Consider the following 42989-nt stretch of genomic DNA (forward strand, 5'->3'; position numbering starts at 1 on the left):
TGTTTGAAGACTCAACCGCGAAGTCAGCGTCAGTGATACGACCTTTCGCAGCCGATGTGTTCTCAACCATGTTGCCAAGGTTAACGATAGTGTGCTCTAGACGGTTGATGTTCGCACCAAAGCTTGAGCGTGTAGTACCGATATCAGCAAGAAGACCTGCGTCACCTGTTGCACCTGTTAGAGTAGTAAGTGCAGTTTGAGCACCAGCTTCTGTCGAGATATCACCTAGAGCAAAGCCACCAGCTGCACCGATTGCTGTGTTTAGCGCTGTGATGTCTGTAGATACGTCAACTGCTAGTTGCTCACCAGCATTAGTACCGATTTGTAGGTTAACTGCACCCGCAGCGAAACCAGTCGTGTTAAACAGCTTTTGACCACCGAAGTTAGTTGAATCCATGATGTTCACTAGCTCTTCGTTAAGCTGTTGGAATTCTTTGTTCAGTGCAGTTTTGTCAGCAGTAGAAGCAGAACCGTTTGATGCTTGAGTTGCTAGGTCGTTCATGCGGTAAACGATGTTTGTCATCTCGTCCATCGCACCTTCAGCAGTTTGCATCATTGAGATACCGTCTTGTGCATTACGCATTGCAACGTTCATACCGCGAGTTTGAGATTCTAAACGAGTAGAGATTTGAAGACCTGCTGCATCATCTGCTGCAGAGTTAATGCGGTAACCTGTGCTCAAACGCTCCATTGCTGTGTTTAGCAGACCGTTTGTGTTGTTCAGAGTGTTTTGTGTAACTAGCGAAGCGTAGTTAGTGTGCATCGATAAAGCCATTGTCATTCTCCTTGAATCTATATCAATGTGGGACATTCGCCCCGCTCACTAACAAGAGGCGGTCGGTTAATTTCTAGGATTAATTGGAAAATGAAAAAAACTTGGAAATTATTGATTTTGGGTAGGAAAGTGTGAGGTTTATTCCGAAAAATAGCGATTTTGTTAGGGAAGTTGGCCTCTCTTTTCTGCTAGAAAGAGTGAAAGGAGAGGCGCCGATGTGGTTTAAATAAGCGCTTGGTTAGTACTCATCATTACCGGCATCACCGAATGACTTAAATGACATTGAGGTCGGAATATCACTGAAGTAGCCAAAGTAATGACTGGCTCCAAGGCGCTTAAATTGGGTGAGTTCATCTTGATTACTGATTCGTCCTGCCACCCAAGCTAACTTATGATTACGACAGAATTTCACCAAAGGTAATAACCGTGTTCGGTCTTGTTTGTTTTCTAACGTTGCTGCCACTTTGAGCGCATCGGGCTCGAAGGGCAGTAACTGTTCGAACATACCTTGGCTTGGGTCAACGTCGAACCATAATGCGAAAGCTTGCTCTTTGAGGGTTTCAGTTAATCCATGGACCCGCTCATGCAAAGGGGTGGTCTCACCCAGCTGCAGTGAAGGGATAATATGGTAGAACGCGCCTGCGTGGTATCGAATCACTTGTTTGAGAAAGTGCTCACCTGATTCCCACAGTAGGGCATCACTGCTAATAGGCACGACGACATTACTGGTGAGATCTGGGTGAAAGGTCTCTATTTGGAATTTGGTTTGGCGTAAGGCGAGATACAAACTGTACAAATCGAGACAAAAGCGCATCGTATCAGAAAGGTCAAACTGGTAGACGCTTTGCTCACTTTGGCTGCCGAATCGCAACGTTAAATGCTGAAACTCGACTTCCCCGTTTTTGGTGTCGCGAATGGCCTGACAGGCATGGCGAATGTCATTTTGTTCAAAAGCGTCAAAAATAATCTGGTCGTCTTCCGTAACGACATGCTGCTCCACTAGCTGATGTAGGTAGCGATACAGCGCTTGGTTTGAAGTTAGGTTATCCAAGGTTTCCTACCACGTTTATCTGTTTGTTTTCTGGGATTTCGTTATAAGACAGTACCGCCAATCCTTGCGAGAAGGTGCGGGCATATCGAGCGATCAAAGGTCTTAGCTGGGGCATGACCAATAAGATGGGCGCAAGCCCTTGTTGCTTAAGCTGCTGTTTTATCAGCGGCAAGTTTTGCTGGAATTGACTTAGGATATTTGGCTCAATTGGGAAGCTATCTAACATGACGCTGCCATTGGCTTGAGCTTGTTGTAGTGACGTCATCAACATCTGTTCGAGCTCATCAGAAAGTGCGTACACGCTTAGCTCTTTACGTTGCCCAGCCACAAGGTTTACTAAAGTGCGGCGCAGTGCACAACGCACGTCGGCAGCAATAAGAATAGGGTCCTTAGTATTTTCTGCTGATTCCAGCATGGTATTGGCAATGGTGCGAATGTCCTTAAGAGGAACCTGATCGAGCAGTAGTTGCCTGTACACCTTTAACTGTTGTGCTGGGTTTAAAGCTGCACCGAGCGCTTCGGAGAGTTTAGGCGCTTGTTGGGTTAAGCGCAGATTCATTGCATCCACGTCATCGTGAGTAAATAATTCCGCTAGATGCGACTTCATCACCTTACTAATGTGTGTGGCGATAACGGTGCCATCATCGACGACTTGATAGCCCATATTAAGTGCTTTGGCTTTGTCTTTATGTTCGATCCAAACCGCCGGCAAATGATAAGCAGGGTCACTGCCTAAGATACCATCCACTTCGCCATAAGTTTCACCAACAGCGATAGCCATCAGACGATCGGGTTCGATAAAGCCTTCTTCGATGATTTCACCGTTAAGTGATAAGGTGTACTGGTTAGGTTTAAGACTCAGGTTGTCTCGAATACTTACCTCTGGAACTAAGAAGCCCACTTGTTCGGAAAGATTTTTACGTACCCCTCGAATACGCTGTGTCAGCGGCGCACCTTGATCTTTATTTACTAGGTGGACCAATCGATAACCCAAGGCTAGCGATAAGCTGTGTACATGTGGGATATCATCCCAAGATAGTGGTTGCTCATTGTCTGCTTGCATGGCAGCAGAAATCGCTTCAACTTCATCAAGCTGCGGATCGTTAACAGGAGCTTTGGATTGACGCCAGCCTGCAAACGCTAGTACACCAGAAAACGTGAAGAAAGCGAGATGTGGCATGCCTGGCACTAGACCAATAATCAGCATAATGGCAGCAACCGTGTATAAGGTTGCTGGCGTCGCCAATAACTGCTTATGCATGGTATCGGTCATATCGTTATCGCTGTCATTGATGCGAGTAACAATGATGGCCGCTGCCGTTGCCAGTAACAGTGATGGAATCTGTGCCACTAAGCCATCACCGATGGTCAGTAGTGCATAGGTCTTGAAAGCTTCAGAAGCGGGTAAGCCGTGTTCAAACACACCGATACTGATACCGCCGATAATGTTGATAAACAGAATCATTAAACCTGCGATAGCATCGCCACGCACAAACTTAGAGGCACCATCCATCGAACCGTGGAAATCAGCTTCGTTGGCGACTTCTTTACGTCTTTGTCTTGCCGCTTCTTGATCAATTAGTCCCGCGTTTAAGTCCGCATCGATTGCCATCTGTTTGCCAGGGAGCGCATCAAGGGTAAAACGAGCTGAGACCTCAGAGATACGTTCACCACCTTTGGTGATGACCACAAAGTTAATGATCATCAAGATGATGAAGACCACCATACCTACGACGTAGTTACCACCAATCACGACTTCACCGAAGGCTTGGATAACTTTACCAGCCGCATCTCCACCATTATGGCCTTCGAGTAGAACGATACGAGTCGAGGCCACGTTCAAGGTGAGTCGCATAAGCGTGGCGATAAGCAAAATAGTCGGAAAGATGGAAAAGTCGAGCGGTCTTTTTGCGGTGGTACTGACCAGTAGCACCAAGATAGCCAGAACAATATTGAACGTGAACAGCGCATCGAGTAGCAAAGGTGGCAATGGCAAAATCACCATAGCCAAAATCATCAGCAACACGATAGGGATGCCGATATAGCCTTTTCCTGAGCGTCTAAATTGTTTAAGACGATTCAACATGAGAATTCCTTTGTTACTTGTTCTAGTTATCCGTTAGTGCTGCAAATGTTTCGGTATGGAAAACACGGGAAGTGGTAGTGGTTTCTCTCCCGAGCCTTGGCGAAATGCCTTTAATTGCATCACGTAAGTTAAAATATGTGCCACGGCGATATAGAGCTGGCTCGGGATCGCTTGTTCTATGGCCGTGGTGTAGTAGATAGAGCGCGTTAACGGTGGCGAGTGCAAGATTTCCACCTGATTTTCGCGGGCAATGCGTTGAATGTGCATCGCGGTTTCGTCGATCCCTTTTGCCACCACAAAGGGGGCGTCTGACAAAGAGGTATCGTATTTTAGAGCTACTGCGTAGTGCGTAGGGTTGGTGATCACCACATCGGCTTTAGGCACGGCTTTGTCGATTTTTCGGCGCGCAAACTGCTGTTGAATCTGACGAATACGCTGTTTTACTTCCGGGCGACCTTCATTATTTTTGTACTCTTCTTTGAGCTCCTGCTTGGTCATTCTGAGTTGCTTGAGATGCTCCCAACGTTGGTAAGGAATATCCAGAACGCCGAAAATAAGCAGCGCGACCCCCATCAATAACAAGCCTTCAAATAAGATGGTCATCACCAGAGTAATACCTTGAGATAAAGTCAGCTTTTGCATGCCAAGCAGTTGAGAAAAATTGCTATCGAGGTAGCTATATAGCAAAGCAAAAATCACAGAGACTTTGAGGGATGATTTCAGAAGCTCAACCAATGAGCGCGTGGAAAACATACGGCCGATACCTGAAATCGGATTGAGTTTGCTCAGCTTTGGCTGAATATTGGCAGGGCGGAACATCCAGCCTCCAAGTATCATGCTACTGCCGATAGCGGCGATAACAATCACCATAAAGAGCGGCAGTAACAACTCAATGATGATGCCAAGGCTTTGCCCCAACTGCTCTATCATTTGCTGTGGGCTTTCTAGGTCGTGACGGGTAAGCGCCATATTGAAACGAAATACACCAGAGATATGTTCCCAAATACGGCCGATCTGGTTGTAAAAGTAGATGGCGACAATGAGAAATAATACCGCTGTCGTGAATTCTTTAGCTCGCGGTATTTGTCCTTCTTGCCTCGCTTTTTTGATTTTCTGGGGCGAGGCTTTTTCAGTTTTATCTTGGCTGGATTGTTCGCTCATGCGCCCCCCAGCATAAATAGGTTCAATTGGTTTAATGTTTCATGCACTAACGCAGTGTAGCGGCTTGGTATGCCGCTGACGGTCAGCAAGACACTAAATAAACCAAGTAACATGGTCATAGGAAAACCCAAGGCATAGACGTTCAAACTAGGCGCTGCACGGTTCATGACACCAAAACTGATGTTTGCCAGCAACATGGAAACAATGGCAGGTAACGCTAAAGCTAAGGCAGAAGCAAACATCCACCCAAACAAAGAGACGATATTGTCTAAAGAGGCGATGGTGATGCCAGACCCGACCGGCCACACGACAAAACTTTGCACCAAAATATCGATGACCAGAAGATGGCCCTCAAGAGAAAGGAACAGCAGCGTACACAGTAATAGGAAAATGCGTCCTAGAATGGCCACAGACAAACCGTTAACCGGGTCGTTCATGATGGCCATACCCAATCCCATTTGTAGCGATACGATTTGCCCTAGCATGGTGAAGATGGTGAAAAAAAAGTGCAGTATTAGGCCAAAAAACAGTCCCCACATAGCTTGCTCAAACGCTAAAAACAGTGACGTCATTGAGAGCAGATCGACAGCAGGCATGGCTGGCATTAGGGGAGCGGTGATCACGACTATCGATAGAGCAAGCAGTGCTCTAATCCACACTGGAATTAACGCGTCGCCAAAAAATGGCATGGCCAGAAAGGCAGCCCCAATCCTGAAAAAGGGCCACCATAACTGACCTAACCATTGAGAAATTTCGGCAAACGTAACTTGCATCAGCCAATCATCCCGGGAATGTTATGGAATAAGAAATCAAACAGTTCCATGATCTTACGTAGCATCCAATGACCAGCAAAAATGACCATCAATAGTGTGGCCAGTAATTTAGGTAAAAAGCTCAGTGTTTGTTCTTGGATTTGTGTTGCGGCTTGAAATACCGCTATCACCAAACCCACCAGCAATCCCGGTACCACCAATACCATAACGATAAGGATGATGAGCCAAACGGCGTCTGAAAACAGAGTAACAGTCAATTCTGGAGTCATGATCTTTGCTCTTATCCCGTGCTAAAGCTGGCTGATAAGGTTCCGACCGTCATTGCCCAACCATCCACCAAGACAAAGACCACCAGCTTGAAAGGCAGTGAGACAATCAAAGGTGATAGCATCATCATCCCCATTGCCATCAATACACTGGCCACGACCAAATCGATGATTAAGAACGGAATAAACAACATAAAACCAATTTGAAAAGCGGTCTTTAGCTCACTGATTACAAAAGCGGGAAGGACAATGGCAAACGAAATGTCGTCGACGTTTGAGTCCACGGGTTCGTTGGCAATTCGTAGCATTTGTTCAAGAGAATTGCGCTGGGTCTGCGCCAACATAAAGTGACGAACGGGCTTTTCGGCAGTCGCAAAAGCCTGCATTAACGTGATTTCACCTTGGTCATAAGGCTTGAAAGCATGTTCATAAATGTCACTCCATACGGGGCGCATAATGAGAATACTCAGACTGAGCGCAATGCCAATCAAGACTCGATTGGGTGGACTTTGCTGCAAACCCAGAGCCTGACGCAATATGGCTAATACCACGATAATGCGAGTAAAGCTGGTGGCCATCAAAATGAACGCAGGCAAAAAGCTCAAAGCGGTCATCAAGAGCAAAATCTGCAGCTTTACACTGTATTCTTGCTCTGATTGACCATCGTTAACGGTAAGAAAAGTCAGTCCGTTATCCGCGAGCGCAGGGTGAGCAAACAAACCTGTTAAGACGATGACCAAACTAATGATGAGCAGGCGAAGATTTGAAGGGTAAGCGATACCAGCTAAACGCAGTTTCACGAACTACTTACCCATTGACGTGAGTGCAGAATCAACCACATCGATCAATCGTAGACCGTATTTTTCGTTGACGACGACGACTTCAGCATGTCCCATTAGTGAGCCATTAACTTTCACGTCTAGTGGTTCGCCGTTGAGCTTATCGAGTTCGATAATACTGCCTTCGCCAGCAGACATAAGATCACCTAACGCCACCTCTTTACTCGCCACTTCCAGTGTTACTGTCACAGGGATGTTTTTGAAGAAGCTTAGATCTCGCTCTGATTGTATCGGTGCGGCCATAGGCGCATCGGTGTCAAAGTCTTCCAGTTGAAAGTCATCGAAGCGCAGTTCGTCACCGTCGAAGACACTTTGTTCTGGCGAATCGCTCATCGGTTGTTTTCCTTATCATCATTTAAAATTAAAACGAGTTGGCCTTCTTGCTCTGCAACACGTCCAGTGAATAGGGTTTGTTTTCCTATCGTTACCGGAGCATTGTTGAGCAGAACAATGGGCAGAATGTCGTTGGCTTTAAGTTTGAGAACCTGAGTTAAAGGCAACACAGTTTTACTCAGTTGAACGTTTAAGCGGACAGGCGTTTTATGCAGAGCATGATTGAAGTCGCTTGCCATATGCGGGTTAGGTGTCAGCTCTAACTCATCAATTAGTGTTTGAATCAGCGCACTGTCTAGCGTGATAGTGAGTAGCGCCTGCTGATGACGTGCTTGAATCGACAATGTGGCGCAAATGCCAGTTCCTGGTATAACCTCAAATTCATTGTGGGACCAAGCATGGTCTGGTGCGATCCATTGAGAGGCGCATTTTGCAATTCGCTGTAATAGGCGCAAATCGCTATTAGTCAGGTCACCAACGCTGCGTTCAACCGTCGTGCCGTAAAATTGATCAGAGAGACGCATGAGCATGGCTGGGTCCATTGCGACATAAAGCACGCCGTCTTCGTTGTGTTTGAGCACAGCAACACTGGTCGCGTCTACGTTAGCTTGAGGTAATTCAGTCAGTACGACTTGGTCGAGCTCGACCAGAACGTGCTGAGCTTTTAACCAAGCCTGCAGCTCAAGACTTAACTGTTGGCAGGAGTTAACCAATAACTCTTCGAGTTTAGTGCGAATGATATGAATAGGTTTCCCTAGTAATTCCACATTTAGAGTTTGTACCTGATCAGGCATCGCTGATTTTTGCATATCCATATCTTTACCAAACGTAATCTGAGTGGGCTTTCAATTGTAATTGTCTATTGCCGTTTAATAACAAAACGTCATTTTTCGTCAGTCTACTCTGGTTTTTTTATTTATTTTTAGCTCCATGATGTAAATCTGTGAACTTGGTTCATATGTTTGTTTTCGCTATATAAAGCACCTTTAAATATAAAATAAATACAGGTAGCTTAATTAAATAATAATTATATTCGATGGTTAAAACAGCATCTTAATATGATGTTAATTCCATGTTCTGCAACATTCAGAGTGAGTATTTTATCTAAATTTATGTTTTGTAAGGTCTGTTTATGGATTTTATAGAACGTCTCTATCTTATGAACATAGGCTTCTATGTATTGTTTGTAAGAGATAAAAATGGACATCAATATGATCTATGGCTTAGTTAAAAAATATTATTTCTCATTATGTCGAGATTTTTCTTGGTCAAGAGAATGTCAAATACAGATGTCTACTTGCGCTGTTAATAAGATGTATTCGTTAATGCTGTTCATGGGGTTATTTTTTGGGATTAAGATCTCACATGCGGCGGAAGTAAATATTCCGATGGACTTGGTTAATTGGCAATTTGTAGAGGGTGAATTTGATTGTCAGCTTGCTCAAACCTTGCCAAATAATAGGGGGAAGTTTTACTTCCATGCGGAACCGAATAATCAATTATCGGCAGTTCTGCATTTACCGAACAATAACATCCAACAAGCACAGTTATTTCAATTGTCTGCGCCTTGGCATGCTCCCGTGCAGCACGTCATGATTGATGAGGCCGCCAAAGCGACGCGCGGCTATGCCATTTTTGATGTGGATATTGAGGCGTTATTGGCGGCTGCCACCAGAGGTGCTTGGATCCGCGTGAGTTCTACACAAATGGCCAATCAGCCTGGTGATGCTTTCGTTTTGCCTTCGACTCGAATTGAGTCTGCTTACCTTAGCTTTAATAAGTGCCGCTCCAAATTACCTGAAATGAATTACAGTCAGGCACGAGACCTAGTGCTGAAGTTTGATTTTGGTCAGCGAGTGGTCACCAGTGAACAGCGTCAAACACTGCAAGCATTAGCGAGCTATATCAAAGCCGACGGCCACATTTCAAAAGTGCTGGTGGATGGACACACGGATAATGTGGGTTCGTCTTTGAGCAACTTACAAATATCACGAGTGCGTGCCGATGATGTGGCCAGTGTGCTGACAGAGCTGGGTACTCCAGCCAAGCTGATCGAGGTTCGTGCTCATGGTGCGCGCTACCCAGTAAGCAGCAATGAGACTGAGTTTGGTCAAGCGAACAATCGTCGAGTCACTGTGCGAGTGGTTCGTCAACCTTCTACCAACATAGTGTCTTCAACGGATCTGAAGACAGAGGTTCAGTAAATGCAAAAGGATATTCTCTACGTCGAGCCTTGCGAGCAAAATGCTCAACCTATCATCGATTTGTTAGTGGAGCAGGGCTTCAATGTGACTCATGTTAGAACGGGTCGCTCTGCACTGCTCACGGCTGCGGGCTCTATCAGTTTGGTCAGCTCCAATCTACCGGATATGAGTATTCGCGAGTGGATTGCGTGTCACCAGCGAAAATCAGCCCCCGGCGTTGCTATTGCTATTGTTGAGCAAGACCAAGGTATCTTAGCGGCCGAGGCTATGAAAGCTGGCGCAACAGACTACTTGTTACGTCCATTTGAAGCGGCACAACTTGTCAATTTGATTCGACGCGTTGAAGCGTTAGAGAAGCCAATGGCTAACATTGTTGCGGAGTCTTGGCGTAGTAAACAAGTACTGCAATTGGCGCATCGCGCAGCGTGCACGAGTGCCAGTGTGTTGATTACTGGAGAGTCAGGCACGGGCAAAGAAGTCTTAGCTCGTTATGTTCATGATCAGTCGCCTCGTGCACAACAGCCTTTCGTGGCGGTTAACTGTGCAGCGATCCCTGAGTCCATGCTAGAAGCCGTATTATTTGGCCACGTAAAAGGAGCGTTTACTGGGGCGACAGGATCGCAAACTGGCAAGTTCGAAGAAGCTAATGGCGGCACCATCTTGCTGGATGAAATTGGTGAGATGTCACCAGCAGTTCAAGCCAAGCTGTTGCGTGTGCTTCAGGAAAGAGAAGTGGAGCGCGTTGGCAGTCACAAGTCGATCGCTTTGGATATTCGAGTGATTGCTGCCACCAACAAAGACCTTCGCCAAGAGGTGCAAAAAGGGACGTTTCGGGAAGACCTGTATTACCGTTTAGATGTGTTACCGCTCCATTGGCCGCCGCTTCGTGACCGTAAAGATGACATTCTGCCGATCAGTCAATTCTTTATAAATAAGTATAAAGAGCAAGCCAATTGCTACCTATCAGAGGACGCGCGACAAGCGCTTAGCCAATACCACTGGCCTGGTAATATTCGCGAATTGGAGAACGTAATTCAACGTGCTCTCGTTATGCGCCATGGTGACTACATTACGGCTCATGATTTGATGTTACCGATTGAGATCCCGTGTTTGAACCCTGTCGCGTCTAATGAAAACCAGATGGGCCATGTGGAAGTCAAAAAGCAGGCAGAATTCCAATTTATCTTAGAAAAATTACGTCAATTTGGCGGGAACCGAACCAAAACGGCGGACGCTTTAGGGGTTTCTACACGAGCACTCCGCTACAAACTAGCAGCGATGCGAGAGCAAGGAATCGATCTACAGTCAGCCATTGGCTCGGCTGCGTAAAGGAGAAATTTGATGGCGATGCAACCTATAAACAACGCGTTATCCGCAGAGCAATTGATGCTGACAAAAATGCAGGTAATGCAGCAGCATGTGCAGCCTGACTTTGTGGTATCCAATAACCCAATGAATGTGAATCAGGTCAATGAACCGATGGCCTTCTCTGGGGCAATGAAAAATGTGCTCGATATGGTGAACCAACATCAATCGACAGCTTCACAAAAAATCACCGCGGTAGAGACTGGGCAAAGTGATGACCTTGTCGGCGCTATGATTGCTAGCCAGAAAGCGAGTTTGTCGTTTTCTGCTTTGATGCAAGTTCGCAACAAGGTGGTTGCGTCTTTTGAAGACATTATGAAGATGCCGGTGTAGAACATGTCAGAATTAACACCTCAAACAGTGGCGGCTGCGGGCCCCATCGATGTCGCCCCGAAAAACGCGCCATCGACAAATATAAATGAGTTCAACACCAAAATGAAGCAGTTGTGGTCAAGTTCCCAACGCAACTTGGTGTTGTCAGCCGTACTCGCGGCGATTGTTGCCGCTATCATTGTGGTGGCGTTATGGAGCTCTTCGCAAAGTTATCGTCCGCTATACAGCCAGCAAGAACGTTTTGATATTGGTGAAATTGTGTCGGTGTTGGAATCTGAAGGGATTGCTTACCGGCTGCAAGAGCAAAATGGTCAAGTGTTAGTTGCAGAAGGGCAAGTGGCGAAAATTCGTATGCTCTTGGCGGCGAAAGGGGTTAAAGCTCAGTTGCCTACTGGATTAGATTCTCTCAAAGAAGACAGCGCTTTGGGGACGAGCCAATTTATGGAAAATGCGCGTTATCGTCATGGACTAGAAGGTGAGTTAGTACGCACCATTATTTCCCTTAATGCCATTTCTAATGCTCGTGTTCACTTAGCTATTCCAAGACAGACACTGTTTGTACGCCAACAAGGTGAAGAACCATCGGCATCGGTGATGCTTGAATTGAAGCCGGGTGAAGATCTCAAGTCAGAGCAAGTTGAAGCCATCATCAACTTAGTGGTCGGCAGCGTAACGGGCATGAAGCCAGAATTTGTTTCTGTTATTGACCAATATGGCCGTTTGCTCAGTGCCGATGTTGGTTCGGCGGAAGCCGGCAAAGTGAACGCCAAATATCTCGAGTACCAAAAAAACGTTGAGAAGCAGATCATTCAACGAGCAGCCGATATGCTGACGCCGATTGTGGGTCCAAGCAATTATCGTGTTCAGGTCGCGGCGGATATGGATTTTAGTCGAGTGGAAGAGACACAAGAAATCCTCGACACCAATCCGGTGGTGCGTAATGAGCACAGTATTCAGAACAATACCATTGATAAAATTGCGCTTGGCATTCCTGGCTCTCTGAGTAATCAGCCGCCAGTGACCGGTGAAGTGCCAACGAACGACAGTCAAAATACCAATGCACGCAGTGAGCTAAATCGTCAATATGCGGTAGGCAGCAGCGTACGTCGCACCCAATATCAGCAAGGTCAAATTGCTAAGTTGAGTGTGTCGGTACTGCTTAATGAAAGTGCCGCCCCCAATGGCACGGCGTGGACACCCGCTGAACGTGCACAAATCTCAACCATGATCACCGATGCTGTGGGTATCTCCGCCGATCGTGGAGACAGCTTAAGCCTAATGAGCTTTAACTTTACTCCCATTGAAATCGAAGCGCCCCCGGCGATGCCTTGGTGGCAAGACCCAACCGTGCAACAACCACTGCGTTATGTCATTGGCGGTATGCTCGGTATGGCGATGATCTTCTTTGTTCTTCGCCCACTTATCATGCATTTAACCGGTGCAGATAAGCGTGGTAACGAATTGGAGTTTGCTGAGCCTCAAGAAGAGGAATACCAAGAGAATATTCAAACTCGTGAAGAGCGTGAACGTGAAGAGATGTTGAATCGTCGCTTGTCTGAAAGAGGCATTGAGTCGACCTCTTCGGGTCTTGATGCGAGTAGTGACATGTTGCCACCTCCGGGTTCACCGCTGGAAATTCAACTTAAACATCTACAGCTTATTGCTAATGAAGAGCCTGAGCGCGTAGCGGAAGTACTTAAACAATGGGTAAATGTGAATGAAAACAGCACAGTCAACGCCAGCAACGCTTAGTCATGTTGAGAGAACAGCATTAGTGCTGTTAGGCATGGGCGAGGATGCGGCGGCTCAAGTGTTGCGTCATTTCTCTCGCGATGAAACACAACGAGTGACCAGAGCAATGGCTCGTCTTAGTGGTATTAAGAGTGACAATGCCAAAAGCGTTATTCAACATTTCTTCGAGGACTTTAGGCAGCATAGTGGTATTCGAGGCGCGTCAAAAGAATACTTATCTAATACGCTACGTAAGGCGCTGGGTAATGATTTAGCCAAAGGGTTATTGAATAACCTGTATGGGGATGAAATTCGCAACAATATGCAGCGTCTGCAATGGGTTGATGCCGAAGTGTTGTCGAGATTTGTAGCGAAAGAGCACCCACAAATGCAGGCCATTTTTCTGGCGTATTTACCGCCAGAGACCTCTTCTGCTGTACTCAGCCACCTGCCAGCAGACTACCATGATGAACTGCTGTACCGCATTGCACGCTTGCAAGATATTGACCATCAAGTGGCGGCGGATCTTAATGAGTTGATTGAACGCTGTATTGAGCAAGTATCGGTAAGCCAAAGTGCGCCAATGTCTGGTGTTAAACAGGTCGCTGACATTATTAACCGCTTCTCCGGTGATCGTGCAATGTTGATGGAAATGCTCAAGTTACACGACGAAGAGGTCGTCAGTGCGATTGAAGAGAACATGTTCGACTTTATGGTGCTAGGTCGGCAGCGTGAAGACACCATGGATACTTTGGTTCAACAAGTGCCTATGGAGCTTTGGGCAGTTGCACTCAAAGGGGCAGACATTACCTTACAGCAAGCTATCAAACGTTCGATGCCTCAGCGCATGGTAAAAGCACTGGAAGACGATATGCAATTGCGCGGCGCAGTGCCTGTAAGTGCGGTTGAACGTGCTCGTAATGACATTATGCAAATCATTAAAGAGCTGTCGGAAGCGGGTGAAATCGAGTTGTCTCTGTACCAAGAGCAGACGGTGGAATAAATCATGAAGGAAACTGCGATTTTTAATTTGCCGCCAAGTGGTTATAGACAACACCGTTTTCCACCTCTCGCGCAGCCATCGTCAGTGGACGAGTTTTCTGCTGAGTTAAGTTGGGATGACGCACCGACACAACTCGATGTGCAAGAGCGTCTTGAAGAAGGATTTCAACAAGGGCTGGAGCGTGGCCATCGAGAAGGTTTGCACCAAGGTATTGAACAAGGCAAGCAACAGGGGTTACTTGAGGGGCAGAAAGAGGGCTTTCAAAAAGGCTTTGTCTCAGGTGAGCAATCGGGAAAACAAGCGTTTCTTGATGCCGTCAAACCGGTCAATGATATCTATGTTTCATTGTCTCGTTGGCAAGAAGAAAAAGAACAGCAACAACGCCATATCATATGTGAGTTGGTACAAAAGGTTGCGCAGCAGGTGATTCGCGCTGAGTTGACCTTAATGCCGCAGCAAATTTTGGCGTTGGTGGATGAAACACTGGAAGCCATGCCGGGTAAAACGGAAAAGGTTACGGTACACCTAAACCCACAAGATCTGGAGCGAATTACCCAAATTAATCCTGACCTCGCGAGTGGGTGGAAGTTGGTCGCGAAACCGGAACTGCCCGTGGGTGGTTGTCACTTAATGACAGAAGATGCGGAAGCGGATGCCAGTTGTGATTCTCGGTTAGAGTCTTGTATGGACGCTGTGAAAGAGCATTTACTGGATGAAGCTACCCCGATTGACTTAGCGAGTAATGATGACTAACTCAGCTTCCCCTTTGCTTCATGATCGCTTAAATGACGCCATTGCCTCTTTGAATCTAGTCCCTGTTGCGCGCGTAACGGGGCGACTCGTCAAGGTGAATGGCTTAATGCTGCAGGCTGTCGGATGTCGATTCAAGCTTGAACAACGCTGTCTAGTTGAGACCGACGAAGGCAATATGATAGAGGCACAGGTGGTGGGATTTGACCACAACATTGCCTATCTCATGCCAGTTCGACAATTGGGAGGCTTGTTCGCGGGTGCCAAAGTCATTCCGCTTGATGGCGATAGCTCGGTGAATTTAGGTAACCACTGGTTAGGACGTGTGGTTAATGGGCTTGGTGAAGCCTTGGATGATGGCGCAGTGCTAAAAGGAGGCGAGCGCGTTTCCTTAGAGCCTAAACCCATTAATCCCTTAAAGCGTCGTCCGGTTGATACACCGCTGGATGTTGGCGTTCGTGCCATAAATGGATTGCTCACCGTAGGCAAAGGGCAGCGTATTGGTTTAATGGCAGGCAGTGGTGTGGGCAAAAGTGTGTTGATGGGAATGATTACCCAAAACACCGAAGCCGATGTCATTGTTGTTGGCCTTATCGGGGAGCGTGGTCGTGAAGTGCGTGAATTTATTGAACGTAACTTGACGCCAGAAGCGCGTAAGAAAGCCGTCATTATTGCAGCGCCTGCCGACGAGTCTCCATTAATGCGCTTGCGTGCGACGCTACTTTGTCATCGAGTGGCTGAGTATTTTCGAGATAAAGGCAATGACGTATTGTTGCTGATGGATTCATTGACTCGTTATGCCATGGCACAGCGTGAAATTGCGCTGGCATTAGGGGAGCCTCCCGCATCAAGAGGGTATCCACCATCAGTATTCAGTGTGCTGCCGCAGCTGTTAGAACGTGCGGGTAACAGTGAGCACCCCGACGGTAGCTTGACTGCCATCTACACGGTATTGGCAGAAGGTGATGATCAACAAGACCCAGTGGTGGATTCTGCGCGGGCGATTTTAGATGGTCATGTGGTGCTTTCACGAACTCTTGCTGAACAAGGGCATTATCCTGCCATTGATATTAATGCATCGATCAGTCGTTGTATGTCTGGGTGTACCCCGGAGGTTCAAAGTACACTCGCTAATCAATTCCGTCAGCTGTATTCCAATTATTTGCAAGTGAAAGAGCTGCTTCCTTTGGGAGGCTATCAGCCAGGTCAAGACCCAGAGCTAGACCAAGCCGTTGCCATGCACCCGCAGCTCAAAACGTATTTGTTGCAAGCCGCGAATGAAGCGGTGGACTTTCAGACATCGTTAACACAGCTAGCACAGCTGTTTCAAAACCCTAATCCTTAACTCAGTAGGAAGCGAAACGCTCACAACTCACTATGGACAGTAAGATTCGCGCAGTTGGCAAAATGACGCAAGTTGAAGAGATGCGCCGTGACAAAATTGGTGCTCACTTGGAATCGATGCGCAGCCAAAATGAATATTTGGGTAAGCAGCTTTTGGCGTTGTCTGAACTAAAAACGTTAAATCACAGTGGCTCAAAACAAACGAACAGTATGGGGTTGATGAACCTGAATCTTGTCGATCAAATGCTGCAAAAAATACTGAATCATCAAAAATATGAGCAGGCCGTCATGGAAGCGCAGTGCCAATCGGTACACAAGCAATTACAACAAAAAGCGGCTCGAGTACATGGTCTGGAACAGGTGTTAGATCGCTGGAGTAAAAAACAAAACTACGAAAAAGCAAAGCGCGAACAGAAACTTATTGAAGATATCATCAACTCACGCATCAAGCGGCGTGCCTTGTAAATATCTGGACATTTATCCAGTATAAATTACCATTAGCTGTAGAACCTAGGCTGATGGCACGTACACAATGCAATGGATAATTGATAACCAAACCCTCCTACTTTCAATCACTTCTATTTCTACTTGTCTCGGATTTTCTGCGGCTGTCATTCTGCATTTTAAGTCACGCCAGATGGAGCAGATGTTTGAGCAAAAAGCACAGTTAGAAAAGACCGCGTTAGAGCAGGAAATTGACCGTTTACGTCACGATCTTCAAGAGGCAAAACAAGAGCTTGATGAGTTGGATGATGAACGAGACAAGTCGGCATTCGAGCTTAAGCAAGCACACGGTAAAGTCATGGCTGCAATGGAAAAATTGCGCTATTTCGAGGCGGTGAAACAAGAGCGTCAGCAGTATGCGAGCGACCTTGAGTACGTGAAGCAGCAGCGAGCTCAATCGGAAGCGGAGCTACGTGAGCAGTTAGCGACCTATCAGCAACAACAGCGCTCCGATCAAGAAAAACTCGAGCTACTACAGCAATCTGAACTGCGCTTAAAAGAGCAATTCGAACGTTTGGCTAATCAGGTATTTGAAGCAAAAACGGCGAAAGTTGATGCCCAAAATCGCCAAAGCTTAGAAGGCATTCTATCGCCATTAAAAGAACAGCTGGAAGGCTTCAAAAAGCAGGTTAACGACAGCTTTAGTCAAGAGGCAAAAGAGCGTCATACCTTAGTTCATGAATTAAAGAACCTCCAACGTCTCAACGATCAGATGACCAAAGAAGCGATGAACCTCACTCAAGCTCTAAAAGGTGACAATAAACAGCAGGGTAATTGGGGTGAAGTGGTATTGGCCCGCGTATTGGCGGAATCAGGATTGCGCGAAGGTCACGAGTATCAAACTCAAGTTAGCTTGCAAAATGAGGCGGGTAAACGATATCAGCCGGACGTGATTGTTCATCTTCCTCAAGAAAAGCAAGTCGTTATCGACTCAAAAATGGTACTGGTAGCTTATGAACGCTACTTTAATGCCGAAACCGACACTGAACGCGAGCGCGCCTTAAACGATCACTTGATAGCGTTACGTAATCATATTCGGGGGTTGTCGCAAAAAGATTATCATCAATTAAAAGGCATCCGTTCACTCGACTACGTCTTAATGTTTATTCCGGTAGAACCTGCATTCCAAGTGGCCATTCAAGCCGATCCGAGCTTGGTGAAAGAAGCGATGGAGAACAACATTATTTTGGTGAGTCCTACTACGTTGCTGGTGGCGTTACGTACTATTGATAACCTCTGGCGTAATGATCGACAGAACCAGAATGCTCAGGTGATCGCCGACAAAGCCAGTAAGCTCTACGACAAACTGCGTTTGTTCGTTGATGATATGGAAGGATTGGGCGGCGCACTGGACAAAGCCAATCAAAGTTATCAAGGTGCAATGAATAAACTGGCCACCGGTCGCGGCAATGCGATCCGTCAAGCAGAGAGTTTTAAGCAACTGGGTGTGGAAGTGAAACGTTCGATTTCTCCGACTCTGACAGAAATTGCACAAAATGATGCCTTGGTGGAAAGACAACCAGACATGGATAAAGTAAACTGACCTTCTGCGGCGTAGGTGAGGTTGCGCCGCCTAAGAGGAACAATAATGACGGATAGTAACGTGCAATCAAATCAGCTTAATCAACAAAACGAAACCACTCACTTTGGTTTCACAACAGTTGCGAAAGAAGAAAAAGTGACAAAAGTTGCTGAGGTATTTCACTCGGTAGCGGCAAAATACGACATCATGAACGATTTGATGTCTGGTGGTGTGCACCGTTTATGGAAGCGCTTTACTATTGATTGCAGTGGTGCAAGACCGGGTCAACGTATCCTCGATCTTGGCGGCGGCACTGGTGACCTAACGGCTAAGTTCTCTCGTATTGTTGGCGATAAAGGCCATGTTATTCTCGCTGACATTAACAACTCCATGTTGAATGTGGGTCGTGATAAATTGCGTGATACCGGTGTTGTCGGTAACGTGCATTACGTTCAGGCCAATGCTGAAGAGCTGCCTTTCCCAGATAACTACTTTGACTGTATCACGATCAGTTTCTGTCTACGTAACGTGACCGATAAAGACCAAGCGCTGCGCTCTATGTATCGCGTACTTAAGCCTGGCGGTCGTCTACTTGTTCTTGAGTTTTCAAAACCTATTCTTGAGCCTCTTTCTAAAGTTTACGATGCGTATTCTTTCCACTTGTTGCCGAAAATGGGTGAACTGGTGGCGAACGATGCAGAAAGTTATCGTTACCTTGCTGAATCTATTCGTATGCACCCAGACCAAGATACTCTAGAGAGCATGATGAAAGACGCTGGCTTTGAGCAGACCAAATACTTCAACCTAACCGGTGGTATTGTTGCACTGCACCGTGGATACAAATTCTAAGGATTGAGCTATGCCCTTTGACCCATTAGTCACCGCGGTGGTGGAAACCACGCTCAATACTTTAATTAAAGATGATGACGCGTTGGTCAAACGCGTGGCTCGTCTTAAAGGTCAGATTATCCAAATTCATTTGCGTGAATTTAATAAGTCGCTCACTTTTGTGTTCAGCCATCAGCTGGATGTGCTGGCGAACTATGAGGGTAAACCAGACTGTTATCTGTCTTTGAACCTTTCGGTACTACCTGAACTTAAAGAGCAAGCGAATATTACTAGGCTCATCAAGCAGGATAAACTGGAACTAGAGGGAGACATCCAACTGGCTCAGAAGTTTTCAGCACTGCTAACCGATTGCAAGCCAGACCTCGAAGAGTGGTTGTCTCGAATCACCGGTGATGTGGTGGCGCATACGGCGGTTCAGGGGGCAAAAGGGCTGCTGTCGTTTTTTGCGGCTCAAGCGGCAAAGCACCAAAACCATCTTGGCCAAGTGTTAACCGAAGAATGGAAAATAGCGCCTCCGCCACTAGCGGTAGCCGCATTTTGTGATGATGTGGATGAAGTGCGTAGTCACGCCGAAAGACTCAGTGTACGGTTGGAACGCTTAATTGAGGCTGCGTCGACGGGCGATTCTAAAGACGGTTCGGAGCACACATGACGCCAAGTGAAATCAAACGTCTCTATCGCATTATAAAAGTTCAGCTCGAATATGGGCTTGATGAGCTAATGCCCACTCATCAGCTTACCAAAGCACCGCTATTGGCACGCAAGTCCCTATTTTGGATGAAGAATAAGCATCCAGAGAAGCCACTTGGTGAACGACTCCGGTTGGCACTGCAAGAGCTGGGGCCGGTGTGGATCAAGTTCGGGCAGATGATGTCAACGCGCCGTGACTTATTTCCACCGCATATTGCTGATCAACTGGCCTTACTGCAAGACCAAGTGTCGCCATTTGATGGACACTTAGCAAAGTCGCAAATGGAGTTGGCTCTCGGTGGCCCGGTTGAGCAATGGTTTGATGATTTTGATATTGAACCTTTAGCGTCAGCTTCGATTGCTCAGGTGCATACCGCAAAGCTCAAAGAAACAGGGCAAGAAGTGGTCTTGAAGGTGATTCGTCCAGACATTCGTCCTGTTATCGACGCTGATCTTAAGTTGATGTATCGCCTAGCTAGGATAGTGTCGAAAGCGTTGCCTGATGCACGCCGCTTGAAACCTGTCGAAGTGGTTCGCGAATATGAAAAGACGCTATTGGACGAGCTGGATTTAAGACGCGAAGCGGCAAATGCTATTCAGTTGCGTCGTAACTTCGAGGGCAGTGAAGAGCTGTACGTTCCTGAGGTGATGCCGGACTTTAGTAGTGAAAGCTTAATGGTCTCTGAGCGAATCTACGGTATTCAAGTCTCTGATATTCCAGCGCTTGAAGCGAATGGCACTAATATGAAACTGTTGGCGGAACGTGGGGTAAGTGTCTTCTTTACCCAAGTATTTCGTGATAGCTTTTTCCATGCTGATATGCATCCTGGCAACGTATTTGTTAGCTATGAACACCCAGATAACCCACTTTGGATTGGATTAGATTGTGGCATTGTAGGGGCGCTAAGTAGCGGTGATAAGCGTTATCTAGCGGAAAACTTCCTTGCTTTTTTTAATCGAGACTATCGCAAGGTGGCAGAGCTGCATGTCGACTCTGGTTGGGTGCCAACTGATACCAATGTTGATGAATTCGAGTTTGCTATTCGCACGGTATGTGAGCCTATTTTTGCCAAACCGCTGTGTGAGATTTCTTTTGGCCACGTACTGCTAAACCTCTTTAATACCGCGCGTCGGTTCAATATGGAGGTACAGCCTCAACTGGTGCTCTTACAAAAAACCTTGCTCTATGTTGAAGGATTAGGCAGACAGCTCTATCCGCAGCTAGACTTATGGGAGACCGCAAAGCCATTTTTAGAAAAATGGATGGCCAATCAAGTAGGCCCGCAGGCGGTCATAAACGGAATTAAGCAACGCGCACCGTTTTGGGCAGAAAAGTTACCCGAACTACCAGAGTTGCTGTACGATAGCCTCAAACAAAGTAAGGCTATGAACCAACGCATGGATATGCTTTATCAAGGGTATCGTGAAACAAAACGGCAACAAGGGACCGGTAAATTTTTGTTTGGCGTTGGTGCAACTTTAATCGTATGCTCTGCCATATTGCTGGAGGGGCCATACCACCAGCTATCTGGATTGTCAGGTGCTGTGGGTATCACATTTTGGTTGTTAAGTTGGCGTACTTACAGACGTTAAGAGATAAACTCGTATTAATTTTTATTTGTTAATCAAGACCCGGGGTAGAAAGAATGGGTGGTATTAGTATTTGGCAACTTCTTATTATTGCCGTGATCGTTGTTTTGCTGTTTGGTACTAAGAAATTACGTGGTATCGGCGGCGATCTTGGTGGCGCGGTGAAAGGCTTTAAGAAGGCCATGAGTGAAGATGACAACACAACGGCGAAATCAGATCCTAAAGACGCTGATTTTGAGCCAAAAAACATCGAGCAAAAGAAAACAGCAGACGCATCGACAGAAGCGAAGAAAGATAAAGAGCAGGCATAATTCGTGTTTGATATCGGTTTTTGGGAACTGGTACTCATTTCTGTAGTTGGCCTTGTCGTTCTAGGACCAGAACGTCTGCCCACTGCGATCCGAAGTGTTTCTCGTTTTATCAGCTCTGCGAAAGCTATGGCAAATAATGTCAAAGATGAGCTTTCACACGAACTCAAGGTGCAAGAGCTTCAAGAGAACCTGAAAAAAGCTGAGAAAATGGGCATGGAAGACCTCTCTCCTGAGCTGAAAAGTTCGGTAGAGGAACTGAAACAGGCCGCGCAAGAGGTGACTCGTCCTTATGCGAGTGAGAAACCAAAAGCGTCGACATCAGAAGCGAGTGCAGAGGCACCCGCTGCTGAAGTGACAAAACCTGTTGAGAATGAGTCTCCAGAAAAAGATCTTAATAAGGGCTGAGCTTCAGCCCTTGTCGTTTTCATTCCGAAAGTGCCAATGGGCGTGATGCTCACTTAGCACTTTTATTTTATTCGAGGTTTTCATGTCTAGCGTCGAACAGACACAGCCTTTGATTAGCCATTTGCTTGAGCTCAGAAGTCGACTATTGCGCGCGATTATGGCTGTGCTAGTGGTTTTTCTGGCCCTGATTTATTTCTCTGGCGATATATATGATTTCGTTTCTAAGCCTTTGGTAGAGCGACTACCCGAGGGTGCAACGATGATTGCAACGGACGTTGCTTCGCCATTTTTTACACCGCTAAAGCTCACACTCATCTCATCAGTCTTTATTGCAGTTCCTTTCATTCTTTATCAAGTATGGGCATTTGTTGCTCCAGGTTTGTATAAACATGAAAGACGCTTGGTGATGCCGTTGATGTTCTCAAGCTCACTGTTGTTTTACTGCGGTGTAGCGTTTGCTTACTTTGTGGTATTTCCTTTGGTATTTGGCTTCTTCACTGCGATTTCCTTAGGTGGGGTAGAGTTTGCGACCGATATTTCGAGTTATCTCGATTTTGTACTTGCGCTCTTCTTAGCATTTGGTATTGCGTTTGAAGTGCCGGTTGCGATTATCTTGCTATGTTGGACAGGTGCAACGTCGGTAGAAAGTCTCAAGGAGAAACGACCTTACATTATTGTGGGGGCGTTTGTGGTTGGTATGATGTTGACACCGCCAGATATTATTTCTCAGACGTTACTTGCGATACCAATGTGTTTGTTGTTTGAGGTTGGACTGTTCTTTGCTAGGTTCTATACCCGCAGAGACGATGAAGAGTCTGAACAAGAAGACGTGTGATCATCGAGAAAGTAATAAAAAAGCGGCTACTACGGCCGCATTTTTTATTATTAAGTGTTGGGTATATAGTTCGGTCACATACTCTTTGTATTGATATGCAATTAGTACATATCAATTTTGAGCTAGTGTCATGTTTTGGCATTGATAAACAAACACTTACAGCTTAAAAAGTGATTTTGCGTTGCGAGTGGTAACATCGATAACTTGCTGGGCATTCAGGTTGCGGAGAGCGGCGATACGTTGCATCACAAGTTCCGTATAAGCGGGCTCATTGCGTTTACCGCGATGCGGCACAGGGGCTAAATAAGGACAGTCAGTCTCAAGAATCACCCAACTTAAATCCAACTCGGGAATCACTTTATCCATCCCAGAGTTTTTGAATGTTGACACCCCTCCGAGCCCCAAGTGAAAGCCCAAATCATTGATAGCTTTAGCCTCTTCTAAACTTCCACCAAAACAATGGAAGACACCTCTGAGTTGCCCATCTTGTTCATTCTTTAAAAGAGCTAGCGTTTGTTCAATCGAGTCACGAGTATGAATAACGACAGGTAAACCCAACTCCTTTGCCCAATTAAGTTGGGTGATAAAAGCTCGCTCTTGTTCAACGCGATAGGTTTTGTCCCAATAAAGGTCAATGCCTATTTCTCCGACTGCAATGAAGCGGTGTTTATCAAACCACGAATAAATGGTTTTCAGTGTCTCATCGACGTTACTGTCAACATAACAAGGGTGCAGTCCCATCATTGAACGGCAGATATCTGGGTATTTAGCCTCAGTCGCCAGCATGGGTTCAATAGACTCTAAGTCGATGTTGGGAAGCAAAATATGCTCAATACCTGTGGCCTTGGCCCGTTGCACTACCTCATCACGGTCGTGATCAAATTCTGTCGCGTAGATATGCGCGTGAGTATCTATCATAGTCGTGTTATCACTGTTTCACGGTTTAAGTAATGGTGTCAGTATATCGTTTCTGATTTAGCATTTTCCAATTTTACTACTAGCATGCTGAAACCAGAGTGATATGCTTGGTTTTCGCATTTGTCCAGACAAGGAGAGAAAGGTGTCTGTATCGATTCAAGGTCAATTCCCAGCAAGACGTATGCGTCGCATGCGCAAGCATGACTTCAGCCGACGTTTGATGGCAGAGAATAAAGTATCGGTGGATGATTTGATCTATCCAATGTTTATTCTTATGGGGAAAAACCGCAGAGAGACGGTAGATTCTATGCCGGGTATTGAGCGTCTATCTATAGACTTGATGCTGGAAGAAGCGGAATATTTAGCTCAACTTGGCGTGCCAGCCATTGCGCTGTTCCCTGTCGTGACACAAGATGCTAAAAGCATTTGTGCCGCAGAAGCATATAACCCTGAGGGCTTGGTGCAACGTGCAGTGCGTTTACTGAAGCAAAATGTACCTCAGATGGGTGTGATTACCGATGTGGCGCTCGACCCATTTACCACACATGGTCAAGATGGCATCATCGATGAAGATGGCTATGTGCAAAATGATGAGACGACAGAAGTACTCGTCAAACAGGCGTTATCTCATGCCGAAGCTGGTGCAGACGTGGTTGCTCCGTCTGACATGATGGACGGACGGATAGGCCGAATTCGTGAAGCACTTGAAGAAGCTGGCTATATCCATACGCAAATCATGGCTTATTCTGCAAAATACGCCTCAAATTACTACGGGCCATTCCGTGATGCGGTCGGCTCGGCATCGAATCTAAAGGGCGGTAATAAGAAAAACTACCAAATGGATCCGGCCAATAGTGATGAAGCGTTGCATGAAGTAGCAATGGACATCAATGAAGGTGCAGATATGGTAATGGTGAAACCAGGAATGCCATATTTGGATGTGGTTCGTCGCGTTAAAAGCGAACTTCAGGTTCCGACGTTTGCCTATCAAGTATCGGGCGAATACGCTATGCACAAAGCCGCTATTCAGAATGGCTGGTTAAAAGAGCGTGAGACGGTGTTTGAGTCGTTACTGTGCTTCAAGCGTGCTGGTGCTGATGGTATCCTGACGTACTTCGCTAAAGATGTAGCGGAGTGGTTAGCAGAAGAAAATGGTCAGGCACAGACCTTTTTGAAATAGCGAATTTGAGTGAGCTCAATAGAGCAGTGTAAAAAGCCGGTTGTTTCAGCCGGCTTTTTTAGTTTCATTGATAATAGTTAGGAGTGAATCAATGTTGATAAGAGAAGGAACGCTTGAAGAAGTCGTGAGTATTGTGGAACTTATTGATGAATTTGCTCAAAAAGAGAGCGTAGCGAGTCTTCAAGCACGTTTGGAAAGTAAAAAGCACCTAACGTTAGTGGCAGAAAACGATGGTAAACTGCTTGGCTTTAAAATCGGCTATCAAGTCGATGATGCCAATTTCTATAGTTGGTTTGGTGGCGTCTCTCCATTGGCAAGAAAGCAAGGGGTCGCTCAAATCTTGATGGAATATCAAGAACACTGGGCAAAGCAGCAGGGCTACCAACACATAACCGTTAAGTCACGTAATCAATTTCCTTCAATGCTAAGACTACTCATAAAAAATGGCTACTTTATCTACGATTGCGAGCAGAAACAGCCAATAATAGAATCAAGAATTAAGTTTATTAAGTACTTGTAAAATCGAGCTAATTCTTTAGATAAGTACAGTTGGAGCAATTTAATGAGAAAAATTCTCAATGAGTTGTTGACGACTTAAATGAGAATGATTACTATTAGCTCGTCCTAAGGAAAAAGGTTCTGATTACTTCGGTTGCTCTAGTGGCTGGTTTGTAATCAAACTTGGTTCTTTTTGACACGACATTGCTCACATTGCTTCCAGTGTATTTATAGCTTTTTGGTTGGTTAGTCGTACTCAGGTAATGAGATAACCTCCTCCTATTTTTGCTAGGCGACATCGATGATGTCGCTTTTTTTCTGCCTAGTTATTGTGCATTATTTGAGCAGCCAAAAATAGAACATAATTCTGCAGCGATTACTTTCTGTAAAAGAAGGTTTTCCACATTGCTTGATCCTGCAAGGATCATAGTTATACACTCAGATCTGATCTAAAGTCTTTTAAAAACAAAGCATTATAATAAACTTCTCTCCATTTTTTAGTTATCCACTTTTTGTTAAAATAACTATATAAACAGACTTATCCACAGGTGGCGGTGCGGTAATTGCCAATATTATTCTCAAGCTGTGTATATAGACAGTGAAAGGTCGTGGCATAGTATCATCAGACGTGGCATTCTTATAGCCAATAACCTGCAATCTTGGATAATTAGACATGGCTCATATACCAGACAACCCACTGATTCTCATTGACGGATCTTCCTATCTCTATCGAGCTTTCCACGCCTACCCAGAAACAATGAGCAATGGTGAAATACCAACCAATGCGGTTTATGGCGTCGTTAACATGCTTAGAAGTATGATGCGTCAATTTGCTTCTGAGCGAATTGCGGTGGTGTTTGATGCGAAAGGTAAGACGTTCCGCGATGATATGTATCCGGAATACAAGGCAAACCGTCCTCCAATGCCGGATGATTTGAGATGTCAGATTGAGCCTTTGCATAATGTGATTAGAGCCATGGGTCTTCCATTGATCTGTGTACCGGGTGTGGAAGCGGATGACGTTATCGGTACCTTGGCCCATCAAGCATCGCTAGCAGGTATGCCTGTGCTGATTAGTACCGGTGATAAAGATATGGCTCAGCTTGTAGACGACAATGTTACGTTGATCAATACCATGACCAACGTAGTGATGGATCGAGAAGGAGTGGTGGAGAAGTTTGGTATTCCACCAGAGCTTATCATCGATTATCTCGCACTTATGGGCGATAAAGTGGATAACATCCCAGGCGTCCCTGGTGTCGGTGATAAAACCGCGACGGCATTGCTTCAAGGTATTGGTGGAATCAAAGATCTTTATGAACGTCTCGATGATATCGCGCCACTTGGCTTCCGTGGCTCTAAAACCATGGTTAAGAAACTGACAGAGCATAAAGACAATGCCATGTTGTCCTATGAATTAGCGACGATTAAGCTGGACGTGGAGCTAGATTGCACTCCTGATTCTCTTTTGAAGCAGCAACCTAACGTAGATGAGCTGACCAAACTGTACGGGCAGCTGACCTTCAAGTCTTGGTTAAATGAGTTGCTTGAAGGTGGTACTGGTGAAGTGGAAGCGGTAGAGAGCAGTGCACGTAAGAGCACCGGTTCATCGGCCAGTAGCGAGCCATCTGAAATGGACACCTCACAAGTCATTATCGATCGCAGTGCCTACGAAACCATTCTAACGGAAGAGAGCTTCAACCAGTGGCTGGATAAGTTGAAATCCGCACCAGTGATCGCTTTTGATACCGAGACCGATAGCCTAGATTATATGGTGGCAAACCTTGTTGGTCTGTCATTTGCGATTGAAGACGGCGTAGCGGCATATGTCCCTGTCGCTCATGACTATATTGGCGCACCAGAACAACTTGATCGTCAATGGGTCCTAGAGCAGTTAAAGCCGCTATTAGAAGATGAAGCCATTGCGAAAGTTGGGCAAAATCTAAAATACGATGCGAGTGTATTAGCTCGTTACGATATTAAACTTAAAGGCATCAAGTTTGACACCATGTTGGCATCTTACGTCTACAACAGTGTTGGTGGCAAACATGACATGGATAGCCTTGCTTTGCGCTTCTTACAACACAGTTGTATCTCATTCGAGCAAATTGCGGGCAAAGGTAAAGCGCAGCTCACCTTTAACCAGATCGATCTTGAGCAAGCCTCCCCTTATGCGGCTGAGGATGCTGACGTGACATTCCGACTTCATCAGCGTTTGAATGCAGAGTTAGAGAAAAATGAAGCGCTGAATCGTGTTTATCAAGAGATTGAAGTACCTTTGGTGCCAGTACTTTCTCGTATTGAACGTACGGGTGTACTCATTGATGATATGTTGTTAGGTGCGCAATCGCAGGAAATCGCTGCAAGATTAGATGAGCTTGAGCACAAAGCATTTGAGATTGCTGGACAAGAGTTCAACTTAAGCTCTCCAAAACAGCTACAAACTATTTTCTTTGAAAAAATGGGCTTACCGGTCATCAAGAAGACGCCATCAGGTGCGCCATCTACCAATGAAGAAGTATTACAAGAACTTGCACTAGATTATCCGCTGCCAAAACTGATCTTGGAACATCGCGGTTTAGCCAAGCTAAAATCGACCTATACCGATAAGCTACCGAAGATGATTAATGCAGAAACCGGTCGTGTTCATACGTCTTATCACCAAGCGGTAACGGCGACGGGACGTTTGTCATCGACCGATCCAAACTTACAGAATATCCCAATTCGTAATGAAGAGGGGCGTCGTATTCGTCAGGCGTTTATTGCACCGCATGGCTGGAAGATCTTGGCTGTCGACTATTCTCAAATTGAACTGAGAATCATGGCGCATTTATCTGGGGATAAAGCTCTGTTGGATGCATTCAAAAACGGTAAAGATATTCACGCAGCAACAGCGGCGGAGATCATTGGCGTTGATATTGAACAGGTGACAAGTGAACAACGTCGCCGTGCCAAAGCAATCAACTTTGGTCTTATCTATGGGATGAGTGCATTCGGGCTATCTAAGCAGTTGGGTATTCCTCGTGGTGAAGCACAGCAATATATGGATACTTACTTTGAGCGTTATCCTGGCGTGATGCAGTACATGGAAGACACGCGTGCACTTGCCGCTGAAAAAGGTTATGTGGAAACCATTTTTGGTCGCCGCTTACATCTACCAGAAATTAAGTCGCGTAATGGCATGCGTCGTAAAGCAGCGGAACGAGCGGCGATTAATGCGCCTATGCAAGGTACGGCTGCGGACATCATCAAGAAAGCGATGTTGCTTGTTGATGAGTGGGTGCAAGCTGAGGGTGAAGGTAAAGTTAAGCTTCTTATGCAAGTACACGATGAACTGGTATTTGAAGTGGAATCGTCATCTTTGAGCGAAATTGAAAGTAAAATACAGAAATTGATGGAATCAGCAGCAGAGCTTGATGTTCCCTTGGTCGCTGAAGCTGGTCACGGCGACAACTGGGATCAGGCGCACTAGACAATTTTTGAGCAATTTGAGTAAATAAACATGAGCCATCGCACAGTCGTTGGCTTTTTTTTACCATTAAAAAAGTTTTTAGACGTAAAACAGTTATGTCTATTAACAAAACTTTCCTGAAAAAAAACTACAAAAACGGTTTCATTTTCTGACCAGTTGTTGTACATTAGAACACGTAGGGTACAGAGGTAAGATGTTCTATCTTTCAGACCTTTTGTTTCACGTTATTGGATTAGGCTGATTCAGCCGCCCCAGTCAGTATTTGACTGGGGCGTTTTTTCTTGTGGCAAAGAAAATTTTATCCGTAGCAATCTTTCCGAAATTTCTCGTTACTTTTCTTCGATTTTTACGTAAATTTCCCATTCAAATTGTAATTTAACGACCTTCACAATCTTGATAATTTACACATAGAACTAAGCGCGCTATCGAGCTTGGTGGATTTCTTATAACTATATGAAAAATAAAGAATAGGTTGAGGGTTTTTACGGTGGGGATTGAAGGTGGTGGAGAAGATTAGCTCACATTTTGCGGAGTAGGTAATTGAATTATCAACGAAGTTGATAGATTCTTTTTGCAAACAATAACTAAATCTTCTCTCTCCCATTGCCCTGCCAGGATGGCGGGGAGTTTTGTTTCGGGGCTTACTCTTCTTCGATATCGTTGTTGATATCGTCTTCTAACATTTCAAATGCTGGAGCGAACCATGTATCCAGTTTGTTGCGCAGTTGATCAACACCGATTCCTTTTAATGAGGAGAAGGCGTCTACTTGAACATCGCCACCAAATGCTAGCGCTGATTCACGAATTTTAAGCACTTGAGCTTTACGCGCCCCACTTTTGAGCTTGTCCGCTTTCGTTAACAGTACTTGCACCGGAATGTGCGATTCTACCGCCCATTGAATAAGTTGTTGGTCGAGATCTTTCATTGGGTGTCTAATATCCATTAACACCACTAGACCTTTTAAACACTTGCGTTTTTGTAAGTACTCACCCAGTGACTTTTGCCACTTCTTCTTCATCTCTAGAGGTACTTGAGCAAAGCCGTATCCAGGTAAGTCAACAATATGACAGCCTTCGTCAACCTTAAATAAGTTGATAAGTTGAGTACGACCAGGAGTTTTACTGGTTTTAGCCAGAGCTCGTTGATTCGTTAAACGATTTAGTGAACTGGATTTACCTGCATTGGAGCGTCCTGCAAACGCGATTTCGATTCCTTCATCTTCTGGCAAGTGACGAATATCTGGTGCACTTGTTATGAAATGCGTGTTTTGATAATGAATTTTTACGCTCACTGTTAACTCCATCTCGACTTTGTGTAGTCGATTGATTACTTTTTTGTGAAATTGTGTAAAATAACCGTGCTCGGCATATGGCCACACATTGTACCATGAACGGTATTAATTGCCCGTGTTACCTCACTTTGTCCTTTTGGCACCGGTTTGTAGGGTCGTACGAGGCGTATAGTGGTACTGGAAGCTTAATAATTATAATGGAATGTCATGAAAAAATTAGCGCTAATCTTGAGTCTTGTAGTCAGCTGCTCAGTATGGGCCCAAGGCGATATTGAAGCTGGTAAAGCAAAATCCCAAACCTGTGTTGCGTGTCATGGAACTGATGGTAACAGTCAGTTGACTATGTACCCTAGCATTGCTGGTCAACACGCCAAATATATTGAAAAACAACTAAAAGATCTGAAACTCGGCATGACGAGTAGCGGTAAGCAAGGTCGTTACGATCCAGTGATGAGTGGTATGGCTATGCCACTCACGGAACAAGATATGGCAGATTTGGCTGCGTACTACTCTTCAATGCCTCTAGCTCCTAATAGTACGCCTGAAAATGTCGTTGACCAAGGCAAAGTGCTGTACATGGCAGGCGACTCTGAACGTGGTATCACGGCTTGTATTGCTTGTCATGGCCCTCGTGGTAATGGTACAGAGCTGTCTGGTTTCCCTAAGATTTCAGGTCAGCATGCCGAATATGTGAAAGCTCAATTAGAAAAATTCCGCAGCGGTGATCGTGCTAATGATATGAACGCTATGATGCGTGATATCGCTAAGAAGCTGAATGATGATGATATCGACACTCTATCTAAGTATGTAGGCGGTCTACACTAATCCAATTCAACGTTGCAACAACTTAGCAGCCCAACCATAGTTTCTTTATGCCAAACCGAGCGAACAATGCTCCTTCGAATGAAGGGGCATTGTTGTTTTTGGTGACTTATCTCACTAGTCGGTCGTTAAGCGTGTCGCTCTCATTGTTCTATTTGGCTGATGAGGTTGTGAGAGATTTGCCATACTTGCTGTCACTAAATTGCCTGTCATTGTTTGTAAGTGTTTGAAATTAATGTTTTTAGTTTGTTTTTCTGTAAAGGCAACATGAAAAAAAGTGCTCTGCAGGTTGTTTTCAATTCGCGCTCAGGTAAATTATCTCTTGTCGACAGGAAGTAGACACACGGATTTCAGACCAAGATGGTTTTCATGGATGTCTAACTAGGATAGTTAGAGAAAGCGCAACGGATTGGCTTGCACTAGGAGTGTAAGCGGATAAGGATGGTCAACTTTTCTCAGGACGAGAACATAGATGGACAGGGTTTAGGAAGAACTCGCGCAAATGGCTTTGCTAGGGAACGCGAAAACGCATCAGGATGATGACAAACAAGAATTAGCAGTGGAAGCACAAATAACAAACGGATATTTGTGAAGCGTCAAAAGATGCTAACAGTTTCGCCGAATGGCGATAGAAAGCGACAGGTCTTCCTGTCGCTTTTTTTACGTCTGCGCACAAGTTAAATGACATTAGTTATCATTTGTCTTGTTAAGTTAATTGATATCGATTATCATTTGTGCTCTTTCGGAGGGTGGAACATGAAAAATCAAACGAGTCGTGAGTCAGAGCATTTTGATGTGCCAACTAAGTTGCTTCGACCTCTTTGGTTTCGAAGTCGCGAAAGCCTGTTAGATGATGGCATTATTTATGACCCTATTGCAGCTCATGCTTGCCGTCGTTGTCATCTTGCCCCCGAATGTCTTACTGGTAATGTAGACCAAAGCCAGCTTCTCTACGCCACTCTGACGCAAATTTGTGATCTGCAAGTTAAACGCTTTTTAGAAACTAACCCCGATGGTTGGGTAATTAATGTTGGAGCACGACTCGATACCCGATTCTACCGCCTTGATAATGGTCGTTGCCATTGGGTTGAAGTGGACACCAATGAACACCTAGTGTGGCGACAACGATTGTTCCACAAGAGTGAGCGTTACCAGCTAAAGTGTGGCTCTATTGATGATATGAGCTGGCTTCATTCGTTGTCGGTTCCCAATGACAGGCCTGTACTAGTGGTTTGTGAGCAGGCTCTTCTAGAACGCAGAGAAAACCGAATTGCACACTTTATCCAATCTATCGGTTGTTATTTTCAACATGCTCAGGCATGTGTGGTATTGGCTGGTGATTTGACGACCTCGCGCCTAGGTAAAAAGATGGGCTGTGAGCGTTATCAACATGGTTTGCGTCGTCCCACAGAGCGATTGTTGAACTGGCTGCCATGGATTCATAAAGTGTCACTCCTTTCACCTATTGACCAACACTGTCAGCGTTGGTCGAAGTGGCAGCGCATCATCGCAAAACTGCCGCTATATAAACATCGATTAACACCGAACGTGATTAATGTTGAATGGTAAGAGTAGGAACCGAAGGTCAATTAACGCTACTATAGTCCCAACTATTTTTTAACCACCACTATAGTTTCTATGGTGGTGTTGTTTTTGGGGTCTGCGTGTTTCGACAATATTTCTCTACTCTGTCCAATCTTGAACTTCATCGTCGGGTCTTGCTATTAGCCATTCCCATGGTGCTTTCGAATATTACCGTGCCGCTTCTTGGGTTAGTGGATGCCGCAGTTATTGGTCATTTAGAGCATTCTTGGTATCTCGGAGGCGTGGCACTCGGTAGCACGATGATCAGTGTGACCTTTTGGCTACTCGGCTTTCTTAGAATGTCGACAACTGGGCTGACAGCTCAATCTTTTGGTGCTCAGGATAATCGACAGCTAGCCTTAGTATTTTTGCAGGGAACACTGATGGCGTTGAGCTTTGCGTTGGTATTTTTATTGCTGCACAGCGTCATCGCCGATCTTGTCTTCTCATTGAGTAGTGCTAGTGAGGATGTGAAATACTATGGTCACCAGTATTTTTCGATCCGTGCTTGGAGTGCGCCCGCGTCACTACTCAACTTTGTACTACTGGGTTGGTTGCTAGGCACACAAAATGCCAAAGCACCGATGTGGATGGTCATTATCACCAATGTCGTCAACATTGCGCTTGATGTGCTTTTTGTTATTGGATTTGGCTGGAAAGTCGAAGGGGCGGCGTTAGCATCTGTGCTCGCCGATTACTCGGGTTGTGCTTTCGGACTCTGGTGTGTATGGCGCACTTGGAGCCACTGCAAGTTACCTGCTATACGCTCTTTGCTGTCCGATGTCGCCAGTGATATTGGTCGGTTTGTAAAACTGAACCGAGATATTTTCTTACGCTCTCTCTGCCTACAAGCTACGTTTAGCTTTATGACCTTCCAAGGGGCGGCTTTTGGTGATGACATTGTGGCTGCTAACGCTGTGTTGATGAGCTTTTTAATGATCATCTCTTATGGCATGGATGGTTTTGCTTATGCGATGGAAGCCATGGTCGGAAAGGCGATAGGTGCAAAGAGTCGAACCGCGCTGACTGAGTCACTGCTAGCGACCTTCTTTTGGAGTGTGATTATTTGTAGTGGTCTTACATTGGTCTTTATGGTGTGGGGCAGCAATTTGATTGGCTTAATCACCACTATTCCAAATGTGCAGCAACAAGCGTCGGTGTTCTTACCATGGTTGGTCGCTATGCCTTTGGTGTCGATGTGGTGTTTTTTGTTTGATGGCATCTTTATTGGCGCAACTAAAGGTCGAGACATGAGAAACAGTATGTTTGTTGCGACCTGTAGCTTCTTTACCATTTTCTACATAACAAGTGGAATGGGTAACCATGCACTTTGGTTAGCCATGTTGAGTTTTATGGGAATGAGGGGCTTTGGGTTAGCCATGATCTTTTTGCATCAATGGCGCAGCAAAACCTTCCTCGAAGCCTAAAAAAGGCGGCTATGAAGCCGCTTTTTCTATACTTTCGCTAAACATTAGAATAAGCGATTCAAACCATTAAGTGCCGCTACGCGGTAAGCTTCAGCCATGGTTGGGTAGTTAAAGGTGGTATTCACAAAGTACTCGATGGTATTGGCTTCACCTTTTTGCTCCATGATCGCTTGGCCGATGTGAATGATTTCCGCAGCACGCTCACCGAAACAATGAATACCTAATATCTCTTTGGTTTCGCGGTGGAATAAAATCTTCAAGCTTCCCACGTCTTTGCCTGCAATCTGAGCACGAGCCAGGTGTTTAAACGAAGAACGCCCCACTTCATAAGGGACTTTGGCCTCCGTAAGCTCTTGCTCTGTTTTTCCGACGGAGCTGATTTCTGGGATAGTGTAGATACCCGTAGGAATGTCCTCAATCAGCTTACCGTCTGCTTCACCTCGAGTAATGGCTTGGGCGACGAATCGGCCTTGGTCATAAGCAGCACTCGCCAAGCTTGGGTAGCCAATCACATCACCGACGGCATAGACGTGGTCAACCTCGGTTTGATAGTTACTATCGACTTTCAATTGACCGCGAGAATCAGCACTTAGGCCCACGGCAGGCAAATTCAAAGCATCAGTATTGCCAGTTCGACCATTCGCATACAGCAAGCAGTCGGCGCGCATCTTCTTCCCTGAGTTCAGGTGAATGATGACGCCGTCTTCGGTCCCTTCAATTTTGGCATAGGTTTCATCATTACGAATCATCATGCCGCTGTTCCAGAAATGGTACGACAGTGAATCAGACATTTCATTGTCTAGAAATGCCAGCAAACGCTCACGGGTATTAATAAGGTCTGTTTTGACATCTAAGCCACGGAAGATAGAGGCGTATTCACAGCCAATAACCCCCGCACCGTAAATAATGATGTGTCTTGGGTCATGTTCCAGTGACAAAATTGAGTCACTGTCGTAAATGCGAGGATGACTAAAGTCGACATCGTCTGGGCGATAAGGTCTAGAGCCTGTTGCGATAACAAATTTGTCGGCGGTGTAGCTATCGACGGTGCCGTCGGTTTTCGTGACTTCCAGTGTATTTGCATCCACAAATCGAGCTGTACCAAACAGTAACGTACATTCGTTGCGGTCATAAAACCCTTGGCGCAGTCGAGTCTGTTTATCTATTACAGTTTTGGCATGACCAAGAATATTAGAGAAGGTAGAGTGTAGGCTGGTGTTATTGCAACAAAACAATGGGTTGCTGTTAAACTCGATAATACGACTCACTGCGTGCCTGAGCGCTTTGGATGGGATAGTCCCCCAGTGAGTACATCCACCGCCAACGCTGCTTTCCTTTTCTATGATAGCGACGTTTAGCCCCGCTTTAGTCAGTCCCATAGCGGCACCTTCACCACCGGGACCACTTCCTATCACGATGGCATCAAAATGTTTGGAGCGACTCATAGTGTATATCCTCGTTGTACCTAACTGCATCACGCAAAGTGTCTACTGTTAGACCAACCTATTGGGGCACAACAGCAGTGATTGCGGCGTTAACATTACTTAAATTCTTATTAGCGAGATTCTAACGGATTATTAACCTCGGTAAACCCAGTTGCCGTGATAGGGTGTGAAAGATCACGGGAATTGTCTTAAGTTGTGGTGGTTTACGTGGTTTACGTGGTTTACGTGGTCTAAACTTCATATAGCGTCAATTTTATAGAATGTGCCGGTTGTGAAGGGAAGTGAGACGTACAAAGTGTTTTATTAAAAATCCTTTTGCATAGACTTATACAAACAGGCTATTCGCGCTATATTACCAGCACTCCCTCAATTACCGTTTGAATGGTAGTCAACAAGTAAACCTAGGTAACACATGAAATCAATGGGTATCCGTGCACAACAAAAAGAGAAAACGCGTCGTTCATTGATCGATGCTGCTTTTAGTCAGTTAAGTGCTGATCGCAGCTTTTCAAATTTGAGTTTACGCGAAGTGGCAAGAGAGGCTGGTATTGCACCAACATCCTTTTATCGTCACTTCAAAGACATGGATGAATTGGGACTCACCATGGTAGATGAAGGAGGCTTGTTGCTGAGACAATTGATGCGACAAGCGCGCCAACGTATTGTCAAAGAAGGCAGTGTGATTCGTACTTCGGTTGAAACCTTTATGGAGTTCATTGAAAGTAGCCCTAACGTATTTCGCTTATTGTTGCGAGAGCGTTCGGGTACGTCATTTGACTTTCGAGCCGCAGTTGCTCGTGAGATCCAGCATTTTTCAGCAGAATTAACCGAATACCTTGTGAGCACGGGCATGGACCGTGATGAAGCAATCGCTCAGGCCGAGGCTTCAGTTATCTTGGTATTCAGTTCAGGTGCTGAAGCACTCGATCTTAATAAGAAAGAAAGATATGAACTGGCAGAGAGGTTAATTGTCCAACTTAGGATAGTTGCCAAAGGCGCACACTGGTATCGCAAAGAACGTGAAAGAAACCGTCAAAAAGAAGGGTTGAATTAATGTCCAATGAAGTATCCTCCGAAAGCCGTAATAGCGGTAAGAAAACCCTAGTGCTAGCGCTGATCGCTGGTATGTGTGGTAATGCAATGTTGTCTTGGCTAACGGTTAGTGAAGTAACATTCTCTATTTTCCCTCTGATAGCACTTGTTCTCTCTGTACAAGCGCTATACCAAGAATATCTAAAGAACCCAATTCCAGAAGACTTCCCTATGGTAGGTCTGGCCGCATTTTTTGTTGGTGCATTTGGTCATTCGGCGTTCACTAAAGCCCAGTATCCAGAAGCTGGTTCCAACTTCTTCGCGATCATTGTCGTCTTGGTGTTGCTATTCTGGATTGGTAAGAAACTTGGCTACATTATGAAAGAAGCCTAGTAGGCATGGTTAATGTCCTTGAATAAAAAAACGAGCCACTAGTGGCTCGTTTTTTTATATACGCAGCGGCAGATTACGCTTTACGTTCTAGCAACACGCCCGCTTCGATGTGGTGTGTAAACGGGAACTGATCGAAGAGTGCAAATCGAGTGATAGTGTGCGTTTCACTCAATACATCCAAATTGTCTTTCAGTGTCTCTGGATTACACGAAATATACAGAATACGTTGGTAACCTTGCACCATCTTACATGTATCAATATCCATACCTGCACGTGGTGGATCGACAAAAATCGTATTGCAGTTGTAGCTCTTCAAGTTGACATTCTGTTGCTGTAGACGGCGGAACTCACGCTTTCCTTCCATCGCTTCGGTAAACTCTTCAGCAGACATCCGGATGATTTGTACATTATCAATCTTGTTTGCAGCGATATTGAATTGCGCTGAGTCAACAGAGGGCTTGGCTAGCTCTGTCGCGAGAACGCGTTCAAAATTTTGCGCCAACGCAAGTGAAAAGTTACCGTTGCCACAGTAAAGCTCCAGTAAGTCACCTTTACTTTCTTGAGTACAGTCTACCGCCCATTCCAACATTTTCTGAGCAACTGGACCGTTTGGTTGGGTAAAGCTGTTTTCTACTTGTTGGTAGTGATAAGGCTGACCATTTACATGTAAGGTCTCTAGCACATAGTCTTGGTCTAAGACGATTTTCATTTTACGAGCTCGGCCAATGAGGTTGAGTTTGAACCCTTCATCATTAAGGCGCTGCTTCAGTACTTTTGCTTCTTTTTTCCAAGCATCATCTAACTGGCGGTGATACAAAAGAGAAACCAAAACTTCGCCGCTCAGTGTCGAAAGAAAGTCTACTTGGAATAACTTTTTACGCAGAACGTCATTACCTTTCATCGCATCCATAAGCAGTGGCATCAAATCGTTGATAAGGCGACTTGCTGCTGGAAATTGGTCAACACGATATTTTTCACGAGTCTCTTGATTGAACATGATGTAATACATGTCCTCTCCCTCGTGCCAAACTCGGAATTCTGCACGCATGCGATAGTGCTTCTCTGGAGAAGTAAATACTTCGAGTTCAGGAGCAGAATACGGCGCCATCATATCGATCAATCGTTGAGATTTTTCGTCGAGCTGAAGTTGGTAGCCTTCTGGAGTGAAGTCGAGATTTGCCATTGTGGTCGCCTATCGTCGGTAATGAGTTTTTAAAAGGAGGGCAGATTTTATTCAATCTCCCGTCGTTGTCCAGTTTTTCCCAGAATTGTCTCTCAATATAGTTGGATATCTATAGCTTAGTTCAATCTGTTATAGACAAATTATCATGTTGTTAATACCATGCCCGCCTAGCTGGTGTGAGAATATCTAAGGAATCTCACTGAAAAGGGAATCTGGTGAAAATCCAGAACTGACGCGCAGCGGTAAAAGAGAACGACCCCTCAAATGACACTGTACGAGTTACGGGAAGTCGAGGCAGTAGGTTAGGGTTCATTGTGATCCTTACGCTCTTGAGTCCGAATACCTGCCAGCAGCCAAGCTTCGTTAACCAACAACAACGCTAGCTTGGTAGGACTTACGCGATTTAGGACAACATAACAAATGAACAAATCATTTTTGGCGATAGCAGTGGCTGCATCGCTCTCTTCTTATGCTTCTTTTTCACTGGCTGAAGCATCTCAATCAAGTGCGCAAACTCGTCAAGCTAATGAAACAATGGTAGTGACGGCCAACCGTTTCGAGCAACCAGCTGGTCAAGTGCTCGCGTCGATTGACGTGGTGACTCGTGACGATATTGAAAGAACACAAGCAAAATCTCTTACTGATATTGTACGTTACCTTCCAGGTGTTCAAGTCTCTCAGAACGGAGGAAGAGGGCAAAGTACGTCTCTGTTTCTTAGAGGCACAGAAAGTGCGCATACTCTAGTGCTACTCGATGGTGTTAGAGTGAACTCGGCAACCGCTGGTGGCTTTGACCTATCTTCTATACCAGCTGTAATTATAGAACGCGTTGAGTTGATTCGAGGACCAAGAGCTGCGGTGTACGGAGCGGATGCCATTGGCGGTGTATTAAATATCATCACTACACCAGAACCCGGCGAGTCAGTACATAAAGGAATCGCAGGCGTTGGCGGTGATGGCTACTATCAAGGAGCTTGGCGCTCTGTTGGTCAAATTGGCGATAACACTCAAGGGCAGGTCACCCTGAATAAAGAGCACAGTGACGGATACAATATTCGTCAAGGCACGTCGTCGGACAAAGGGGAAACCTATGGCTACGATACTCAAGATTTAGTTGCTAGGATTGATCACCGCTTTAGTGATTCATTTGGTGCGAATGCAAGTATTGTTTACAACCAAGGCTACTCGCAGTATGACCAAGGTTCACGTTATCGCGCTGATTTAGATTCCTACCAATTGACGACGGAAGGTTATTATACCTCGTCATTTTGGAGCAGTAAGTTAAGGTTTACCAAATACAAAACCGACTCGACGAATTACCCAGAATCCTCCCCAGCGTCACAAAGCTCGTTTGTCACTCGAAGAAATGTCGCAAACTGGATCAATGCTGTTGCAGTATCTGAGAATTGGACGATCAATGCTGGCGTGGATTTAGAGGATGAGAATGTCACCGGTACAACGGTATACACCAAGCAGTCGCGAACCAATAATGCGGTCTTTGTCACCTCGTCTTCACGATGGCAAGCATTCATGTTAGACGCCAGTGCTCGACATGATGACAACGAGAGTTATGGTGAGCATACCACGTGGTCATTGGCTCTAGGTTGGCAATTTACGCAAGGGTTGAGGGCTTACGTGAGTAGCGGTACGGCATTTAAAGCGCCAACTTTTAACGATCTATATTACCCAAACTCTGGTAACCCTGATCTGAAGCCTCAAGAATCTAAATCAACCGAAATTGGTATTGATGGCGTACATGACCTTATCAGTTGGCGTCTTAGTGCCTATCAATCAGAAATAGATAATATGATTATCTATTATCCGCCAATCTGGACGCCTGAGAATGTTGATGCAACGATTAAAGGCGTAGAATTTGATGCACAATTCCAAACGGGTTTTATCTCTCATGATGTGTCACTAGGCTATATGGATCCAAAAGATTCGAAAGGTCTACAACTGGCAAGAAGAGCAAAAGAAACGGCAAGTTGGCGAGGTTTTTATATCACGGATAACTGGAATGCTTCGTTAGGGATGCTTTACCAGGGTGAACGCTACTCTGATCCAAGTAATTTGGATCGATTGCCTGGTTACGTCATTTGGGATATCGCAGCGAACTACAATTTGACACCAAATTGGTTGTTGTCAGGGCGAGTAGAGAACCTGTTTGATAAAGAGTACGAAACGGCGACGGATTATAAAGCTCAGGGTCGAGTTTGGTTCCTGCAGACATCTTACCAATTTTAAGTAATAAACAGGGGGGCTTTGCCTCCCTGCTAACGAATATCTATGAGAAATATCATCATTAGTTGGTCATCGGGTAAAGACTCGACGCTCACATTCGAACGGCTAATGGAATCGCCAGACTATAATGTGGTTGGTCTTTACACTACTCATGTCAGGGGCGAGGTGCCCTTTCAAGTCACTCCTTTAGAAGTGGTCCAATTACAAGCTGATAGATTGGGTATGCCGTTGGTCTCCATAGAGTTACCAGAAGTCTTTCCGCCTAATGACGTTTATCAATCGCTTGTTATTGAGGGGGTTAAATCATCTAGCTTATCAGTAGATGGGATAGCGTTCGGTGATATGTTCTGTAATGGTATCATGGAATATCGAAAAAGCTATGTCGAACCCGCAGGGCTAGAGGCTGTTTTCCCTTTGATGGGGGAGTGCAGTTCGAAACTCGCGCAAGAGATTGTCCATAGAGGGATTGAAGCGGTATTGGTCACCATAGACAGGAGCGTGCTTTCGGAATCACTGTGCGGTGTACGATATACCGAAGAGTTGATTCAACAATTACCGATTAATGTTGATCCTTGTGGAGAAGATGGAGAGTTCCATACGTTAGTTTGTAATTCGAAATATTTTAGCCATCCTATTTCAATCAAGCCTATCAAAATTGAATCGGGGCCTAGATTTAGTCATCTAAGATACAGCGTTGAGTCAGAACATCGCGGTTAAGTTTACCGACAATCGCGTTATGAGTATCATGTTAGCGAACAGGTTAGTAGTGAGCATAATGCGTTAATCAATGAATCGAAGAAATATACTGATATTTGACTCTGGTGTGGGTGGGCTTTCTGTATTTAAAGAAATCGTCCAACGTTTACCTTACGAAAACTACATCTACCTGTTTGACAATGAAGCCTATCCTTATGGTGAACTAGCGCCAGAAACGCTCATTAGTCGCACTTGTACTTTGGTGCAGCAAATGATGCAGCGTAAGACGATTGATATTGTCGTTATTGCTTGTAATACGGCAAGTACCATTGTGCTTCCGCACTTGAGACAACAGATAGATATTCCTGTGGTGGGAGTGGTACCCGCCATTAAACCTGCCTCATTGCTTTCTAAAACCGCTGTAGGTCTGATCGCGACCCCTGCGACCATCACTCGCCAATACACCCATGACTTAATCCGCAATTTCGCGACAGATAAAGAAGTGAAGCTGATTGGTGATAGCCGCTTAGTTGAAATGGCAGAACAAAAGCTCAGGAATGAATCCGTCGACCTTCAAGAATTGGAACACATATTATCTCCAATAAAAGGTGAAGTTGACGTTGCCGTGTTGGGCTGTACTCACTTTCCTCTGATTAGAGAAGAGATATCATTGGTGTTAGGTAAAAATGTAGAGTTGGTTGATTCCGGAGAGGCAATTGCGCGAAGAGTAGATAGCTTATTAGAAATTAAGCACGGGTTATCAAGTCAGGGCACATTAGAAGCGTTTAGTAGTGCTCCTCCTTTTGAAGAAGAAGCACTAAATAAAGCACTACGACAACTCTGTTTTACTCCTGTTCAGTTGTTGCCGATTCAGGATGCTTCGGATCATTAGCAATACGAACCTTTAAAGTGCGTTGCATATAATCCTTTTCATTTAGAGCGTTGATTGCGGCTTTCGCATCGGAGCTCGCCATCACAACAAAACCAAATCCACGACGTTTACCCGTGCGCTTATCCTTCATTAATCTGACAGCAAATACCTCTCCATGCTCAGCAAAGAGTTCTTTTACGTGGGATTCGTTAGCCTTATAAGGAAGATTACCGACATAGAGTGTTTTAGTCGACTTAGTAGATTCTGCAGATGGTGTTGGTGAAGCAGTAGAAAACTTAACAACAAAGAAGGTGGCTACTACACCGATGACAAAAGCGAGAGCTGGTGGCATATCAACGAATTGAGAAAAAACAATACCGCCTAATATTGCGATCGCTACTACCAGAAAAAGAGATTTATTGGAGTCCATATTAAAGTACTACTTTTTATTTGCGAATAATGGCATCTATCGTTAACAAATAGATATAGGAATATTACGTAGTTGAGTGTGATTTTTCCAATTAATTGGTGTGATGTATTTCAAATGTTGAATTTTTATCGAAAAAACATCGAGTCGATGGCTTTTTGAACGAACGGAAAATAAATTCAAAAAAACACTTGTCATAGTTTGCGTGATCTCTATAATGCCGCCTCACCGACACGGAGTGAGACGAAAGTCACAAAGCTGAGTCGGTTGAGAGAGAAAAGAAAGTTTGAAAAAATGCTTGACTCTCAAAACGGGAAGCGTAAGATACGCACCCCTAACGACGAGGCGCGAAGCGGCTCGAGAGTTAGAAAATGTTCTTTAAAAATATAGACCTATCAATCTGTGTGGGCACTCGTTGATGATAATCAAATTAGAAACTTCGGTTTCAAATTAGGTTTTCAATGAACTGAGTGACCAATCAAGTCGAAAGACTTGGCACAGTCAATTCATTATCGTTCTGTTGGAACGATAATAGCTTTAGATTGCTTCTCTATTTCTAGAGAAAAGGTAGTTTAAAGTCAGTATTCATTGAGCCGAACAAAATCTTAAATTGAAGAGTTTGATCATGGCTCAGATTGAACGCTGGCGGCAGGCCTAACACATGCAAGTCGAGCGGAAACGAGTTAACTGACCCTTCGGGTGACGTTAACGGCGTCGAGCGGCGGACGGGTGAGTAATGCCTGGGAAATTGCCCTGATGTGGGGGATAACCATTGGAAACGATGGCTA

The 42989-nt window shown here is 45.2% G+C and carries 41 protein-coding genes, 1 rRNA gene and 1 riboswitch (1 of these 43 only partly in view); of the genes, 28 read left to right on the forward strand and 14 right to left on the reverse strand.

The annotated features are described in order from the left end of the window. From lafA to VTH8203_RS13620, 9 genes are all read right to left on the reverse strand, one after another. A protein-coding gene (gene lafA, locus VTH8203_RS13580; protein ID WP_063604222.1) for a lateral flagellin LafA crosses the window boundary here: on the reverse strand, window positions 1-775 show its 5' portion. The gene continues 92 nt to the left of window position 1, outside the view; the window shows 775 of its 867 coding nt (coding positions 1-775); its start codon is at window positions 773-775; the stop codon falls past the left edge of the window. 238 nt (window positions 776-1013) lie between these two features. Beyond that, a complete protein-coding gene (locus tag VTH8203_RS13585) occupies window positions 1014-1826 on the reverse strand; it encodes an EAL domain-containing protein (RefSeq protein WP_096994158.1) in 813 nt (270 codons plus the stop codon). Further along, entirely contained in the window at window positions 1819-3912 is a 2094-nt protein-coding gene (gene flhA, locus VTH8203_RS13590) for a flagellar biosynthesis protein FlhA (protein WP_096994159.1), read from the reverse strand. The genes VTH8203_RS13585 and flhA overlap by 8 nt, the downstream gene beginning before the upstream one ends. A 33-nt stretch (window positions 3913-3945) precedes the next feature. Continuing rightward, window positions 3946-5073, reverse strand: a complete 1128-nt coding sequence (gene flhB / locus VTH8203_RS13595; RefSeq protein WP_096994160.1) for a flagellar biosynthesis protein FlhB — start codon at window positions 5071-5073, stop codon at window positions 3946-3948. After that, on the reverse strand, window positions 5070-5846 hold the full coding sequence (gene fliR / locus VTH8203_RS13600) for a flagellar biosynthetic protein FliR (protein WP_096994161.1): 777 nt from the start codon (window positions 5844-5846) through the stop codon (window positions 5070-5072). Before fliR ends, flhB begins: the two co-directional genes overlap by 4 nt. Next, entirely contained in the window at window positions 5846-6115 is a 270-nt protein-coding gene (fliQ, locus tag VTH8203_RS13605; RefSeq protein ID WP_096994162.1) for a flagellar biosynthesis protein FliQ, read from the reverse strand. Before fliQ ends, fliR begins: the two co-directional genes overlap by 1 nt. A gap of 11 nt (window positions 6116-6126) precedes the next feature. Continuing rightward, entirely contained in the window at window positions 6127-6867 is a 741-nt protein-coding gene (gene fliP / locus VTH8203_RS13610; protein WP_370739232.1) for a flagellar type III secretion system pore protein FliP, read from the reverse strand. A 48-nt stretch (window positions 6868-6915) separates the two neighbouring features. After that, complete coding sequence (gene fliN, locus VTH8203_RS13615) at window positions 6916-7284, reverse strand: flagellar motor switch protein FliN (protein WP_096994163.1); 369 nt, start codon at window positions 7282-7284, stop codon at window positions 6916-6918. Then, window positions 7281-8099, reverse strand: a complete 819-nt coding sequence (locus VTH8203_RS13620; RefSeq protein ID WP_244181215.1) for a FliM/FliN family flagellar motor switch protein — start codon at window positions 8097-8099, stop codon at window positions 7281-7283. The genes fliN and VTH8203_RS13620 overlap by 4 nt, the downstream gene beginning before the upstream one ends. 384 nt (window positions 8100-8483) lie before the next feature. Here VTH8203_RS13620 and VTH8203_RS13625 point away from each other — a divergent pair, with 384 nt between their 5' ends. The 15 genes from VTH8203_RS13625 to tatC all read left to right on the forward strand — a co-directional run bounded on the left by VTH8203_RS13625 (window position 8484) and on the right by tatC (window position 22720). After that, entirely contained in the window at window positions 8484-9488 is a 1005-nt protein-coding gene (locus VTH8203_RS13625) for a MotY family protein (RefSeq protein ID WP_096994164.1), read from the forward strand. Then, window positions 9489-10817, forward strand: a complete 1329-nt coding sequence (locus VTH8203_RS13630) for a sigma-54 dependent transcriptional regulator (RefSeq protein WP_096994165.1) — start codon at window positions 9489-9491, stop codon at window positions 10815-10817. Window positions 10818-10829: 12 nt separating this feature from the next. Next, on the forward strand, window positions 10830-11186 hold the full coding sequence (fliE, locus tag VTH8203_RS13635; protein WP_096994166.1) for a flagellar hook-basal body complex protein FliE: 357 nt from the start codon (window positions 10830-10832) through the stop codon (window positions 11184-11186). 3 nt (window positions 11187-11189) lie between these two features. Then, window positions 11190-12938 (forward strand): flagellar basal-body MS-ring/collar protein FliF, encoded by a 1749-nt coding sequence (gene fliF, locus VTH8203_RS13640; RefSeq protein ID WP_096994167.1) that lies wholly within the window; start codon window positions 11190-11192, stop codon window positions 12936-12938. Continuing rightward, complete coding sequence (locus tag VTH8203_RS13645) at window positions 12904-13920, forward strand: flagellar motor switch protein FliG (protein ID WP_096994168.1); 1017 nt, start codon at window positions 12904-12906, stop codon at window positions 13918-13920. The genes fliF and VTH8203_RS13645 overlap by 35 nt, the downstream gene beginning before the upstream one ends. 3 nt (window positions 13921-13923) lie before the next feature. Next, window positions 13924-14673, forward strand: a complete 750-nt coding sequence (gene fliH / locus VTH8203_RS13650; protein WP_096994169.1) for a flagellar assembly protein FliH — start codon at window positions 13924-13926, stop codon at window positions 14671-14673. Continuing rightward, window positions 14666-16015: a flagellar protein export ATPase FliI gene (fliI, locus tag VTH8203_RS13655; protein WP_096994170.1), complete on the forward strand. Its 1350-nt coding sequence runs from the start codon at window positions 14666-14668 to the stop codon at window positions 16013-16015. The genes fliH and fliI overlap by 8 nt, the downstream gene beginning before the upstream one ends. 32 nt (window positions 16016-16047) lie before the next feature. Further along, the gene (gene fliJ, locus VTH8203_RS13660) at window positions 16048-16479 is read left to right on the forward strand and encodes a flagellar export protein FliJ (RefSeq protein ID WP_096994171.1); all 432 of its coding nucleotides are present in this window, start codon (window positions 16048-16050) and stop codon (window positions 16477-16479) included. A gap of 172 nt (window positions 16480-16651) precedes the next feature. Further along, window positions 16652-18061 carry a DNA recombination protein RmuC gene (gene rmuC, locus VTH8203_RS13665; protein ID WP_370739233.1) on the forward strand — a complete coding sequence of 470 codons (1410 nt, stop codon included), beginning with the start codon at window positions 16652-16654 and terminating at the stop codon, window positions 18059-18061. Between the two features lie 45 nt (window positions 18062-18106). After that, window positions 18107-18889: a bifunctional demethylmenaquinone methyltransferase/2-methoxy-6-polyprenyl-1,4-benzoquinol methylase UbiE gene (gene ubiE / locus VTH8203_RS13670; protein WP_096994173.1), complete on the forward strand. Its 783-nt coding sequence runs from the start codon at window positions 18107-18109 to the stop codon at window positions 18887-18889. A gap of 10 nt (window positions 18890-18899) precedes the next feature. Then, window positions 18900-19541 (forward strand): ubiquinone biosynthesis accessory factor UbiJ, encoded by a 642-nt coding sequence (locus tag VTH8203_RS13675; protein ID WP_096994174.1) that lies wholly within the window; start codon window positions 18900-18902, stop codon window positions 19539-19541. Continuing rightward, the gene (ubiB, locus tag VTH8203_RS13680; protein ID WP_096994175.1) at window positions 19538-21172 is read left to right on the forward strand and encodes a ubiquinone biosynthesis regulatory protein kinase UbiB; all 1635 of its coding nucleotides are present in this window, start codon (window positions 19538-19540) and stop codon (window positions 21170-21172) included. Before VTH8203_RS13675 ends, ubiB begins: the two co-directional genes overlap by 4 nt. 53 nt (window positions 21173-21225) lie before the next feature. Then, window positions 21226-21480 (forward strand): Sec-independent protein translocase subunit TatA, encoded by a 255-nt coding sequence (tatA, locus tag VTH8203_RS13685; protein WP_096994176.1) that lies wholly within the window; start codon window positions 21226-21228, stop codon window positions 21478-21480. Window positions 21481-21483: 3 nt separating this feature from the next. Continuing rightward, a complete protein-coding gene (gene tatB, locus VTH8203_RS13690; protein ID WP_096994177.1) occupies window positions 21484-21885 on the forward strand; it encodes a Sec-independent protein translocase protein TatB in 402 nt (133 codons plus the stop codon). Between the two features lie 82 nt (window positions 21886-21967). Beyond that, complete coding sequence (tatC, locus tag VTH8203_RS13695; protein ID WP_096994178.1) at window positions 21968-22720, forward strand: twin-arginine translocase subunit TatC; 753 nt, start codon at window positions 21968-21970, stop codon at window positions 22718-22720. 156 nt (window positions 22721-22876) lie between these two features. Here tatC and VTH8203_RS13700 read toward each other — a convergent pair whose 3' ends face one another. Continuing rightward, window positions 22877-23638 carry a TatD family hydrolase gene (locus VTH8203_RS13700; protein ID WP_096994179.1) on the reverse strand — a complete coding sequence of 254 codons (762 nt, stop codon included), beginning with the start codon at window positions 23636-23638 and terminating at the stop codon, window positions 22877-22879. A 142-nt stretch (window positions 23639-23780) separates the two neighbouring features. On the opposite strand from VTH8203_RS13700, the gene hemB reads away from it, so the two are divergent. From hemB to spfP, 4 genes are all read left to right on the forward strand, one after another. Further along, window positions 23781-24818 carry a porphobilinogen synthase gene (gene hemB / locus VTH8203_RS13705; protein WP_096994180.1) on the forward strand — a complete coding sequence of 346 codons (1038 nt, stop codon included), beginning with the start codon at window positions 23781-23783 and terminating at the stop codon, window positions 24816-24818. Between the two features lie 91 nt (window positions 24819-24909). Next, entirely contained in the window at window positions 24910-25338 is a 429-nt protein-coding gene (locus VTH8203_RS13710; RefSeq protein ID WP_096994181.1) for a GNAT family N-acetyltransferase, read from the forward strand. Window positions 25339-25989: 651 nt separating this feature from the next. Beyond that, complete coding sequence (gene polA / locus VTH8203_RS13715; protein WP_096994182.1) at window positions 25990-28788, forward strand: DNA polymerase I; 2799 nt, start codon at window positions 25990-25992, stop codon at window positions 28786-28788. A gap of 193 nt (window positions 28789-28981) precedes the next feature. Beyond that, window positions 28982-29029 carry a small protein SpfP gene (gene spfP / locus VTH8203_RS25710; RefSeq protein ID WP_438356636.1) on the forward strand — a complete coding sequence of 16 codons (48 nt, stop codon included), beginning with the start codon at window positions 28982-28984 and terminating at the stop codon, window positions 29027-29029. 400 nt (window positions 29030-29429) lie between these two features. Here spfP and yihA read toward each other — a convergent pair whose 3' ends face one another. Then, window positions 29430-30092 (reverse strand): ribosome biogenesis GTP-binding protein YihA/YsxC, encoded by a 663-nt coding sequence (yihA, locus tag VTH8203_RS13720; RefSeq protein ID WP_208617749.1) that lies wholly within the window; start codon window positions 30090-30092, stop codon window positions 29430-29432. A 195-nt stretch (window positions 30093-30287) separates the two neighbouring features. On the opposite strand from yihA, the gene VTH8203_RS13725 reads away from it, so the two are divergent. The 3 genes from VTH8203_RS13725 to dinF all read left to right on the forward strand — a co-directional run bounded on the left by VTH8203_RS13725 (window position 30288) and on the right by dinF (window position 33913). Continuing rightward, on the forward strand, window positions 30288-30905 hold the full coding sequence (locus tag VTH8203_RS13725) for a c-type cytochrome (protein ID WP_096994183.1): 618 nt from the start codon (window positions 30288-30290) through the stop codon (window positions 30903-30905). A 753-nt stretch (window positions 30906-31658) separates the two neighbouring features. Beyond that, a complete protein-coding gene (locus VTH8203_RS13730) occupies window positions 31659-32471 on the forward strand; it encodes a class I SAM-dependent methyltransferase (RefSeq protein WP_096994184.1) in 813 nt (270 codons plus the stop codon). Between the two features lie 95 nt (window positions 32472-32566). After that, entirely contained in the window at window positions 32567-33913 is a 1347-nt protein-coding gene (dinF, locus tag VTH8203_RS13735; RefSeq protein WP_096994185.1) for an MATE family efflux transporter DinF, read from the forward strand. A 44-nt stretch (window positions 33914-33957) separates the two neighbouring features. On the opposite strand, the gene sthA is transcribed toward dinF, so the two are convergent. Then, window positions 33958-35358 (reverse strand): Si-specific NAD(P)(+) transhydrogenase, encoded by a 1401-nt coding sequence (sthA, locus tag VTH8203_RS13740; RefSeq protein ID WP_096994186.1) that lies wholly within the window; start codon window positions 35356-35358, stop codon window positions 33958-33960. Window positions 35359-35770: 412 nt separating this feature from the next. Between sthA and fabR the strand changes: the two genes are divergently transcribed. Beyond that, window positions 35771-36412 (forward strand): HTH-type transcriptional repressor FabR, encoded by a 642-nt coding sequence (fabR, locus tag VTH8203_RS13745; RefSeq protein WP_006075522.1) that lies wholly within the window; start codon window positions 35771-35773, stop codon window positions 36410-36412. After that, window positions 36412-36783, forward strand: coding sequence for a YijD family membrane protein (locus VTH8203_RS13750; protein WP_096994187.1), 372 nt, complete (start codon window positions 36412-36414; stop codon window positions 36781-36783). Before fabR ends, VTH8203_RS13750 begins: the two co-directional genes overlap by 1 nt. A gap of 73 nt (window positions 36784-36856) precedes the next feature. On the opposite strand, the gene trmA is transcribed toward VTH8203_RS13750, so the two are convergent. Further along, window positions 36857-37966: a tRNA (uridine(54)-C5)-methyltransferase TrmA gene (trmA, locus tag VTH8203_RS13755; protein WP_096994188.1), complete on the reverse strand. Its 1110-nt coding sequence runs from the start codon at window positions 37964-37966 to the stop codon at window positions 36857-36859. Window positions 37967-38121: 155 nt separating this feature from the next. Continuing rightward, window positions 38122-38331, forward strand: a riboswitch (cobalamin riboswitch). Window positions 38332-38386: 55 nt separating this feature from the next. Between trmA and VTH8203_RS13760 the strand changes: the two genes are divergently transcribed. From VTH8203_RS13760 to murI, 3 genes are all read left to right on the forward strand, one after another. Further along, window positions 38387-40210: a TonB-dependent receptor domain-containing protein gene (locus tag VTH8203_RS13760; protein ID WP_096994189.1), complete on the forward strand. Its 1824-nt coding sequence runs from the start codon at window positions 38387-38389 to the stop codon at window positions 40208-40210. A gap of 42 nt (window positions 40211-40252) precedes the next feature. Next, on the forward strand, window positions 40253-40924 hold the full coding sequence (locus VTH8203_RS13765) for a Dph6-related ATP pyrophosphatase (RefSeq protein WP_096994190.1): 672 nt from the start codon (window positions 40253-40255) through the stop codon (window positions 40922-40924). Window positions 40925-40994: 70 nt separating this feature from the next. Further along, window positions 40995-41795 (forward strand): glutamate racemase, encoded by an 801-nt coding sequence (gene murI / locus VTH8203_RS13770; RefSeq protein ID WP_096994191.1) that lies wholly within the window; start codon window positions 40995-40997, stop codon window positions 41793-41795. Here murI and VTH8203_RS13775 read toward each other — a convergent pair. Beyond that, complete coding sequence (locus VTH8203_RS13775; RefSeq protein ID WP_096994192.1) at window positions 41749-42204, reverse strand: RNA recognition motif domain-containing protein; 456 nt, start codon at window positions 42202-42204, stop codon at window positions 41749-41751. The two genes, murI and VTH8203_RS13775, sit on opposite strands and share 47 nt — an antisense overlap. Window positions 42205-42808: 604 nt before the next feature. On the opposite strand from VTH8203_RS13775, the gene VTH8203_RS13780 reads away from it, so the two are divergent. Beyond that, a 16S ribosomal RNA gene (locus VTH8203_RS13780) occupies window positions 42809-42989 on the forward strand; the annotation flags it as partial.

Source organism: Vibrio thalassae, from assembly GCF_900089835.1.
Lineage (GTDB): Bacteria > Pseudomonadota > Gammaproteobacteria > Enterobacterales > Vibrionaceae > Vibrio > Vibrio thalassae.

Bases quoted from the DNA above. Each gene is read 5' to 3' on its own strand.
- flhA (WP_096994159.1), bottom strand. From the start codon at position 3,912: ATGTTGAATCGTCTTAAACAATTTAGACGCTCAGGAAAAGGCTATATC.
- flhB (WP_096994160.1), bottom strand. From the start codon at position 5,073: ATGAGCGAACAATCCAGCCAAGATAAAACTGAAAAAGCCTCGCCCCAG.
- fliR (WP_096994161.1), bottom strand. From the start codon at position 5,846: ATGCAAGTTACGTTTGCCGAAATTTCTCAATGGTTAGGTCAGTTATGG.
- fliQ (WP_096994162.1), bottom strand. From the start codon at position 6,115: ATGACTCCAGAATTGACTGTTACTCTGTTTTCAGACGCCGTTTGGCTC.
- fliN (WP_096994163.1), bottom strand. From the start codon at position 7,284: ATGAGCGATTCGCCAGAACAAAGTGTCTTCGACGGTGACGAACTGCGC.
- VTH8203_RS13620 (WP_244181215.1), bottom strand. From the start codon at position 8,099: ATGGATATGCAAAAATCAGCGATGCCTGATCAGGTACAAACTCTAAAT.
- VTH8203_RS13625 (WP_096994164.1), top strand. From the start codon at position 8,484: ATGGACATCAATATGATCTATGGCTTAGTTAAAAAATATTATTTCTCA.
- VTH8203_RS13630 (WP_096994165.1), top strand. From the start codon at position 9,489: ATGCAAAAGGATATTCTCTACGTCGAGCCTTGCGAGCAAAATGCTCAA.
- fliE (WP_096994166.1), top strand. From the start codon at position 10,830: ATGGCGATGCAACCTATAAACAACGCGTTATCCGCAGAGCAATTGATG.
- fliF (WP_096994167.1), top strand. From the start codon at position 11,190: ATGTCAGAATTAACACCTCAAACAGTGGCGGCTGCGGGCCCCATCGAT.
- VTH8203_RS13645 (WP_096994168.1), top strand. From the start codon at position 12,904: ATGAAAACAGCACAGTCAACGCCAGCAACGCTTAGTCATGTTGAGAGA.
- fliH (WP_096994169.1), top strand. From the start codon at position 13,924: ATGAAGGAAACTGCGATTTTTAATTTGCCGCCAAGTGGTTATAGACAA.
- fliI (WP_096994170.1), top strand. From the start codon at position 14,666: ATGACTAACTCAGCTTCCCCTTTGCTTCATGATCGCTTAAATGACGCC.
- fliJ (WP_096994171.1), top strand. From the start codon at position 16,048: ATGGACAGTAAGATTCGCGCAGTTGGCAAAATGACGCAAGTTGAAGAG.
- rmuC (WP_370739233.1), top strand. From the start codon at position 16,652: ATGGAGCAGATGTTTGAGCAAAAAGCACAGTTAGAAAAGACCGCGTTA.
- ubiE (WP_096994173.1), top strand. From the start codon at position 18,107: ATGACGGATAGTAACGTGCAATCAAATCAGCTTAATCAACAAAACGAA.
- VTH8203_RS13675 (WP_096994174.1), top strand. From the start codon at position 18,900: ATGCCCTTTGACCCATTAGTCACCGCGGTGGTGGAAACCACGCTCAAT.
- ubiB (WP_096994175.1), top strand. From the start codon at position 19,538: ATGACGCCAAGTGAAATCAAACGTCTCTATCGCATTATAAAAGTTCAG.
- tatA (WP_096994176.1), top strand. From the start codon at position 21,226: ATGGGTGGTATTAGTATTTGGCAACTTCTTATTATTGCCGTGATCGTT.
- tatC (WP_096994178.1), top strand. From the start codon at position 21,968: ATGTCTAGCGTCGAACAGACACAGCCTTTGATTAGCCATTTGCTTGAG.
- VTH8203_RS13700 (WP_096994179.1), bottom strand. From the start codon at position 23,638: ATGATAGATACTCACGCGCATATCTACGCGACAGAATTTGATCACGAC.
- VTH8203_RS13710 (WP_096994181.1), top strand. From the start codon at position 24,910: ATGTTGATAAGAGAAGGAACGCTTGAAGAAGTCGTGAGTATTGTGGAA.
- polA (WP_096994182.1), top strand. From the start codon at position 25,990: ATGGCTCATATACCAGACAACCCACTGATTCTCATTGACGGATCTTCC.
- yihA (WP_208617749.1), bottom strand. From the start codon at position 30,092: ATGGAGTTAACAGTGAGCGTAAAAATTCATTATCAAAACACGCATTTC.
- VTH8203_RS13725 (WP_096994183.1), top strand. From the start codon at position 30,288: ATGAAAAAATTAGCGCTAATCTTGAGTCTTGTAGTCAGCTGCTCAGTA.
- VTH8203_RS13730 (WP_096994184.1), top strand. From the start codon at position 31,659: ATGAAAAATCAAACGAGTCGTGAGTCAGAGCATTTTGATGTGCCAACT.
- sthA (WP_096994186.1), bottom strand. From the start codon at position 35,358: ATGAGTCGCTCCAAACATTTTGATGCCATCGTGATAGGAAGTGGTCCC.
- fabR (WP_006075522.1), top strand. From the start codon at position 35,771: ATGAAATCAATGGGTATCCGTGCACAACAAAAAGAGAAAACGCGTCGT.
- VTH8203_RS13750 (WP_096994187.1), top strand. From the start codon at position 36,412: ATGTCCAATGAAGTATCCTCCGAAAGCCGTAATAGCGGTAAGAAAACC.
- trmA (WP_096994188.1), bottom strand. From the start codon at position 37,966: ATGGCAAATCTCGACTTCACTCCAGAAGGCTACCAACTTCAGCTCGAC.
- VTH8203_RS13760 (WP_096994189.1), top strand. From the start codon at position 38,387: ATGAACAAATCATTTTTGGCGATAGCAGTGGCTGCATCGCTCTCTTCT.
- VTH8203_RS13765 (WP_096994190.1), top strand. From the start codon at position 40,253: ATGAGAAATATCATCATTAGTTGGTCATCGGGTAAAGACTCGACGCTC.
- murI (WP_096994191.1), top strand. From the start codon at position 40,995: ATGAATCGAAGAAATATACTGATATTTGACTCTGGTGTGGGTGGGCTT.
- VTH8203_RS13775 (WP_096994192.1), bottom strand. From the start codon at position 42,204: ATGGACTCCAATAAATCTCTTTTTCTGGTAGTAGCGATCGCAATATTA.